Below are 57,671 nucleotides of genomic sequence, written 5' to 3' on the forward strand. Positions count from 1 at the left end.
AACATGGTGGCGGCCAGGATCAGCAGCTGCGGCAGCAGCGGCGCACCTTGCGTAATGAATTGCGGCAACACCGCCACCATGAAGATGATGCCCTTGGGATTGGTGGCGTTGGTCAGGAAGCCGGTCAGGAAGCGCTTGCGGGCCGCCGGCACCGTCATTTCGGCCTGGCTTTGCTGCGCGCCGATGGTGACCTTGGCGCGCCACTGGCTCAGGCCCAGGTAGATCAGGTACAGCGCGCCGACCGTCTTGACGATGCTGAACGCCACTTCCGAAGCCATCAGCAGCGAGCCGACGCCGGCGCCGGCGATGAAGAAGATCAGCAACAGGCCCGTCTGCAGGCCGAAGATGGTGGCGCTGGTGCGGCGCACGCCGTATGACAGTCCGTGCGACATCGCCAGCACGGCGCCCGATCCGGGCGAGACCGCGATAATGCAGGCGGCGACAAAAAAAGTGATCCAGGTGGCAAAGCTCATGAGGGTATCCCGTGCGGTCACGGCGCGGCACCATGCCACGCGGCAAAGTACATTGTAGCGGTGACGGCGTATCGCTGCGCGGCCAACGTAGGTTAATATTGCTTATCGACTAAGGAAACGCATATGACCAACCTGACTACCCCGCAAGGAAGCCGCTGAGATGGCCGGCACCAGCCTGCTGGCGCTGATCGACGACATCGCCACCATCCTCGACGACGTCGCCCTGATGAGCAAGGTGGCGGCCAAGAAAACCGCCGGCGTGCTGGGCGACGACCTGGCGCTGAACGCGCAGCAGGTGGCCGGCGTGCGCGCCGAGCGCGAACTGCCGGTGGTGTGGGCGGTGGCTGTCGGCTCGCTGAAGAACAAGGCCATCCTGGTGCCGGCCGCGCTGGCGATCAGCGCCTTCGCGCCGTGGGGCATCACGCCGCTGCTGATGCTGGGCGGCCTCTACCTGTGCTTCGAAGGCTTCGAGAAAATCGCCCACAGCCTGCTGCACCAGGACGATGACGACCACCTGGGCGAGCTGGCCGACGCCATCAGCGACCCGGACGTCGACCTGGTGGCGCTGGAAAAGGACAAGATCAAGGGCGCGATCCGCACCGACTTCATCCTCTCGGCCGAGATCATCGTCATCGCGCTGGGCACGGTGGCCACGGCGCCGTTCATGCAACAGGTGACGGTGGTGGTCGGCATCGCCATGGTGATGACGGTGGGCGTGTACGGCATCGTCGCCGGCATCGTCAAGATGGACGACGCCGGGCTCTACCTGAGCCAGCGCGGCGGCAGCGCGGTGCGCGCGCTCGGCCGCGTGCTGCTGGCGGCGGCGCCCAAACTGATGAAGCTGCTGTCGGTGGTGGGCACGGCCGCCATGTTCATGGTCGGCGGCGGCATCCTGATGCACGGCCTGCCGGGCACCCACGACATCGTCCACCACGCCGCCGAGGCGGCCGCCACGGTGCCGGTCGCCGGCCCGCTGCTGGCCTGGGCCACGCCGGGCGCGCTGGACGCCGTCGCCGGCCTGGTCGCCGGCGCGCTGGCGCTGGCGGCGGTCACGCTGGGCGGAAAAATCTGGCGCCTGTTCAAAAAAGCGGCCTGAGCGCTGAAAAAAAGCGGAACTTATTTTCCTCTGCCCGGTCGAAGCGAAAACAGGGCGGAGAAACGTAATGGAGCATATGCAGCGGCATTTACGCATGGCGCTGGACGCGGCGCGTATGACGATTTGGGATTCCGAACTGTCTAAAGGCAGCGTCATCAACAGCACCGTGCAATGGTTTGGCGCCGGCACCGCTCTGCTGGGCCTGCCCACGGGCGACATGAAGCAACCGTTTTCCACCTTCCTGCAATTTGTCTATCCCGACGACCGCGACGGCCTGCTCGGCACCATGCAGGCCGCGGTGGACGCCCACAGCGACTACGAAGTCGAATACCGCGTGGTCTGGCCGGACCGCAGCGTGCACTGGCTGGCCGCCAAGGCCCAGGTGTTCTGCGACGAGCAAAACCACCCGATCGGCACGCTGGGCATCGTCTGGGACATCACGGACCGCAAGGAGAACGAGCAAAGCGTGGCGCGCCAGCGCGAAATGGCGGCCGTCACGCTGCGCTCGATCGGCGAGGGCGTGATCACCACCAACGAGCACGGCAAGACCGAATACCTGAACCGCATCGCCGAACAACTGACCGGCTGGAACCTCGAGCAGGCGCGCGGCCTCGACATCGGCACCACGCTGAATCTGGTCGACGAGGCCGGCGCCCCCATCCCCGAGCACGTGGCGCTGCAATGCCTGAGCATGAAGCGGGCGATCAGCGTGTCGTCGCAAAACCAGCTGGTCACCCGCGACCACCGCCACATCGCGGTGGAGGAATCGGCCGCGCCGATCTGGTCCGATACCGGCGACCTGCTGGGCGCGGTGGTGGTGTTCCGCGACGTCAGCCACGAACGCAAGCTGACCAAGCAGCTGTCGTGGAACGCCAGCCACGACACGCTCACCGGCCTGATCAACCGGCGCGAATTCGAGGTGCAGATCGCCACCGCGCTGCACAGCGCCAAGGACGAGGGCCACGTGCACGCGCTGCTGTACATGGACCTGGACCAGTTCAAGATCGTCAACGATACCTGCGGCCACAGCGCCGGCGACCTGCTGCTGCAGCTGCTGTCGAAAATGCTGCAGACGCAGATGCGCGACAGCGACATCCTGGCCCGCCTCGGCGGCGACGAGCTGGGCGTGCTGTTGCCGCACTGCCCGCCCGACCAGGCGCTGCTGATCGCCGACGACCTGCGGCAGTCGATCAAGAATTTCCGCTTCGTGTGGGACGACCACACCTTCGAGCTGGGCGTCAGCATTGGCGTGGTGGAGATCAACCACAACAGCAAATCGATGACCGAGCTGCTGATCGCCGCCGACCAGGCCTGCTACCTGGCCAAGGAGCGCGGCCGCAACCGCGTGCACCTGTACCAGGACTCGGACCTGCGGCTGGCGCGGCGCCAGGGCGAGATGCTGTGGGTGTCGCGCCTGAACGAGGCGTTCGAGCACCAGTATTTCCGGCTCTACGCCCAACCCATCGTCGGCCTCGGCAAGCACAACGGCGCCCACGACGAAGTGCTGATCCGCATCCAGCCCGGCAAGGGCGACCTGATCCTGCCGGGCGCCTTCATTCCGGCCGCCGAACGCTACGACATGATGACGGCGATCGACCGCTGGGTGATACGCGCCGTCTGCCGCCACATGCAAAACATGCGCGACAGCCTCAGCGCCGAGCAGGCCTATATCGAAGACCGCCACCCGGCCCCGGCGCAGTACTCGGTCAACCTGTCCGGCACCTCGCTGGGCGACGAGGGGCTGCACGACTACATCATCGAGCAGTTCGTCGAGCACGACATCGCGCCCGAACAGATCTGCTTTGAAATCACCGAGACCGCCGTGATCGCCAACCTGCTGAAGGCGCAGGCCTTCATGGCCGGGCTGAAGGCGCTGGGCTGCCGCTTCTCGCTGGACGACTTCGGCAGCGGCCTGTCCTCGTTTGCCTACCTGAAGGCGCTGCCGGTGGATTTCCTCAAGATCGACGGCATCTTCATCCGCGACATCGCCACCAACGCCATCAACCGGGCGCTGGTGAAGGCCATCAACGAGGTCGGCCACGTGATGGGCATCAGCACCGTGGCCGAATACGTGGAAGACGAACCGACGCTGGAAGTGGTGCGCGAACTGGGCCTGGACTACGCCCAGGGCTATGCGGTCGGCCTGCTGCGGCCGCTCAGCGTCGGCGACTAGGCCGGTTTTCCTGCCCAAGCCAATCCGGGGAATTTTGATCTACATCAATAAATTTGCGCGTCCGACTACGTAAACTGGTTGTATTCATTGCGATACAGCAATAACCCGGAGCCCAAGTCATGCGCAACAACCAGCCAGTCACCAACCGCGAAGTGGAGGTCCAGGACGATCAGGCCATCGTCTCGAAGACTGATTTAAACGGCAACATTACCTATGTAAATCCCTATTTCACGCAGGTCAGCGGCTACGACGAGGCCGAGCTGCTGGGCGCGCCGCAGAACATCGTGCGCCATCCCGACATGCCGGTCGAGGCGTTCGCCGACCTGTGGGCCTCGATCAAGGCCGGCACGCCGTGGACCGGCATCGTCAAGAACCGCTGCAAGAACGGCGACTACTACTGGGTGCGCGCCAACGTCACGCCGATCCGCGAGCACGGCAAGACCACCGGCTACATGTCGGTGCGGGTCAAGGCCGACCGCCAGCAGATCGCCAAGGCCGAACAAGCCTACCGCGAGCTGCGCGGCGGCGGCCGGCACGACATCCGCATCAAGAACGGCCAGGTGATCCATACCGGCGCCGGCTCATTGCTGTCGCGCCTGACGCACACCTCGCTGGCGATGCGCATCTGGCTGGCCACCAGCGTGGTCAACGTGCTGCAGGTGATCGTCTGCGCCGCCGCGCTGATGAGCGGCGGCGGCAACAGCTACGCCATCTTCGGCGCCACCTTCATCGGCTTGCTGATCAACGTCTTCCTGTGGTACACGCTGCGCGTCTCGGTGCTGCAGCCGCTGGACCGGGCGTTGCAGGGCGCGCGCGCCATCGCCGCCGGCGACCTGTCCGGCTCCTTCGAGACCGAGGCCACCGATGAAGTGGGCCAGCTGCTGCGGGCCCTGCAGCAAATGAACAGCAACCTGATCGCCACCATCCGCGACGTGCGCGTCAACGTCGAGACGATGGCCGTCGCCACCCGCCAGATCGCCGCCGGCAACGCCGACCTGTCCGGCCGCACCGAGGCGCAGGCCGCCAGCCTGGAGGAGACCGCGTCCAGCGTCGAACAGTTCTCGTCCACGGTCAAGCAGAACGCCGACAACTCGGCGCAAGCCAACCAGCTGGCGCTGAACGCCTCCAGCGTGGCGGTGCAGGGCGGCGAGATCGTCGCCGACGTCATCGCCACCATGGATGAAATCAACAGCTCGTCGCGCCAGATCGTCGACATCATCGGCCTGATCGAGGGCATCGCCTTCCAGACCAACATCCTGGCGCTGAACGCCGCCGTCGAGGCGGCCCGCGCCGGCGAACAGGGACGCGGCTTCGCCGTCGTCGCCGGCGAGGTGCGCAACCTGGCGCAACGCAGCGCCACCGCCGCCAAGGACATCAAGAACCTGATCGACGTTTCGGTCGGCAAGGTCAGCGCGGGCATGGTGCAGGTCGACCGCGCCGGCGCCACGATGAAGGAAGTGGTGGCGTCGGTGCAGCAGGTGACGGCCATCATGCAGGAAATTTCAGTGGCCTCGCGCGAGCAGAGCATCGGCGTCGACCAGGTCAACGCCGCCATCGCCCACATGGACCAGGTCACGCAGCAGAACGCCGCGCTGGTGGAAGAAGCGGCGGCCGCCACCGCCAGCCTGGCGCTGGAGGCGGGCGGCCTGAAGCAGGCGGTCAGCCTGTTCAAATTCGGCCCGGCGCGCAAAGCCGCCGCCATCCCGGCAGCCCGTCCGCAACCCGCCCTGAAACGCCTTGCAGCATGAACGCGCACACCTTTCCCGCGGTTGAATTCGATGCCGCCATCATCGGCAAACTGAGCCAGTCCGGCCCGCGCTACACCTCGTATCCGACCGCCGACCGCTTCCAGCCGGACTTCGGCTACGGCCAGTTCCTCGAGGCGGTGGCCGGCCTGCGCATGCGCCGCAGCCGGCGGCCCCTGTCGCTGTACATCCACATTCCGTTTTGCGACACGATCTGCTACTACTGCGGCTGCAACAAGATCGTCACCAAGGACCACGGCAAGGCCGCCACCTATCTCGGCTACCTGAAGCAGGAGATCGACATGCAGGGGCGCCTGTTCGCCGGCACGGGCACGGTCGAGCAACTGCATTTCGGCGGCGGCACGCCGACCTATCTGAGCGACCGCCAGATGGGCGACCTGATGGAACACCTGCACGCCAATTTCGATTTCGCGCCGGACCAGCAGGGCGAGTACTCGATAGAAATCGATCCGCGCACCGTCAGCGCCGAGCGCGTGCACTCGCTGCGCGCGCAGGGCTTCAACCGCATCAGCCTGGGCGTGCAGGATTTCGATCCCGAGGTGCAGAAGGCCGTCAACCGCATCCAGCCGGAAGCGGAAACGCGGGCCGTGATGGACGCCGCGCGCGACGCCGGCTTCCGCTCGATCAGCATCGACCTGATCTACGGCCTGCCCAAGCAAAGCCTGGCCAGCATGGAGCAAACGCTGGACAAGGTGATCGCCGCCGACCCGGACCGCATCGCGTTGTACAACTACGCCCACCTGCCGCACCTGTTCAAGCCGCAGCGCCGCATCGCCGAGGCCGACCTGCCGACACCCGAGGTCAAGCTGGAGCTGCTGGCGCTGAGCATCCGCCGCCTGTGCGCGGCCGGCTACGTCTACATCGGCATGGACCATTTCGCCAAGCCGGACGACGAGCTGGCGGTGGCGCAGCGCCAGGGCCTGTTGCAGCGCAACTTCCAGGGCTATTCGACGCGCGCCGAGGCCGACCTGATCTCCTGCGGCGTGTCGGCCATCAGCGCGGTCGGCGCCACCTACAGCCAGAACGAGAAAACGCTGGACGCCTATTATGAAAAGCTCGACGAGGGCAGGCTGCCGGTCGCGCGCGGCATCAAGCTCGATACCGACGACCTGCTGCGCCGCATCGTCATTCAAAAGCTGATGTGCAATTTCGAACTGTCGATGTCGTCGATCGAGCAGGCCTATCCGATCCGCTTCCCGCTGTACTTCGCGGCCGAGCTGGAAAAGCTGAAGGCGTTCGAGGAAGACGGCTTGCTGGTCGTCGATCCGGAGTGGATCACCGTCACGCCCAGGGGCCGTCTGCTGATACGCAACATCTGCATGGTGTTCGACCGCTACCTGGGCCTGCCCCGCGCTGACGGCCCGCAACCGCTGCGCTACTCGAAAACGATTTGAGCCCATCATGAACGCCCTGCAGCTACTGCCCGTGTTTGTGGTCGGCCTGGCGGGCAGCGTCCACTGCATCGGCATGTGCGGCGGCATCGTCGGCGCCTTGACGGCCAGCGCGCAGCCGGCGCGCAGGGTGGTCGCCATCGTGCCGGTCGCCGACAACGCGTTGCCGCGCGTGCTGGCTTACAACGCCGGCCGCATCGCCAGCTACATGACGGCCGGCGCGCTGGCGGGCGGCCTCGCGGGCGGCGCGCAAGACATGCTCGCGCTGGCCGGCGCGCAACTGGCCTTTTACTGGCTGGCCAACCTGATGCTGGTCGCGCTGGGCCTGTATCTGATGGACGCCTGGCGCGGCCTGGCCGTGCTGGAGCAGGGCGGCCGCGTGCTGTGGCGGCGCGCGCAGCCGGTGCTGGCGCCGATGATGAAGGCGCTGATGCCGGCGCGCCGGCCGCAGCAGGCGTTCGCGCTCGGGCTGCTGTGGGGCTGGCTGCCGTGCGGCATGGTCTACAGCGTGCTGCTGACCGCCATGCTCAGCGGCTCGGCCGGCAACGGCGCGGCGGTGATGCTGGCGTTCGGCCTCGGCACGCTGCCGATGCTGACCGGCCTGGGCCTGCTGGGCGCGCGCCTGCAAAGCGCCTTGCGGAAGAAAACTGTACGCGTCGCCTGCGGCCTGCTGGTGCTGGCCTTTGGCATGCTGGGACTGGCGCGCGCGGCCGGCGGCCTCACGCCCGCATGGATGGATAGCTTATGCCTGACACCACATTCGTAGAGCGCGTCCACAACGCAAGCGTCTGCTACCACTGCGGACTGCCGCTGCCGGCCGGCGGCAGCGCCGCATGGCAGGTGTCCATCGACGGCGCCGAGCGCGCCATGTGCTGCCCCGGTTGCGCCGCGGTGGCGCAGACCATCGTCGACCTCGGCCAGCAATCGTATTACCGCGATCGCGCCGGCTATGCGGCAACCGCCGACGGCGCGCAACTGGTGCCGCCCGAGCTGCAGCTGTACGACAACGCCGATCCCCGCTTCGCCCTCGACGGCGACAGCCGCGAAGCCATGTTCGCGGTGGAGGGCATACGCTGCGCCGCCTGCGTCTGGCTGATCGAGCAGCGCCTGGCCAGGCTGCCGGGCGTGGAAAGCGCCCAGCTCAACGTCGCCACCGAGCGCCTGTACGTGCGCTGGCGCAGCGAGGTTTGCGAACCCGGCGCCATCCTGGCCGCGCTGCACGCCATCGGCTATGCCGCCTATCCCTACGACGCCGGCCGCCACGGCGAGCAGCAGCGCAAGAGCGCCAGGACATTGGGCCGCCAGCTGTTCGTCGCCGCGCTGTCGATGATGCAGGTGATGATGTACGTCGCCCCCGCCTATCTGGCCGACGACGGCACGCTGGACGACAGCATGGCGACGCTGATGCGCTGGGCCAGCCTGCTGCTGACCTTGCCGGCGATCTGCTATTCGGCGCAGCCGTTCTGGCGCGGCGCCTGGGCCAGCCTGCGGGCGCGCGCGCCGGGCATGGACTTGCCGGTGGCGCTGGGCATCGCCGCCGCCTTCGGCGCCAGCGTGGCGGCCACCGTGCGCGGACACGGCGACGTGTATTTCGATTCGGTGACGATGTTCATCTTCCTGCTGCTGTGCAGCCGCTACTTCGAACTGCGCGCGCGCCGCAAGGCCGCCGCCGCGCTGGAGCGCCTGCAGCACGCGCTGCCCGCCTCCGCCACGCTGCTGGAAAATTATCCGGACAGCCACGCCGCCACGCTGGTCAAGGCCGCCGCGCTGGCTGTGGATAACCTCATCATGATCAAATCGGGCGAGGCGGTGCCCGCCGACTGCATCATCGTCGATGGCCGCACCTTGCTGGATGTGTCGCTGCTGAGCGGCGAGAGCGCGCCGGTCGCCAAGGCGGTCGGCGACGCCTTGCCGGGCGGTGCCATCAACGCCGGCACCGTGGTGGTCGCCCGCGTGACACGCCGCGCGCAGGACAGCACCTTGTCCAGCCTGATCAAACTGATAGACCGCGCCGGACGCGACAAACCGCGCATCGCGCTGTGGGCCGACCGCGTGGCCGCCTGGTTCGTGGCCGCGCTGCTGCTGTTCGCGCTGGCCGCGTTCGGCTTCTGGTTCTGGCTCGACGGCTACAGCGCCGCGCGCGCGTGGCCGATCGCCATCGCGGTGCTGGTGGTGTCCTGCCCGTGCGCGCTGTCGCTGGCCACGCCGACCGCGCTGGCCGCCGCCACCGACCGGCTGCTGCGGGAAGGCGTGCTGGTCACCGGCCCGCAGACGCTGGAGACGCTGCACCGCGCCACGCACATTGTGTTCGACAAGACCGGCACGCTGACCCATGGCCGCCCCATGCTGCGGAAGATCCAGCCGCTGGGGAGGATGCAGCCGGACTTTTGCCTGCGGGTGGCCGCCGCGCTGGATGCCGGCAGCGCCCATCCATTGGCGCGCGCCATTGTCGGCGCCGCCCTCGACAACCACGGCCGCGAGGACTGGCAGGCCGGCGAGGTATGCGAAACCGCCGGCCGCGGCATCGAAGGCATGGTGCACGACCGGCGCTACCGCCTCGGCAGCGCCGGCTTCGTGGCCGGCTTGAGCGGCGCCGCGCCGCCGCACGATGCCGGCGCCGGCGTCACGCCCGTCTATCTCGGCGTGGAGGGGCAATGGCTGGCGTGCCTGCATCTGTGCGACGGCCTGCGCGACGACGCCCAGGCCACCGTCGACTATTTCCACCAGACCGGCAAGACCGTGGTGCTGCTGAGCGGCGACAACGACAGGCTGGTGCGCGAGGTCGGCGACCGGCTGGGCATCCACACCACCGTCGGCAACTGCCTGCCCGAGGAAAAGCTGGCCTTCGTCAAGCGCTTGCAGCAGCAGGGCGCAGTGGTGGCGATGATAGGCGACGGCATCAACGACGCGGCCGTGCTGAGCGCGGCCGACGTGTCGTTCGCGATGGGCGAGGGCGCCGCTCTGGCGCAGGCCCATGCCGACGCGGTGCTGCTGCACGGGCGCCTCGGCGCCGTGGCCGACAGCGCGCGCGTGGCGGCGCGCACGATGCGGGTGATCCACCAGAACCTGGCCTGGGCCAGCGTCTACAACCTGCTGGCGATACCGGCCGCGGCCATGGGCCTGCTCAATCCCTGGCTGTCCGGCGTCGGCATGGCGCTCAGTTCGGCCGTGGTGGTGGCCAACGCGCTGCGACTCAGAAGGAGTTCTTGATGGATGCGCTCTACCTGCTCGTTCCGATCAGCGTGCTGCTGGTGTTCGTGGCGCTGTGGATCTTTTTCAAGGCCTCGGACGACGGCCAGTTCGACGACCTGGTCGGCCCGGCGCTGCGCGTTCTGCAGGATGACGACAAGCCGCCGGAGGACTAGCTGGTTCCGGAATTTTTTGATCCACATCAAGGTTTTTTGGGTCCCACTTCCGTAACCTTTGATACACATCATCAAAGCGTTCTTGGGAGAACTTCAAGTGGACCTTGCACAGAACTACAACTACAAGATTGTGAAGCAATTCGCAGTCGCCACCGTGGTCTGGGGCATCGTCGGCATGCTGGTGGGCGTCATTATCGCCGCCCAGCTGGCATGGCCGTCGCTGAACCTGGACATTCCCTGGCTGACCTATGGCCGCCTGCGGCCGCTGCACACCAACGCGGTCATTTTCGCGTTCGGCATCTGCGGCCTGTTCGCCACCTCGTACTACGTGGTGCAGCGCACCTGCCAGGTGCGGCTGTTCTCGGACAAGCTGGCCGCCTTCACCTTCTGGGGCTGGCAGGCGGTCATCCTCAGCGCCGTCGTCACGCTGCCGATGGGCCTGACCCGCGGCAAGGAATACGCCGAGCTGGAATGGCCGATCACCCTGCTGATCGCCGTGGTCTGGGTCTCTTACGCGGTGGTGTTCTTCGGCACCCTGCTGACGCGCAAGGTCAAGCACATCTACGTGGCCAACTGGTTCTTCGCCGGCTACATCATCGCCGTGACGATCCTGCACGTGGTCAACGGCGCCAGCATGCCGGCCACGCTGTTCAAATCGTACTCCGCCTATTCCGGCGTGCAGGATGCGATGATCCAGTGGTGGTACGGCCACAACGCGGTGGGCTTCATCCTGACCGCCGGCTACCTCGGCATGGTCTACTACTTCATTCCCAAGCAGGCAGAACGTCCGGTGTATTCGTACCGGCTGTCGATCGTGCACTTCTGGGCGCTGATCTTCACCTACATGTGGGCCGGCCCGCACCACCTGCATTACACCGCGCTGCCGGACTGGACGCAATCGATCGGCATGGTGTTCTCGCTGATCCTGCTGGCGCCAAGCTGGGGCGGCATGATCAACGGCATCATGACCCTGTCGGGCGCCTGGCACAAGCTGCGCACCGACCCTATCCTGAAGTTCATGATCGTCTCGCTGTCGTTCTACGGCATGGCCACCTTCGAAGGCCCGATGATGTCGATCAAGACCGTCAACGCGCTGTCGCACTACACCGACTGGGGCATCGCCCACGTCCACGGCGGCGCGCTGGGCTGGGTCGGCTTCATCACCATGGGTTCGATCTACTACCTGCTGCCGCGCCTGGCCGGCCAGCAAAAGATGTGGAGCACCCGCCTGATCGACGTGCACTTCTGGGTCGCCACCATCGGCATCGTGCTGTACATCGCCGCGATGTGGATCGCCGGCGTGATGCAGGGCCTGATGTGGCGCGCCGTCAATCCGGACGGCACGCTGACCTACACCTTCGTCGAGGGCGTCAAGGCCACCTATCCGTACTACGTGGTGCGCTTCGGCGGCGGCCTGCTGTACCTGAGCGGCATGTGCCTGATGGGCTACAACACCTGGATGACCTTGCGTAACCGCGACACCGCCGTGGCACGCATTCCCGCGCTGGCCGCCGGCCACGCCTGATATCGGAGCACAGTATGAAATCGAAATTTTCACATGACTGGATCGAGAGAAACCCCTGGCTGCTGATCGCGCTGGTGACGCTGGTGGTCAGCGTCGGCGGCGCCGTCGAGATCGTGCCGCTGTTCTTCCAGAAGTCCACCACCGAGCCGGTGGCGGGTCTGAAGCCGTATTCGCCGCTGCGCCTGGCCGGCCGCGACATCTATGTGCGCGAAGGCTGCTACAACTGCCACTCGCAGATGATACGGCCGTTCCGCGCCGAGACCGAGCGCTACGGCCACTACTCGGTGGCCGGCGAGTTCGTCTACGACCGTCCGTTCCAGTGGGGCTCCAAGCGCACCGGTCCCGACCTGGCGCGCGTGGGCGGCCGCTACAGCGACGAATGGCACCGCACCCACTTGGCCAATCCGCGCGACGTGGTGCCGGAATCGAATATGCCGAACTACCCGTGGCTGGCGCAGACGTCGCTGGTGCCGGAATCCATCGTGCCGAAGATGAAGGCGCTCAAGCGCCTGGGCGATCCCTACACCGACGCCGAGATCGCCGCCGCTCCGGCCGAGCTCAAAGACAAGACCGAAGAAGACGCCCTGGTCGCCTACCTGCAAGGCCTGGGCACATTGATCAAGACGAGGAACTAGCATGGCTATCGACACTCTGTTTGACCGCGCCAGCAGCGTGATGACGGTGATTTCCTTCATCACCTTCGCCGGCATCCTGTGGTGGGCCTTCATCCACAACAAGGAAGCCGACTTCGCCACGGCGGCGCAACTGCCGTTCGACGACGAGGACGCTGAAAAGGAGGCCCATCATGGCTGACTTCACCAACGGCTTCTGGGACCTGTACATCGCCGTGCTGACCCTGCTCGGCATCGCCGGCTGCGGCATCCTGCTGTTCTCCCAATCGAAGGTCAAGGGCCAGCCCGGCCAGACCACCGGCCACATGTGGGACGAAGACTTGACCGAGCTGAACACGCCGATGCCGCGCTGGTGGATGTGGCTGTTCTACATCACCATCGTGTTCGGCCTGGCCTATTTGTTCCTGTACCCGGGCCTGGGCGCCTATGCCGGCAAGCTGGGCTGGAAATCGTCCGGCCAGTACCAGGCCGAGCTCAAGCAGGCCGAGACCGACTACGGCCCGCTGTTCGCGCAATACCAGAAGCAGGACCTGAAGGCGGTGGCGGCCGATCCGAAGGCGCACGCCATCGGCGAGCGGCTGTTCCTGACCTACTGCGCGCAATGCCACGGCTCGGACGCGCGCGGCAACAAGGGCTTCCCCAACCTGACCGACAAGGACTGGCTGTTCGGCGGCGCGCCGGAAACCATCAAGGAAACCATACTGCACGGCCGCACCGGCATGATGCCGCCGATGGGCGCGGCGCTCGGTTCGGACAAGGACGTGGAAAACGTCGCGCACTACGTGCTCAGCCTGTCCGGCTCGACCGCCGATCCGATCAAGGTGGTGTTCGGCAAGGACAAGTTCGGCGCCTGCATGGCTTGCCACAGCGCAGGCGGCACCGGCAACCAGGCCCTCGGCGCGCCCAACCTGACCGACAAGATCTGGCTGTTCGGCGGCAGCGCCGAGACCGTGATGGAAACCATCCGCAAGGGCCGTACCACCACCATGCCGGCGTTCGAGGACTTCCTCGGCGACGCCAAGGTGCACGTGCTGGCCGCCTACGTGTGGAGCCTGTCGAACGACGCCGGCGCGCCGGCGGCGATACCCGCCATGGCCGCCGCGCCCGCCGCCGCGCCTTGATGGACTGATGCGATGACCGATGCTGCCCCACAAGTGATCAAGATGTACGCGGCCCGCGAGGAAATCTATCCGCGCGAAGCCAGCGGCCGCTACGCCCGCCTGCGCTGGCTGTTTGTCTGGCTGACGCAGCTGGCGTTCTACTGCACGCCGTGGCTGCAGTGGAACGGCCGCCAGGCCCTGCTGTTCGACCTGACGGCGCGCAAGTTCTACATCTTCGGCCTGGTCCTGTGGCCGCAGGACTTCATCTACCTGGCCGCGCTGCTGATCATCTGCGCCTATCTGCTGTTCCTGGCGACGGCGGTGGCGGGGCGGGTGTGGTGCGGCTTCGCCTGTCCGCAAACGGTGTACACCGAGATCTTCCTGTGGATAGAACGCAAGATCGAAGGCAAGCGCAGCGCCCGCATGCTGCTGGACCGGCAACCGCCCTCGGCGCGCAAGTTCGCAAAGAAAAGCGCCAAGCACCTGGCCTGGGGCGCGGTGGCGCTGTGGACCGGCTTCACCTTCGTCGGCTATTTCACGCCGATCAAGCTGCTGGGTGGCGAGGTGCTGAGCTTGAACTTCGGCCCGTGGGAATGGTTCTGGGTGGTGTTCTACAGCTTCGCCACCTACGGCAACGCCGGCTGGATGCGCGAACAGGTGTGCAAGTACATGTGCCCGTATGCCCGCTTCCAGAGCTCGATGTTCGACCGCGACACGCTGATCATCACCTACGACAGCGCGCGCGGCGAACCGCGCGGCCCGCTGTCGAAAACCGAAAACGGCAACGGCGGCTCCTGCATCGATTGCTCGATGTGCGTGCAGGTATGCCCGACCGGCATCGACATCCGCAAGGGCCTGCAGTATGAATGCATAGGTTGCGCCGCCTGCGTCGACGCCTGCAACGGCGTGATGGACAAGATAGGCCAGCCGCGCGGCCTGATCCGCTACAGCACCGAGCGGGCGATGCTGATGCACTACACGCCGACCGAGATCCGCCAGCGCACGCTGCGCCCGCGCGTGAAGATCTACGCCGGCATCCTGGCGCTGATCGTCATCGGCGTCGGCACCGCGCTGGCGCTGCGCACGCCGCTCAAGCTGGACGTGATCCGCGACCGCGGCGCCATGGGCCGCGAGGTCGAGGACGGCATGATCGAAAACGTCTACCGGCTGCAGATCATGAACACTTCCGAGCAGGCCCACACCTACCGCATCGCCGTCAGCGGCCTGGCGACCTTGACCCAGGTGACGCCGGACCTGGTGCGGGTCGAGGGCACCGAAACCAAGGCCCATGCGATCCGGCTGCGCACGGCGCACGGCGCCGGCCATCCGGGCTCGAACAAGATCGAGATCGAACTGACCGCGGTCGACCAACCGTCGCTGCGGGTGGAAGAACACGCGGTGTTCTTCGTGCCGCGTTAAGGAGAGCTAGATGAGCGTAACAATGACGATGGCCACGGCGACGCCGTGGTGGAAACAGCGCTGGCCGTGGCTGCTGATGGCCGGCCCGGCGCTGGTGGTGGTGGCCGGCACCTATACCGGCTGGCTGGCGTTCTCGCAGCAGGACGCGCTGGTGGTCGGCGACTACTACAAGCAGGGCAAGGCGATCAACCAGGATTTGCGGCGCGACCGCCTGGCGTCGTCGCTGGGCCTGTCGGTGTCGCTGGGCTATGACGCCACGCAGGGCTTGCTGGCGGGGCAGTTGCGCCGCCGCACCGACGATCACGGCAGGACGGAGCGGCTGTTCGTGCACCTGTCGCATGCGACATTGCCGGAAAAAGACATCAAGCTGGTGGTGCAGCCGGACGAATTCGGCATGTTCCAGATCAACCTGCCGATGCTCGAGCGCAGCCGCTGGGTGGTGCTGGTGGAAGGCGAAAAACGCGACTGGCGGCTGGCCGGCACGTGGAGCTGGCCGGGGCAGCGCGAGGTGACGCTGAGCGCCGACTAAGCCTCGACCAGGCTACGCCGCACTCAGCCGATCAGGTATTCGCGCGCCATCAGCCTTGCACGATGCAAGCGGCTCTTGATGGCGGCCGTGGTGAAACCGAGCTGTTCGGCGATCTCGCCGATCGACAGTTCGGCAAAATCGCGCAGCAGCACCACTTGCAGGTAATCGGCCGGCAGCGATTCGAGCGCGTTGACCAGTTCCAGCCGCAGGCCGGCCGTGTCCTGGCTGGCCAGCCATTGCTCGGCGCGCTCGTCGTCCCACGGATCGTGGCCCAGCGCGGCGCGGCCCAGCCGGTGGCATTCGCGCTTGACGACCTGGAACAGCCAGCCGGAAAACGCCGCCAGCATGCGCACCGACGACAGCCGGCGCGACAGCACCAGCAGCGCTTCCTGCACGGCGTCGTCGACGTCGCCGATCAGGCAGTTGCGCTGGGCGTAGCGGCGGATATCGGGCTGGCACAGCCGCAGCAGCTGCGCCAGCGCCGCCGGATCGCCGCGATGGGCGGCGTCCAGCACCGGTAGATGTTGTTCGGCCAGACTCATGCGTTCCCTAGATTTTGCCTTGTTTGGCGGCGTTGTCGAGCCGGCGGCCGACCAGCGCGCACATCGGGCAGAAGCCGAACAGGCCGGAACCGACGATGCCGGCCGCCGATGCCGCCACCACCGTGCCCCACACGCCGCCCAGCACGCCCAGGCCCAGGTAGATGGCGGCCAGGCCGGCGATGACGCGCAGCATGCGCTCCCAGTTCGGTACGTTTTTCACATAAAACATTATGCTCTCCTTGTGTCGCAGAGGAAGTCCCTCGGCTACTAAGAGGCCGCTTCAAGCCATTTTGATTCGCGCCGTCGAAAATATTTCTTATCCTGTTGCCTTGGCCGCCCTTTGATAGGAGAATTCCCTAGCGTTTAAGACTGATCCCACCCACGCCCGATTGTGAAGGATGCGATGAAGTCACCCGGTATCAAGGCAAAAGTAGCGCTGGCCACCAGCATCACCTCCATCCTGATGATCGCGCTGGTGACGGTGGTGCAGACCCAGCGCATGCAGGAAGACTTCACCAAGGTGCTGTTCGCCCAGCAAACGGCGCTGATCAACCGCACCGCGGAAGAGCTCGACGACAAGCTGATGATGTTGCTTGACATCATCGCCGTGTCCGCCCGCAACCAGCCGCCGGGCATCGCCAGGTCCACCGACCAGCTGCGCGACTATTACCAGGACCGCGCCGTGCTGGCCTTGTTCGACGACCTGCTGGTGCTCAGCCCGCAGGGCCAGCTGATCGCCGACCTGCCGGTGGTGCCGGGCCGCGTCGGCATCGACGCCTCCGACCGCGAATACTTCAAGACGGTGATGCGCACCCGCAAGCCGATGATCACCGAACCGCTGATCGGCAAGGTCAACAAGCAGCCCATCGTGCAGATGATCGCCCCGGTGCTCAACGCCAAGGGCGAGGTGGTAGGCGTGCTGATCGGCGTGCTGCGCCTGTACAAGGACAATCTGCTCGGCCATTTGCGCAACGCCAAGGTCGGCCAGAGCGGCTATTACTTCGCGCTGACCAAGGGCCCGGCGCCGGTGTATGTGCTGCATCCCGAGCTGAACCGGCTGCTGCAGCCGCGCCAGCCCAACGCCAACGCGGCCACCACGCTGGCGCTGGAGCACGGCTTTGAAGGCACGCTCGACAGCATCAACGGTTCGGGCCAGCGCGCGCTCAACAGCTACAAGTCGCTGAAATCGGTGAACTGGGTGCTGTGCGCCTCGCTGCCGGCCAAGGAAGCGTTCGAGCCCTTCGACGGCGTGCTGTACCGCCTGTTGCTGTGGAGCGGGCTGGCCTCCGTGCTGGCGGCGCTGCTGATCGGCTGGGTGACCTTGCGTCTGATGGCGCCGCTGGTCAAGCTGCGCGACGCCATCGTCGCGCTGCGCGACAATCCCGGCCGCTTCACGCCGCTGCCGACCTACGCGCAGGACGAGGTGGGCCAGCTGACCACCGCGTTCAACGACCTGATGCACGAGCGGCTGGCGGCCGACGCCCGCCTGCAAAGCCTGGTGGAATTCGCGCCGAACGCCATCGTCGTGGTCGGCGTGGACGGCGCCATCGAGACCTTCAACCGCGAAGGCGAGCGCTGCTTCGGCTACAGCCGCGACGAGGTGCTGGGCCAGCCGCTGGAAGTGCTGGTGCCGGAGCGGCTGCGCGGCCAGCACGCCGCGCATCGCCTGAAGTTCTTCGCCGACCGCCTCAGCGCCGAACCGGTGCGCATGGGCAGCGGCGCCGCGCTGTACGGCCTGCGCCGCGACGGCAGCGAGTTCCCGCTCGAGATCAACCTGAGCGCGGTGCGCACCGACCAGGGCACCAAGGTGCTGGCGGTGATCTCCGACATCACCGAACGCTTGCGCCTGCAGCGGGAAGTGGAGGCGCGCGCCGCCGAGCTGGAGCGCGAACGCGACCGCGCCGAGGCGGCCAACCGCGCCAAGAGCGAGTTCGTGGCCAATATGAGCCATGAAATCCGCACGCCGATGAACGCCGTGCTGGGCATGGCCTACCTGCTCGGCAATACCGAGCTGACCACGCAGCAGCGCAAATACCTGAGCATGGTGCGGGTGTCCGGCCAGTCGCTGCTGGGCATCCTCAACGACGTGCTGGATTTCTCCAAGATCGAGGCGCGCCACATGGAATTGTCGCCGGTGGAGTTCGCGCTGGACGATACGATGAATTCGCTGGCCACGCTGATGACGATGAACGCCGGCGACAAGGAACTGGAGCTGGCCATCAGCGTCGATCCGGCCGTGCCGCGGCACTTGCGCGGCGACGCCATGCGGCTGCAGCAGATCCTGGTCAACCTGGCCGGCAACGCCATCAAGTTCACCGAGCACGGCGAGGTGGTGGTCGGTGTCGAGCTGGAGGCGCGCGAGGACCAGCACGCGCTGCTGCGCTTCGAGGTGCGCGACACCGGCATCGGCATGACCGACAGCCAGCTGGCGCAGCTGTTCAACGCCTTCTCGCAGGCCGACCAAAGCATCACGCGGCGCTTCGGCGGCACCGGCCTGGGCCTGGCCATCACCAAGCGCTTGATTGAGCTGATGGGCGGGCAGATCGCCGTCGACAGCGTGCCGGGCCAGGGCTCGACCTTCTGGTTCAGCCTGCCGTTCGAGATCCTGCCCGAGCAGCCGGACGAGCGCCGGCGGCCCGCGCTGGGCCAGTTGCGCCTGCTGGTGGCGGACGACAACCGCACCAGCCGGGAAGTGATCGCCAAGCTGATACGGGCCTGGGGCTGGCACGCCGACGAAGTCGATTCCGGCGCGGCGGCGCTGCTGCGCTACCGCCAGGGCCAGGCGCGGCAGCAGCACTACGACGTGGTGCTGGCCGACTGGCACATGCCCGGCATGGACGGGCTGGCCACGGCCAAGGGCATACGCGCGGCGGCGGCAGGCCAGAAGCAGCCCATCGTGGTGATGGTCAATGCCTTCGCCCGCGACCGCCTGGAGGAAATCTCCAACGCGCCGGAGGCGGACGTGGTGCTGGTCAAGCCGATCACCAGTTCCAACCTGTTCGACGCGCTGCACCAGGCGCTGGCGGACAAGAGCGACGGCGCGCAGCAGGCGGCTGCCGAGCAGGGCATCGCCGGCAGCCTGGCCGGCGTGCGCCTGCTGCTGGTGGAGGACAACGCGCTCAACCAGGCGGTGGCGCGCGGCATCCTGGAGCTGGCCGGCGCCGAGCTGGACGTGGTGGGCGACGGCAGCCAGGCGGTCGAGCTGCTGCGCGCCGGCGCCAACCACTACGACCTGGTGCTGATGGACATGCAGATGCCGGTGATGGACGGCTTTACCGCCACCAGCATCCTGCGCAAGGAGCTGCGGCTGACGCTGCCGATCATCGCCATGACGGCGGGCGTGCTCGGTTCCGAGCGCCACCGCTGCACCGAGGTCGGCATCACCGACTTCATCCCCAAGCCGATCGAGGTGGAGGAAATGATGGTCGTGCTGCTGCGCAACCTGCCCGCCAGGCTGGACGCGGCGGCGGCGCCTGAACCGCCGCCGGAACCGCCGCCAGCCCCCGTCGACGAAGCCAGCATCTTCAATATGGACAGCCTGATGCGGGTGATGGGCAAGGATCCCAAGGGCCGCCTGGTGATGTTCAAAATGGTGCGCGGCGCCCTCGACACCGGCATGGCGCCGGTCGACCTGGCCGGCGAGGCCCTGCAGGAAGGGCGGATGCGCGACGCGGCCCGCGCCTTCCACAGCCTGCGCGGCGCGGTCGGGGTGCTGGGCGCCAAGCGCCTGGTCGAGGCCACCATCGCCGCCGAGGACGCCATCAACGGCCAGCGCAACGACGAGCTCGACGAACGCTACCGGACGGTGCGCGCCGAGCTGGAACAGACGCTGGCGCGGGCCCGCGCCTGGCTCGAACGCGAGCAATCCTGAGCGCCGGCCGTGATGGCGGCGTTACAAACGAATAGTATTGATAATAATTCGCATTTACAAATGTAGGGAAACTTGCTATTCTTATCGGGTTGAAATACAGCCAACCCGGCAGCCAGACGCGGTCTTCAGAGAAGAATCAAGCGCAGCCAGCCGCTATATTCTTTGAGAAAGACGCCTGAAATGATCAAGAGCCGCAAACACGCGCAATCGCGCTTCAACCAACATATGGGTGCGGCGCTGGCCGTGATGCTGCTGCCGGTGGCCGCCCACGCCGCCGAGAAGGGCGACGCCGGCGCGCCGGTGATCGTGGCCGGCGCCAACCAGACGCTGCAGGAAATCAAGGTCCAGGGCAGCACCCTCAACGATTTCAAGGCCGACAAGGCCTCGTCCGCCAAGTACACGGAAAAACTGGTCGACACCGCCCAGTCGATCAGCGTCATCAAGAAAGAGCTGATCGAACAGCAAGGCGCCGTCACGCTGACCGAAGCGCTGCGCAACACGCCGGGCGTGGGCGCCTTCTTCCTCGGCGAAAACGGCAGCACCAACACCGGCGACGCCATCTACATGCGCGGCTTCGACGCCTCCGGCAGCATCTACGTCGACGGCGTGCGCGACGTCGGCTCGATCTCGCGCGACACCTTCAACATCGAACAGATCGACGTGCTCAAGGGCCCGGCCGGCACCGACAACGGCCGCAGCTCGCCGACCGGCTCGATCAACCTGGTCAGCAAGCAGCCGCTGCTGGAAAACGCCTACAGCGGCGCCGTCACCTTCGGCAGCGGCCGGCAAAAGCGCGCCAGCGCCGACCTCAACCAGGTGATCAACGCCGACACCGGCACCGCCTTCCGCCTCAACATCCTCGACCAGGACAGCGGCAACCCGGCGCGCGACGTGGTCAAGAACAAGCGCTGGGCCGTCGCGCCGACGCTGGCGTTCGGCCTGAACGGCACGACCCGCGTCTACCTGGACTTGCTGCACGTTAAACAAAACAACATCCCCGACGGCGGCGTGCTGACCATCGGCCTGCCGGGCTACACCACGCCGGACGCCACCCGTCCATTCCTGAGCAGCGCCAAGCCTGTCGATCCGAACAACTTCTACGGCTCGACGCTGGACCATGACGACGTCAAGGCCGACATGTTCACCGTGCGCGTCGAGCACGACTTCGCCGGCGGCGCCAGGCTGCAGAACACCACCCGCTGGGGCAAGACCACGCAAAGCTATCTACTGACCTCGTTCACCGCGACCACCGCCAACCTGCCGACCGCCACCGTGAACAAGGACAGCAATCCCGACAGCTGGACCCTGAAGCGCACCAACCTGAACTTCAAGGACCAGTCGAACGAGATCGTCACCAACCAGACCACCATCACCTTCGACGCCGTCACCGGCGCGGTCAGGCACACCATCGTCGGCGGCCTCGAGCTGACCAACGAGAAGCAGCTGAACTACACCTGGGCGGCCATCTCCGGCGCGCTGCCGGACACCAGCATCTACCACCCGAACCCGAACGCGCCGGTCACGCTGACCTACGGCCGCAACGGCGCCAACGGCAACGGCCAGACCAGCACCGAGAGCGTGTACGCCTTCGACACCGCCAAGTTCGGCGACCAGTGGATCATCAACGGCGGCGTGCGCGTCGACCACTACAACACCACCTTCAACGGCATCGCGCTGCAGGCGGCGGCCACCCCGCAAGTGCTGCCGATCGGCACCAGGATCCCGACCTCGCTGGAATCGGGCGACAACCTGATCAACGGCAAGCTGTCGGTGCTGTTCAAGCCGACCGCCGAGAGCAGCGTCTACGGCCTGGTCGCGACGTCGAAAGCTCCACCGGGCGGCAACACCTTCACGCTGAGCACGGCGGCCAACAGCGCCGCCAACCCGAACTACGATCCGCAGGTGACCACCAACTACGAGTTCGGCACCAAGTGGGATCTGCTGAAGCAGAAACTGTCGCTGTCGGCCGCCGCCTACCGCACCGAAGTGAAGAACGAGATCGAAGTCGATCCGACCGACTCGACCAAGTTCTACCAGAACGGCAAGAAGCGCGTGCAGGGCATCGAGCTGGGCGTGACCGGCGAACTGATGCGCAACTGGCTGATCAGCGCCGGCTACACCCGCATGTCCACCAGCATCGAATCGGGCAAGCTGACCACCGCCAGCGGCGAGAACGCGCTGACCTACACGCCCAAGCAGGCGTTCACCGCATGGACCTCGTACACGCTGCCGATGGGCCTGCAGATCGGCGGCGGTGCCCGCTTCAGCGACAAGCTGCTGCGCGGCACCGACGGCGCCGTCGGCACCCCGGCCTACGCCGATTCGTACTGGGTCTACGACGCCATGGCTTCGTACCCGCTCAACAAGCACGTCGACCTGCGCCTGAACGTCTACAACCTGGCCGACAAGCAGTATGTGCAGGCGATCAACAAGTCGGGCTACCGCTACACGCCGGGCGCGCCGCGCTCGGCCAGCGTGACGGCCAACTTCAAGTTCTAAGCGCCGCACCCGCTGTCGTGTAGCTGGGCTCCGTCCTCACCGGCGGGGCTTTTTCATTTTAAGGAGTTGATCATGATGCTGCATATTCCCGCCGTGCTGAGCCGCGAACAGGTGGCCGCGATGCGGCGCCGCCTCGACCAGTCGGACTGGGTGGACGGCCGCGCCACCGTCGGCGCCCAGGGCGCGCAGGTCAAGCAGAACCGCCAGCTGGCCGAGGGCTCGGCGCTGGCGCAGGAACTGGGCGCGCTCGTGCTGGCGGGGCTGGCGCACAGTCCGCTGTTCTTCTCCGCCGCGCTGCCGCTGCGCACCTGTCCGCCGCTGTTCAACAGCTACGCCGGCGGCGAGCACTACGGCGCCCATGTCGACGGCTCGATGCGGCGCATGACGCCGGGCGGCCAGTGGCTGCGCACCGACGTCTCGTCGACCTTGTTCCTCAGCGATCCGGACGAATACGACGGCGGCGAGTTGATCGTCACCGACGCGTATGGCGAACATGAGGTCAAGCTGCCGGCCGGCGATCTGATTTTATATCCGTCCACCAGCGTGCACCGGGTCGAGCCGGTCACGCGCGGGGCGCGGGTGTGTTCCTTCTTCTGGACCCAGAGCATGGTGCGCGACGACATGCGCCGCGGCATGCTGCTGGAGCTGGACCAGAACATCCAGAGCCTGCGCGCGCGGCTGGGCGACTGTGCGGAACTGGTCGGCCTGACCGGCCATTATCACAACCTGCTGCGGCAGTGGAGCGAGGTCTGACTCAGGCCGCAGCCGGCGCGTAACGGCGCTCGACGCGGTTGCCGATCGGACGCAGCGTGGACATCAGCACGAACACGGCGTTGGACAGGCGCGGCTCGTAATAACTGATGACGGCGGCCAGCGCCGCAATCGCCATCACGCCGCAACTGCGCACCACCGTCGCGCGGTAGGCGCCTTCCGCCATCGGATGCACGCACAGGCCGGGATGGTGATAAATGCGGCGCGCCAGCAACAGCGCGGATACACCCATCCAGATCATCACGCCGGAATAGATCAGCTGGCCGGTAAAGGAAGGGAACTGGCTGTTGACCGCCGAGGCGAACGGCAGCAGCGCGGCGCCGGCCAGGTTGAGGATGGTCAGCCACAGCAGGCCCGGATCGGCGTGGCGCACGTAGCTGTACAGGCGATGGTTGGCGATCCAGAAGATCGCCAACACGAAAAAGCTGATCAGCCACGAGATCAGGTTGGGGATCAGGCCCACGAGGACGCCGCGCAACTCCGCCTCGCCGGCAAGATGGGCATGCTCGGGCAGGCGCAGATCGATCACCAGCAAGGTCATGGCGACGGCGAAAATGCCGTCGACCAGCGCTTCGATGCGGTGCTTGCTCAGCTGAGGGTGGCTGTCATGGCTCAGGTCGGTCATCGGTGATCCTGTTGTTAATTGAACAGACGCCATTTTTGCCGCGAAATGTGAAAATTGCAACAACGACCGGTTCCGGTGTATCGTGCTGGCCTGTCCAACATCTTCGATAACGCCATGACCAAACTCTCCGCCGTAACGGCCCTGCTGACATCGCTCCTATGCGCGGGCTGCATGACTATCATCCCGCAGTCGCCCAATGCGTCCGCGCGCAGCGGCGGCGCGGCGGTGTGCGAAACGTCGGGGGACGGCCGACAGGTGAGCTGCGGTGGCGCCGCGGAACTCTGCGGCAAGTCGGCGGACGGCCAGCAGGTCGCCTGCGGCGGCCGCGCCGAATACTGTGAGAAATCCGCCGACGGCCGCGCGGTGGCCTGCGGCGGCCGGGCTCAAGTCTGCGAACGCTCAGCCGACGGGCGTGCCGTCGCCTGCGGCGGCCAAGCCCAGACGTGCCTGAAATCGGCCGACGGCATGGCCGTGGCCTGCGGTGGCGCCAGGTAAGCGCCCGTCAAGCCCCGGTTGCCTTGGTCTGCGCGGCCAGGCGGGTCGCGTGATAGCGATCGATGCGCCAGGCGTCGCCTTCGCGTTTGAAGACCGCCGTTTCCAGAAAACCGTATGCGGTTTCCTTGCCATCGTTGGCGATCCAGACGGCATCGTTGCGCACCGTGGTCCAGGCGACGTCGCCCCGCACCTGGGTGCGAAACCCGTGCAGAAACGCCCGTTGCCGCCCCAGCGCGGCGCTGGGTGTCAGCAACGCCAGCAAGGCGGCCTTATCGAAGATACGGTCATGCTCGATCTTGACGAATTCCGCTGTCAAGCCGGCGTCGACCGCGTCCCAGTCATGGGCCTCCAGCGCGCGGTGCCAGTCCATCAGGGCCGCCTCGGCGGCGTGGGCGTCGGACTCCAGGGCAGGCATGGTCTTTCTCCTCAGGTTGTCGGGTCAGCTTTGGCGCGAGGTTAGCACGGATTGTTTGCGCCGGAATTGGGAATGGGGTTCGAAGCAGGTTTTTCCTCCGGTGCGGCCAGGTAATTCAAGTAAAATTCCGCCTGCGCTCCATCGCCGGTACCTTCCGGTCTGTCGGGGCCGACCAATTTTTTCCGCCATCCCTGATCTCCAATGACATTGTTGCAAACGCCGCTGATCGTCAATCTTGCGCCCACCGGCATGATGCCTACGCGCGCGCAATCGCCCTTCGTCCCGTTGACGCCCGCGGAGATTGCCGACGATGTGGTGCGCTGCGTCGAACAGGGTGTGTCGATGGCGCATCTGCACGCGCGCGCGGCCGACGGTACGCCCACGGATGACCTGGCGGTGTATGCCGAGATCATCGGCGCCATTCGCGCGCGGGCCCCTGAGACTGTCATCGTCACCACCACCAGCGGCCGCCTGGTTGCCGACGTCGAGAAGCGTGCCGCCACGTTGTATCTGCAAGATGGGCTGAAGCCCGACATGGCCAGCCTGACGCTGGGATCGATGAATTTTGCGCGCGATGCCAGCGTCAATGCGCCCCAGACCATCGTGCGGCTGGCGGAGATCATGCGGGAGCGCGGCATCAAGCCGGAGCTGGAGGTGTTCGACCTGGGCATGGTCAATATCGCCCACATGCTGATCGGCAAAGGGCTGATCCAGGCGCCGTATTATTTCAACATTCTGCTCGGCAATCCGGGCACGGCCCAGGCCACGTTGCTGCATTTGTCCGCCATCGTCGGCTCCTTGCCGCCGGACTCGGTGTGGTCGCTGGGCGGCATCGGCCGTTTCCAGACCCAGGCCAACGCGCTGGGCGTGGTGATGGGCCATGGCGTGCGGATCGGACTGGAAGACAATTTGTGGCTCGACGATGCTCGCACGCAACTGGCCGACAACCTCCAGCTGGTGCGGCGGGTCGCGGCCCAGGCGGCGGCGCTGGGGCGTCCGTTGGCGACCGCAAGCCAGACGCGCGGCATGCTGGGACTGGGGCCTGCGCGATGACGGCCGCTGCAACAACCGCGCCACGCGCGTCGCTGGTCATTTTCGGCATCAGCAATATCCTGTCGGACCTGTTCGACTGCGCCCTGGCCAACGGCCTGCAGCTGGCCAAGGTGGTGGTGCATCATGCCGAGGTGCTTGACGAGCGCAGCGTGAGCCTGGAACAACGCCTGCAGGCGCTGAGCCGGCATTGCACGCCGCCGCAGGTGCAGACGCTGGCGCAGTTCACGCCAGGCGCGGACGAAGTCTATCTGCTCGGCCCGACCACGCCGGCGCGCGAGCAACTGGCGCTGGAACTGGCGCAGCGCTTCGGGCTGCGGTTCACAACGCTGATCCATCCCACCGCCTATGTGTCGCCGCTGGCGACGCTGGGCCAGGGCGTATTTGTCGGCGCCAACAGCGTGGTCGGCCCGGGCGCGGTGCTGGAGGACCATGTGTTCGTCAACCGCGGCGTGACCATCGGGCATGACACGCGGATCGGCGCTTATTCCCGCGTGCAGCCGGGCGCCAATGTCGGCGGGCTGTCGAACATCGGCTGCCGCGTGACGGTGGCGATCGGCGCCACCACGCTGGAGCGCCTGGTCATCGGCGACGATGCCTTCGTCGGCGCCGGCGCCGTGGCGGTCGGCGACGTGGCGGCCGGCGCGCTGGTGGTCGGGGTGCCGGCCAAGTTCAAGCGTCAGCTGGTTTGATCCGCTGCCGGTAGCGCTGCATGGCTTGCCGGCACGCGGCCAGCAGGCTGGGGCCGGACGCCGCCAGGTCCAGCGCGCCGTCGAAACGGGCACGCATCCGCTCGCCGCTGGCGTGGCGCAATGCCGGATCGGCGGCCAGCGCGTCGAGGCAGGTAAAGTAGTCGTCAAGGTTGGCGGCCGCCTCGTCGCCGGCCTTGTCGCCGCCATCCGCGTCAGCCAGCGCCAGCACGGGTTTGCCCTGCGCCATCGCTTCCGCCACTGAAAAACCGCCCCCCATGATGGGAGGATGCAGATAGATGTCGCTGGCGGCCAGCCATTGCGCGGCCTGCGGCGTGTAGGCTTGCAGGCGCAGCCGCGCCGGCGGAAGCTCGGCCAGCGCGGGCGGCAAATCGCCGTCGCCGCCGACCAGCAGCCATACCAACTTGGGGTGACGCTGCATGGCCGCTACCATGCGTTGCGCCCATTCGCCACCGATTTTGATCCTCAGATGCGTTCCCATGGTGATGCACAGCACGGCGTCGTCGTCGACGCCGAGGCTGCTGCGCGTCAACGCGGGAATGGCCGTTTTGCGCCGCACGCGGAACGGGTGGTAGCACGCCAGGCTAGCCGGAAATTCTTCATGCCAGGGGCGCGACACGGTATCGGCCAGCACCTTCTGAGCGGTCAGCCACGCATCGGCGGGCACCATGGGCGCGATCGAATTGATCGACATGCCCAGCACAGGGTAGCGCCGATACAGCGCTGATACCAGGCCGGAGTGCAGTCCGACAAACAGCACCAGATCGGGGGCATACGCATCGATCTGGCCCAGCATGTCCAGCCAGCGGCGGCGCAGCGACACGCGATGATCGGCCACATACAAACTCACGGGGCCGCCGGCGCTGTCCATCCAGGCCTGCAGGTCGGCGTGCAACTGCGGCGTGTCGGTGCCGGAGCCGAGCAGATGGCGCAGGTCCGGCGCCATGGCTTCCTGGCAGCTGAACAGGCGGACCTCGATGCCCTGCTGAATCAGCGTACGCGCCTGATCCAGCGCCATCTGAGTCGGCGGATGCAGAGGCGTAGCCAGTTGCGGCGCCACCAGCGCCACGCGCCGAAGTCGTGGTTCCGCGCAAGCCTGCGCCGGCGCGGCCGGCAGGTAGCGCGCCAGTTGCTTGCCGATCAATAGCGATAGCTGAGGCAGGCCGACCTCCTTCAGCCGCCGGATGTATTCCGTCCGATTATTTGCATACAACAGCACACGCTGCCAGGCCACGTCGTAGAACGCAGCATAGCGGTCCAGGTCGGGCGGCGCGATGGTTTGCAGGCAGGCGCAGGCCTGCGGCAGGAATACCGGGTCGCCGGTGGAGAGATCGAGAACGGTGGCGCGGTAAAAGCCCACCAGGCCGTCGTCGGGCACCATGGTCGTGAGCGCGTGCACCACTTCCGTCAGCAAGCCGGCGTCGGTGATGCCCCGTATCAGCTGCATCAGATGCAGCCACAGATGGTTGGCGCTCGGGTTGGCGACGATGCGCTCCAGCGCGTCGCCCAGCAGCAGGCGTTGTTGATCGTTAGAGTGCATGACGTGGAATCAAGAACGCGAATGCCGACATTGTACGTTTCTTCGCACGAAGAAGGCTTGCGGATTCGGCTGGTGTGTGGCCTGCCTTATTTCAGCAGGCCAAGCTGGATCAGGCTGCCGGCGGTGGAGACGATGGCCTCCTCCCGCGATCGCGGCGTCCAGCCGAGCAGACGGCAGGCCTTTTCGCCGGTGGCGTTCAGGTTCAGTCCCAGCAGCGGCGTGACTCCTTTCAATGACGGATTGCCCAGGGCGCCAAGACGCACCAGCCAGTTCGGCAATACCCGCGTCGATACCTTGCCGGCGGCGGGGCCCATACGATGCCGCAACACCCTGGCAATGTCGGCCAGCCACATGCTTTCGCCGGCGATGGCGAGGAAGCGCTGACCGCTCGCCGCCGGATGCGTCATGGCGCGCAGGTGCAGGTCGGCCACGTCGCGCACATCGACCAGGCCGGTATTGATGCGCGCGCAGGCCTGTCCCTCCATCATGCCCTTGATCAGGCGGATGGAATGCGAGTAATCGGCGCCGAGCGCCGGGCCGAGCACGGTGACCGGGTTGACGGCGGAGAGCTCGAGCCCGCCGCCTTCCCGGGCGATGAAATCCCAGGCCGCGCGCTCGGCCAGCGTCTTCGATTTCTGATAAGGCCACACCTTGCCGCTCAGATCGCTCCAGTCGGTCTCGTCGAACGGGCGCTCCATCTGCTTGTGTCCGGCGCAGACCGCGCCGAAGGCGGAGGTCAGCACGACGCGCTCGACCCCGGCATCGCGCGCCGCGCGCAGCACGCGAAGATTGCCTTCGACGGCGGGCTGGATCCAATCCTCCTCGCGGGTCTGGTCGCCCGACGGCGTCGGCGAGGCGCCGTGCAGCACATAGGCGCAACCGGCGGCGGCCTCGGCCCAGCCGCCGTCCGCGGTGAGATCGGCCACAACGAAGGATAGGTGGTCATCCGGTCGCATTCCGCCGGTCTTGAGGTTATCCCGTACTTCCGCTTCCCGCGCCAGCGAGCGGACGGTGGTGCGTACCCGATATCCGTCGCGCAGCAGCGCCAGGATGCAGTGCTGGGCGATGAACCCGGTGCCACCGGTGACGAGTACTGGTTTTTCTTTGTTCATATAAATCTCCTTGGTCCGAAAAAACGGCAAGGGAATGATATGGCGGGAATTTGGTACTGTGAATGCTTCAAAATGCGCGTTACTTGTGCGATAGTACAAAAATGAGCACCGATCCTTTTTCCGACATTCTCAAATTCACCAACGCCGAATCGCTGGTCACCGGCGGTTTCAAGGCGGGAGGGAGGTGGGCCGTCCGTTTTCCTGCGCCGGAAAAAATCAAGTTCTTTGCGGTGGTAAAGGGCGCTTGCTGGGTAAGCATAGACGGCGAAGCGGAACCGGTGCGTTTTGAAACGGGGGACGTCGGCCTGTTGACCGCCAAGCGCTCTTTCGTGCTGGGCAGCGATCCCGATGCGGTGCCGGTCGACGCGATGAGCGTGTTTGCCGGCGGCAGCGCGACGCTGGGCGACGGCAACGATTTCGAGCATATCGGCGGCCACGTGCTGCTCGACCCGGCCAGCGGCCGCTTGCTGGCGGACGTACTGCCGCCCTGGATACACGTGCCGGCTGCGTCACCGCAGGCGACCACCTTCCGCTGGCTGCTCGACCAGCTGGTGGAAGAGGGCGTTGCCCAGCTGCCAGGTGCGCAGCTGGTATCGGCGCAACTCGCGCAGCTTCTCTTCATCCAGATAGTGCGCGCGCACCTGAAGACCACCAGCGCCATGCCCAGCGGCTGGCTGCGGGCGCTGGGCGATCCACGCATCGCGCCGGCGCTGCGCTTGATGCACGGCGATCCCGCCCGCGCCTGGCATCTGGAGGAACTGGCCAAGGCCTGCGCGATGTCCCGCACCTCGTTCGCGGTGCATTTCCGGACCGTCGCCGGCGTGGCGCCGCTGACCTATCTGACCGAATGGCGCATGCGCCTAGCCGAACGCGCCTTGCGGGACGAAACCACGCAGGTCGCCGTGGTCGCCCGTTCGCTCGGCTATACATCCGAGAGCGCCTTCAGCAACGCCTTCAAACGCCTCAACGGCAGCTCGCCCAAGGCGTACAGGAACGCCATGCGCTGACCACTGATAACAGCAACTTAGTCCTCGTTTGACTGCCAAGTTTTAACCAACCGGTCGCAGTTTATGCACGGGTCGGCGCATTCGGCTAGACCACGGTCCGGCTATCGCCTAAGGTGAAAACTTTCATACCTCGGGACTTTCCATGCGCGTTTTACTTTCCCTCACCCTTCTTGCATTGTGCCTGGCCAGCCCGGTACATGCCGCTGATAAACCTGCCGGCGCCCATGCGGCCGACATCGCGCCAATAGAAAAGGTGGTCGAGCAATTCAAGGCTGCGATCATCGCTCGTGACGGCAATACCCTTGCCAACCTCTTCCTGCAGAACCACGACAGTTGGTTGTCGGTTGCCGACGAGGCGAAATGGGAGAAGGTGAAGGCGCTCAATCCGCAGGCGCCCAAGGTGTTCCCATCGAGCTGGAAGAAGTTCTCCAAATTTATCCAGGACGCAAAGCTGCCAGTCGAAGAGCGCTTCTACAACGTGCGCATCGATACCAATGGCGCTGTCGCCTCGGTCTGGTTCGATTTCGACTTCCTTGTCGACGACAAGGTGACCAATCGCGGCAGCGAGAGCTGGCAGATGGTGCGCTCGGAAGATGGCTGGAAAATCAGCTCAATGCTTTTTTCGATAGGTGACTGACACGATACAATGACCAGATTGCACTCTGGAAACCCAACGTGAAAGTCGAAACCCCCTTGCTCGTTCCTGTGCTGGCCGCACTGCCGGTTTGCGCCTGCATGGCCATCCTCGGCCTGCCCGCCTTCGGTCATGGCAATGTGGTTGCCTTCCGTACGCTTTTCTTTGTCGCCTGCCTGGCGTGGCTGATTCCGCTGACGCTGCTGCAGCGGGCCATGTGGCGCCGCGAGTGGCCCTGGCTGAGGATGGCGTTGGTGTTGCTGGTAACCAGCTACGCGATGTCGATCTTGAATGCCGTGATGGGGCAGCGCCTTGCGATCTCGCTCGGGCTGATAACCGGCTACCACTGGGACGAGCTCACCCGGGGTCTGGATGGCTGCTGGCTGGCGCTGACTTCGTTCTGCGCGGCCCATGCGGTGGCGGCCTATTACCTGTCGCTGCAACAGGTCCGCTTGCATCTCGCCCAGGCGCAAAGCGCGGCCCGCGACGCCGAGCTGCGCGCGCTGCGACTGCAGGTCAATCCGCATTTCCTGTTCAACTCCCTGAACGCGATTTCCGCGTTGGTGTCTGCCCAGTCCAACCGTGAAGCCAACCGCATGCTCGCGTGCGTGGCCGACTTCCTGCGCGCCACCCTTGCCCACGACGGCCGCCACGAGCATGCGCTGGCCGATGAACTGGCCCTCCTCGACGCCTACCTCGCCATCGAAAAGGCGCGCCTCGGCGAGCGCCTGCGCCTGACGATGAAGGCCGGCCCGGACCTGCTGGACAGCGTCGTGCCCTACCTCATGCTGCAGCCGCTGGTCGAGAATGCGATCCGCCACGGCATCGCAGCGCTGGCCGCTCCCGGGCGGCTCGACATTCTGGTCGAACGCGCCGGGGCGCGCCTGCTCATCGGCGTGCAGAACGACGGCCAACAGCCGGCGCGCGAGGGAAGCGGCATCGGCCTGGCCAACGTAAGGGAACGCCTGCGCCACCTGTACGGCGCGGATCAAGAGGTGGACGCAGGTTGGCGTGCGGATGGTCGCTTCCACGTGCGCATCTCCATGCCTCTGCGCGGTATGGAGGCGGCAGCATGAACATCCGGGTCGTTATCGTCGACGACGAGCCGCTGGCCAGACTGGCGGTCAAAGCCAGGCTGGCACGGCGCGGCGCCTTCGAGCTGGTTGGCGAATTCGGTGACCGAGCCAGCGCTTATGAAGGGATTGTGGCGCTGAAGCCCGACCTGGTGTTTGTCGACGTCGAGATGCCGGGCAAGAGCGGCCTCGACGTGCTGGCCGCGTTGCCGCCGGCGCAGCGGCCGATGGCGATCCTGCTCACCGCCTACGAAGGCTTCGCCCTGCAAGCTTTCGAACTGGCCGCCCTCGATTACCTGCTCAAGCCGGTCGATGACGAACGCTTCGACGAAGCCCTTGACCGCGCTCAGCAGGCTTTTCCCTACCGCGGCCATGGCCGCGCCGCGCCAGCGGCAGCAACGGCGATGCGCAGCTTCAGTGTGCGGATAGGATCGCGTACGGTGCTGGTACCGGTTGCTGAAGTCGAGCGTATCGAGGCCGACGGCGACTACGCCTCTCTGCATGCGAATGGCAAGACCTGGCTGGTGCGTGAACGCCTGCACAACCTGGCCATGCAGCTCGATCCTCGCCAGTTCCACCGTGTGCACCGCTCGTCCATCGTGCGGCTGGACATGATCGCCGAGATGCGTTCGCTCACAAACCGGGACGCCATGCTGCGCCTGCGCGACGGGAGTGTGCTGCGCGCCAGCCGCACCTATGTGCCCGCCCTGGCGGATGCGCTGCAACAGCTCAACATGAGACCTGATTCGTAGTTCAACTTGGAGGAATGTATGTTGGGTAGAAATAAGTTTGTCGCAGGCGTTGTGTTGAGCATGCTGTTGTCGTTTCCCGCCTTCGCGACGGCGGACACCCCGTTGAACGCGTCCGATCGCGACGCGATCGTGCAGACGCTAATAGCGAAAATGAACGCGAATTACATCGATCCCGCCGTGGCCGAACGGGTCAGCCATGCGATTGCAGGCAAACATGCCAAGGGAGGCTATGCGTCCGCCGCCAGTGCGCAAGCGCTCAGTGAGGCATTGGCGAAGGACTTGCGCGAATTCAGCGGCGACAAACATTTCGGCGCCGGGATTTACGAAGGTTTTCGTGAGTCCAACAATACCGCCGACGTGCCCAACCGCGCCAAGATTGACGAATGGCGCGAGCAGACCGCGCGGCGCGGCTATGACATCGAGAAGATCGAACGCCTTCCCGGCAACGTCGGTTACATCGAGCTGCGCGGCTTCGGAGGCCCGGAATTCGTCGGCCCGGCGTACACGGCGGCGATGTCGCTCATGGCGGGGACGGATGCGCTGATCCTCGACCTGCGCCGCAACGGCGGCGGGAGCCCGGCCAGCGTGGCTTACCTGATGAGCCATTTCTTCCCGTTCGGCGACGAGCGTCACCTGATCGATATGTACAATCGCCCGAACGATACGACGCGGCAGTTCTGGACCGTGAAGACTGTCGCACTGCGCTACGACAAGCCCGTGTACGTACTGACCTCGGGCCGCACGTTTTCCGCCGGAGAGGATTGCGCCTATGACTTCCAGACGCAGAAGCGCGGGACGCTGGTCGGAGAAACCACCGGCGGCGGCTCCAATCCCGTGAGCTGGTTCAGCGTGGGGAACGGAATCGTTGTCTCGATCCCGACCTCGCGCACGACCAATTTCGTCACCAAAACCAACTGGGAGCGCGTCGGCGTGAAGCCGGACATCGCCGTGCCTGCGGCGCAGGCGCTGCAAACGGCGCACGCCGCCATCCTGCGCAACCTGGCAGCGTCCGCAAAGGACGATAAGGAGCGCACGGAACTGCAGCGCCTGCTCGCGATGGTGGAGAAAGGGGAGTCCGAAAAGCCGGTCTACACGCTCAGGGGAGAGCGTTAAACCTTGATGCCACAAATGATGATTCGCCATGAGTCGGTGAGGATTTCGCCTGGCCAGAATAAGACATCAATCCGACAAAACTCCGTCGAATACGACTTTTTTGGACGTACTGGAGGTTCTCGCCGCGCGTACTCGCATAAATTCCGACAGCCCTTGATTGGTCGATTAGCACACTTTTTCGACAAAATCAGTCACAATATGTCATTTTTCAGACAATCATCGGGGGCTCGCTGTGGCAATCGCGCAAAAATCCGACGTATCACTGTCAGAAATCATTTTCACGGGCGGAGGCGATGCTGCAGCGGATCGCCGAATTCTACGTCTCGCCGGCGACGGCCGCTTGTTGAAGTTGTATCAGGGGATTTATACCAGCAACCTGAGCAGTCCACCTGAATCAATAGTCCAGCGGCACTGGGCAAGTATTGTAAGCCACCTCCTGCCGCAGGGTGTACTTAGCTATAGAAGCGGCTTAGATGCAAAGCCTTTTGAGGGACGCATCTATATCACCCGCGGAGATCGCGCGCGCACGATTGAGCTCCCAGGCCTGGTTATCAAGGTTATTCCTGGGCATGGCGCCGTCGACGGTGATGTCCGCTACAAGGAGCTCTTTCTGGCTGGCCAGGCCCGATGGCTGTTGGAGAACTTGGCTGTGGGCCGGGGTGTCGGTGAGCGAGTTCTGTCTCAAACCGCACTCGAAGCGGAGCTGGACAAGATGCTCTCGATTCGAGGGGAGTATCACTTCAACCAGCTCAGGGATACTTGTCGCGAGCTAGCCGATAAGCTTGGCCGTGAGAAGGAGTTCAAGCGGCTGGACGGCATTATGGGCGCACTGCTGGGCACGCATGCGACCAATAAGCTCTCGAGCAAGCAGGCTCTCGCGCGTGCGGCCGGGCGGCCGTACGATCCAACAAGACTTGACCTCTTCACCACCCTGTTCAGCAGCTTGCGGGCCGCGGTTTTCCCGGAGGTGCCCTCCAACGCTGAAAAAGGTGTCGCGCGCGAAAACTTTGCGTTCTTTGAGGCCTACTTTTCGAACTACATCGAAGGCACCACGTTCCTGGTGAGCGAGGCCGAGGAAATTGTCTTCGAGGGCAAGATCATCCAGAACCGAGCGGAAGATTCGCATGACATCCTCGGAACATTCCATGCTGCTATGGGGGCGCCGTGGCGTGACCAGCCTGCCGCCACGGCCGATGAATTCCTGGACTGGCTCAAGAGCGTCAATGCGCTGGTGATGCACTCCAGGCACGACAAAAATCCAGGCCAATGGAAGACCCTGAATAACCAGGCGGGGACAACCATGTTTGTGGTTCACGAGCTGGTGCAAGGAACACTGAGAGAGGGCTTCGATCTGATTAGGGCACTGGAGGCCCCCATGGCTCGCGCCTTAATGACAATGTTTGTTATCTCGGAAGTTCACCCCTTCATGGACGGCAATGGTCGCACGGCACGCCTGGCTATGAACTGCGTGCTGAGCGCCGCTGGTAGGTCGCGCATAATCGTCCCGACGGTTTACCGTGAGGATTATCTTTTGCCTTTGAAGAGTCTTTCGAACAATGCTGATGCGACGCCGTACATTCGGGCAATGACCCGCATTCAGGAGTGGACAGCCGCGTTTAACTATTCGCAGCCGCGCCAAGACCTCTATGAGCAGCTCAAGCGGTGCAATGCTTTCGAGGAGGACCTGCGGCATTACCGGCTGATTTTTCCAGAGACGTCCGCAGCGGCCTGAACGGGGTCGCGCCAAGCAGTTGGAGGATAAATGTCTTGTTCAAAATTTGCATGACAGAGACACGTGCTGAAAATAAACTTGACCTATGGTACGGCGTGCATTCGCAGGCCGCAACAAAGTTCATTTTCGAAGAAAGGCATCAACGTTGAGCCCACAGATTTTTATCCGATTGTTTCTCATTCTCGCCGCCGCATTTCTGATTCTCAAGTCTTTCGATTATTACCCGACGCAGTCGGGGGGCAGTCTTGTTTTTCATCTTCTTCTGCTGCGTTGTTAGGCACGCCGTAGGTCAAGTGCGCAAGGTGACGTGGTACAACAAGTGGTCGATGGTACGCAGGCTTCGCCAAATGCGTAAAGTCTACCTCGCATCACCTGTGGCCTTGGCGTTGTACTCAGTCTGCGCAGCCTTCTGCTGCGCGGTACCACTGGTCCATTTGTTTCGTTGGATGACAGTAGGCCTCATTTGCATGAGCGTGGCGGGCATTGTGCTGTGCGCAGCAACCATTGCCGACTGGTACACACGATTGAAGTACCTGCTTGAGTCGAAGTTGGCCACGCGCGCAATCATTGCCATAGTTGGATTCTTGGGTACGGCCACAATCTTCACGTCCAACGTAATTGCCAATCACCTCGCATTCACCGTCTCCCAGGCCGACCCTGCGAAGATGCCGGAGTTCGTGCGCCTCGTATCGGCGGTGGTCTATCCGTTCTCGTTGGCATTGGTCGTGTCAGGATTCCTTGTGGTGGTGATGGGGATGCAATCAGTAGCGATGATTCTGGGCGCTTGGACGACGACGTTGGTCCGTAATCTGACTGGCGCAGCGCCCCCATTGCTGCAGAAGAAGGTGGAGAATATGGCCTATCGTCTGATTACCGGCCGCCGGCCGCCGACGTACCGCCCATGGTGGGACAAGATGGCAGGCACATTCCAGTTCGTTCTGCGGCCGATTGGCACTGGCGCTCTGGCCATTTTCGTGGTGATGGCCGGTGTTGCCATTGCGCGCGTGGGGTCGTTTGTGCCGATGCCGTATATCCAGGAGGCGCTCGTGACGACCCAGTACCACTCGAAGCATAAGTGCGAAAACGTTGACCCGGCGGCATTCATCTCGTTCCAGGACGACGGCTACGTCTCAGTGGCTATGAAGAGTGAAGGAAAGTACACATTCGAAAACAAGAAGTGCCATAGCTGAAATTCCATGCCTGCAGCCGCATTCACTGAAAAATTGAGAGCGCTCAGGGGCTTCACGAACGCATAATACGAGGGTCAACCAACAGGGAAATAAAACCGTTTGCGACCGCGCTTCATGCAGCTTTCCGAGAGAATCTTCCCCCGGAAAATAGCGCTTTCATTTCCTGTTCAAGGCACGCTTTTATTTATCGCTCACACAGCTGAATAGATCAAATTATGTTTGTCAGATCCGTGTCTGTAAAATCAACAGCTTAGGCATGTTACCGGTCCGTCAATGTTTGTCAAATCTCGCTCTGCGGTAGTTGGGATGCCCTGTTGACATGCCGCCAATGTTTGTCAAATTGCGCCACGCAAACGCTCAAAACAGTAGTTGGCGACCATCAGTGGCAGATACCAGTTCCACCAGCCGAACGCGCCCTTGTGCCCAACCGCTGCGCGGCCTAAAGTAAGAACCAGCAAGGCGACCTTAAGGCTCGTCCGATAGGGCAGCGGTGCCATCATGGCAACAAGAATATCATCAGATCCTCTGGTGCAGCCAGATCACGAACAGCGAGTGCTGCTGGGTGATACGCCAATATCCCTCGCAGCACTTGGCCCCGGACATTCCCTCGTTGCGCCGTCCTTGCCAGATGAAGTCATCATTTCCGTTGTCGGAAGGTTTCATATACTGAGCTGTAACCGGACGCCGACCGCCACCTTCCAGGAGCTATTCCACTGCGCCCCATTCAATTTGTCTGCCTGGATCCCCCCGCACCTCGAAATGCTCGCTCCGCGGATAGGTGAAGATGTGGAAGCGTGCACACTGGAGATCTTGCGCGCGCACACGCTGTACCCGTTACTTGCAATTTTCAACGGGCTGTCGTTCCCTGCCAGCTCGAGAAGGACGGCTTCGAACAAAGCCACAAAGGCGCCAAAACGGTTTTCAGCTGAGCCGACCCGACTTTGCTTGGAATGCCTGCGCGAAGATCTGGCTACCTGTGGTGTTCGCTACATTCACCGGTCCCATCAAATACCCGGGGTAGAAGTGTGCAGCAAGCACGCTTCCCCCTTGCTTTACAAATGCCCTCACTGCGAGTGTTCATTCCGTCGGGGCTACAATCTGGCTCTCGTCCCCTGGAAGCGATGTACTTGCAAGAAATATATCTTCGATAGTATATCGTCAGAGCAGGACGTAGATCCCGTCGCGCTATCCTACGCCCGGTTCTCTGCGGCCCTTCTGCAGTCAGCCCCACACTCAGCGGTACCAACACGTGTACTGGTCGAGAGTTATCGTGACCGTGCGCGCGCTATCGGCTGTAGTTGGGGCAATGAAAAAGTAAGCCGTGTCCGCATAAAGACCGAAATGGAAAAATTCTACGGGAAAGATTTTCTTAGAAGGACGGATGCGGCCTATCGTGACGATCGGCTGAGCGAATGGTTGAAGATGCTGAACGACTACAGCGTCACGGAACCGCCACTCGGCCGCCATCTGCTGTTTGCGCATTTCCTGTTTCGCGATGCCGCCCAGTTCCTGGCTGCCATCGGTGCGACTGGCGGAAATGAGCGAACGGGTAGCATTGAACGACCCGTTGTGAAACGACGGACCGTCGGCGTCGGCACCGGAAAAGCCAGCAAGCCCAGCATAGAGCAACGAATCGCAGGTCTTTTGCGCGAGCTTGCTGTGCGTGCTCGCGATATTCCTGATTGCACCATAGAAAACTTGTGGAAATCGCATTATGGTTTGATGAAACGGCTTGTCTCTCTCGATCTGGAAGCGATTACGCTTTTGAGACGAAAACTTCAGCAACTGAAACCCAAGCCAGCAGGCCCGGCCAAAGTTCCGCGCAGGAGCGAGAAAGATGGCGAGCGGGCACGCTCGGTTATGGCGACAGCCGCCGCCTTGTATGCATCCGTCGCCAAACCAGAAAAAATTACGATCAACCGTCTTGCCAAAGAGGCAGGCTGGAATTCTACAGCGCTCAATCAACACGCCTTTCCGGCAACGCTACGAGCGCTGGAAGAGTACGCAGAGTCCAACTGGCACTTTTATGCTCGGCGGATTTTATGGGCCAAGCTGACGCACAAGCGTGCTGCGATCAGCGTGGTCAGAGCTCGCTCAGGAGTGGAATACCATCGCTCCCTCGTGCTGATGCACTTTTTTCGAGATGTCGACTTATCGCTTCCTTACGACGCTGAAACCGTAACGCGGCTGCTTGCGGAACGCGGCATCCAACGCGACTGGGCAGGTCCTTGCCCGGAACGGGAATTTCCTCCTGCTGGCCGACGGTACTACACGAAAGATCAGACTCAAATTGCCGAGTCTGACGAGGCCCAAAAAGATAAAGATGCAGACCAGTTCCCCTTAACCATTCGGTGTAGCCGCTAACCTAGCACGTCTGCGGAATGTTTCTCACGCCAGGAAAGTCGCCGCGCCCGAAACGCGGCAGCTGGTTCAAGGACTTGGGACAGCAGCTCTGCCGTTCGGGGTAACCGCGCAAGGTGCTTGTCGAGCCACGATGCGTTGCCAGTGCATCGTCCGATCTCGTTGAGGGTTACACGCCTCGGGCATCTCGACGGATCCAGTATCTCTCCAGCCGCCAACCTCACGCGCTCCGCCATCACCCTGTCGCGGGCGCACCAATCAACTGACGAGGTCCGCTCGACAATCCGAAGTGTGGTGGGAAGCTGAGCCTGGAGCCAGGCGCGGTCGTGCCGGTACAGCCAAATGAAGTCGGCCCCCAGCGCCGTCTGGAGCGCCTTGAATCCGGCTAATGGTGACGCGACCAAGGCGACTCTCAGCTTGTCACGCGCCTGTGTCTGCCGCTGCTCCCGCATGGTGGCGATACGCTGAGTTTGCAGGCCGCGATCCGCTCCCAGAATGCGATTTACGGTCGATGCTGACAGTCCGGTCGTGTTCACAATGTGCGCGATGTCATCGCCCGCCGCCAAGGCATACCGCACTCGCGAACGGACCGCGACATCGAGCTTCTTGGACCTGCGCGTAAAGCCGATGCCGATTTTTTCCGCTTTGACCAGGACCGCGTTGACAGACAGGCTGAGCTCTTTCGCCACCTGACGCATCGACCGGCCCTCGGCCGCCAGCGCGGCGATCTTGCATGCCGTAGCTGTGGATGCCTGTTCGTCAGGCACGGAAGTGACCGCCGGGGAAGGGATGTCAGTCCAGAGAAAGGATTCGACGCTCTCGGCCAGAAACCCGATCAGCAGAACATGCAGCAGCGGGTGGTGCGCGGCACGAGGCCGGCGGTAAAGACTTGTCAACCACGAATCGTCCCCAGCGCAGCGCGCGAATATGCCATCAAACGGGGGCAGGTTCCTCACGCTCCCCCAAAAATCGAGGAGTGCGCTTTGCAATGCTCGTTGACGAACCCTCATGCTGGCCTTAGCCAGGTCCCGGTCCACCAAATGGGCGAGGTAATGGTTCCGCCAGGTCAGCGGATCGACTGGCACATCCCGCAGCAAAAATAACTGAGCAATGAGCCGCGAGACGATCACTAATTTTTCAAGTGCCCGATCGTCGACGTTCGAAACGCTCTTCTGACTGTTCCACTTCGCGGCCGTAGCTGGAAGAAATAACTGCGTGCGTTTCAGGCGCTGCGCGAGGCAATCGGATGCGACGAGAGGAACCCCGTGATAAGGGCATACGAGAACACCTGGGAACTGGTGCGCGCGATACCACGTCGCTATGCCGATCGTCTCGCAGTCGGCCCCAGCACAGACGGGACAGAATCGCAGCACATCTTCCGCTCCCACGCGGCTCGCCAACAGTCCTAAGGTGATTTTCGTACAGCTCGCCGTGCCCGTCGCCACTGAATCGGCAATCCGTGTGTAATGGGCGTGGTGCATAAATGGCCTGAAGCACGGAAGGATCGTGTGTCCTTCGATCAGTTCCTCGATCGTGTTCACCGGCAACCGGAGATCCTTCGAGATCTGGTTCAGGCCACTGGGAAACGCCGTGCCCAAGGTAACGCATCGCCGGTTCAGCAATTCGATCAGCGTGTCCCCGGAGGTCGGATGCCCCGTCAATGCGTGGTAGCGGGACACAATGCCAAATATCGTCTCTTCGGGCACGATGACATCGCCAGCTTTTCCTGCCGGCTTCGCTTCCAGGACTGCGGATGGTTTCGCCGCCCATTCATCGACGACCGCCCAAGTTGACGCCTTCATGACTGATCATCCCCTTCTCGACCAGGTACTGGTGCGGATCATCCGCATCCGCCGCGGCCCGCATGTCCACGTACCCAGGCGGTAATGCTGGATCGACCGCACCGGAATCGACGGGTTCGGTGCTACTGTCACACGACTGTGGTGATACGCTCTGCCCAGTCGCCGCTGCCGGCGCGGCAAAACCCGTCACCGGAAACAGCTGGTCGAGATAATCCTGCGCGACCGTGACCTGTTTCGGAAACTCGAGCAATTTCGCCAACGCTTCGTCGACCGGCAGCAAATCCTCGTATTGCAACAGCGACCTCGTCGTATTCGTGCGCAGCGCATTGATCGCAGGATGAAGCAATGCCAAGCCGTCGTCATACGTCTGCCGCAGGAGCTTCGGCGTCAGCGTTTCGGTACCATCGAGCATGGCCCGCTGCTGTGCAAGCTTAAAGAGCAACACGACGAAATCGGGGATGCTCTGACTGAGATCGAAAACCGTATCCAGCATCTCGTCATCCGGATCTCGTGGTTGCCGGACCCACTGATATGTCCAGATGCGTCGAACGAAATCGTCCCATTCCTTTACGCGCTTTGGCGGCCGTTCGAACTGGATCAGGCCGCTTTCCGAAGCCCGGCGGCCGTCCTTCATCTCATTGGTGAACAGGTTGGCTGCCTTGCTGGTACCAATTTCCACAACAGGCACCCGAAGGACCGTACGCAAATCCTGGAAGAAATGTAGCAACGGCGCTGTGCCATGCGTCTTCTGCAAACTGAGCCGCTGAATCTCGTCGATGATCAGGATGCCGAGGAAGTGGGTCGCAGCGATCTGGCGCATAGCGCCTTCCAGCATGTCCTCACGCATTCCGGTCCGTGAAAACAATTTTTCGTATTTGCCGCCGGTGCCGAGAGCTGCGTCGACCTGTCGCGCGAACTCACGGCAGAAACTCGAGATCGAGCCGTTTTTAGGGCAGGTCACTTTCAGCCATACGAGTTGCGTGATCGGGAGATGGCGCCCTCGCCAGGAAGCGTGATGGACAACCTGTTGGGGGTAGGTTCGCAAAATCGCATCGGCGCAGGTTGTCTTTCCAGACCCGCTCAGTCCGACGATGAGCAGTTGCGATTCGCACGGGATCAGTTGCCAGTCGAGGTTTCGCCACTGCTCGCGATCCTGGGCGGTATAGATACTGCGCCAGGTCGCCGCCTCGATCGGATTGCGGACGACGTAGCCCGCCCGGAGCAGGCGCGAGATGGTGCGTTCCACGTCATAGAAAATCAAACGAGGGATCACGACATACTTGAGTCGTGCAAGCAGGTGCCAGCGCTCCTCGGTCGACATCGCACGCTCTTCCGGTTGGATCTGCGGACGAAGGATCATCGCCCTCGCGGCTTCCTTCTCCGTGAGGATCGGGGGGAGCGCCTCGATCAGCGGGTTGTCGCGATACTCCGCGATATTCTGCTCGACATACGTGGGCGAAGAATGATCGGTACTCATCGGCTGCTCCATCATGACCACCGCTCCCGGAGCCGGTCCGTTACAGACCCCAGATGTCGTCGAGCGGATTTTGTTTTCGCATATCGGGCCGCAACTTCACCACATTGTCCTGCGCCGGCGGATCGCAATATGACTGCGCCGCATCACGCGCGTGTTCGACTCGCTCGGCAGTTTTCTCGAAGGCCCGGTTCGCCTGCACATTCGCCTTCTTCTCGGTCTTGCTCAGTCCCCGCTTGGCTTGCGCTGCGGCCTTCTTTGCGGCCGCCGTGATGGCTTCGCACTCGGTATCCAGCGTGGCACACACCTGCCGCAGCTCCGAGGCCTTGCGGTCCGCTTCCAAACCAAGCAGCTTGGCGCGATCAAGCATCTCTTCCAGACGGGCCAACCTATATTTTTCGTTGTTGTCCAACAGTTCGCAGGGCTCCCACTCGCGTGACGTGGCGTTGAGAATCCAGATGCACGCGGGCGCATACGGCAAGTGACGGATCTCGATCGGTTCGACCTTGCCGTTTGTTCTTGCCCGTGCAAACCATTCTTCGCGGACAGCTCGCTCGCACGCGTAACGACGCCCATGAAAATAGATACCGTCACGCCGGACCGATGCGGTTGCGGCAGGTAACAGCTTCGTCCATACCCTCTGTTTTTCGAGCACCTTCGCTCCTCCCGTCAGGTGCTCCATACCCCAATTCCAAACCGTTAGCGGGGTCGCATCCATGAGATTCTCGCCCAGCATTTCATTGGGTAGTGCGTCAGCGCGGTAAGCAGACAGGTTGTACTTGATCAACTTGTTTGCCAGGATCCGGCTCAACTCAGGGAGTGTCAGCGAAGCGTCGAGCGAACAGTGGCGTCGTTTCATCTCGTCCAGCCTGCGGTTCAATGCCCCCGGCTCGAAATGGATGGTGTCATTATTGATGAGGTTGAACTGCTGCTCCACATTAGGCTTCCAGTCAGGCCTGCGAACCGCGGCGTTCTGGATGGTGATACCGAACTCTTTCGGCAACGCATCCGACGCCCTGGATTTCAGCTCTCCGTTATCACACAGTAGCTTGTGAGGCAAATGGCGGCATGGCCAAAGATCCGGGCTGATGTCGATGCCCAGCTGCCGGCAGAAATCGGTCTTGTCCGAGAACGCATTGAACAATGCCAACCGGGCGCCCTCCCAACTCGGGCCCTCGAGCCCGAGATAAAAGCCCACCACCATCCGGGAGAAGACATCGACCACGACATACAGGACGGGCCGCCCGATCAGCCAGGCGCGGTTGAACACCGATACCAGGTAGACGTCGACGATGGTCGCGTCGATCTCGAACCGTGCCCCGGGCCCGAATACCCGGTTCCTGGAAGATCCCAGTACTCCGCGATGTTTAAGGTTCCAGGTAGTCGTGCTGATGTTGCGCTTGGTAAGCGAAAAATCGTGGTTCATCTCCTTCACGACCTGTTTGAACTGGTGCAGCGACGGCGCTTCGTGCGCTTCAGGTGGCACCGGGATCAGCAGATTTCCATGTTCAATCTCGGCAGTTTTAAAGTATGTCCGCTTGGTGTCTTCCCAGGCCTTCTTGATCGTCACACCGGGCTTCAGGAAGGCATGAATTCCCTGGACGATTTTCGTCCGGACTTCGGCTCTCGACGGCCCGAGCACAGATTGATCGTTCTGTAGTTTGACCCGGTCCGGCCGCCGGCCGCGCTTATTCGATCCGGCCTCCTGCCGCTGACCAGACGGGCCACACAAGTCATAGCACGCGATAAGCGCGTCGACACAGCTCCCGTAAGCCCAATACCGGTACAAGGGCCGATACACCTGCTTGGGGTCGAGCCCCAATTCCGCAGCGCGCGCCAGGATCAGACGGCCACGGGTGCGCGGGAGATAAATTTCAGGAATGCAGTCTTCACGTACTAGAGGTTCAATGATCGCCCAGGCTCGATCCCTGACGTCCAGGCTTCGTCGCAAGATCGCTTCCTCGGGCTGGAACAGGTAAGGCCTCAGCTTCACTTCGACCCGCTGCAGCATGCCATCGTTCAGGAGCCCCATCACCGTCCGCAGGCTATGCACATCCGGCTTCTTCAACGGGTTTTGCATGCCGATGGTGACGAGCACGTCTTCATCGGGCACGACCCACAGAACACGCTGCGCGCATGCAAAGCCTGTATCCACAACGCCTGGCACCGGCTCGAATACCTCAGCAGGACACAATAGATCCATTGTGGCCACCTTCTTGAGCACAGGTGAATCGCGGGTCGGATGCGATGGGCAGAACCACCGGAATACAGCGCAATCCGATCGGCACACGCAGGTCGAGGTTGATCAATTTATGCCAGGCGCAATAGCGGAACATGTCAGCCGCCAGTTCTGGCGAAACAGCGGCGCCGAACACTGCCGCGCACTCCCGCAGGCGGTCTGCAAGCATGAGCCCTTGTAAGGATGGCGTGTTGAACGCTGCAAGAAACCGGGGCAGCTGCGCTTCGAAAGCATCACGGTCGACATCATGCTCCACCATGAAGTAGCTGAGCCACTCCAGGTTGTCGATGACGGTCTTGTCGAATTCAGCATTTGTGAATAGGTACCATGGAACACCGCGCACAAGCCAATATCGTCGCTCGATCTCCAGTTTGGTCAGCACAGATTTCCGGCTTCGGCCGCGCAGGTCGTCCGCGCTTTTGATGCTAAAGGCTACCAAGTATCGCTTGCCGGACTTATCAATCCTCGTAAGCAGAAAATCCGTCGTCATGACGATCGGCGTTCGGCTTCGGGGATAGCTTGGATGACGGACTCCCAACGATGATGCAACGTGCTGGGTTGCCGACTCAGGAAACAATGGAAACTGCTCACGAATATCCACGACGTCGGCTGCGTAATCCGCCATCAGGAAGAAGCAACTTTCGTTATCGGAAAAGAGGTGATGCACCCTGCCTGTCGTCACACCAAGGCGACGACTCATCCGCCCTCTCGACGAAAAACATCGAACATCGATCCAGGGTTTGTAGTGTGCGCCTTCACCAAGGCCGAGTCCTTGCGCCTTCCATCTAGCGACGTCGTCATCAGTAATTGGCACGCGTCTCATCAGTTCGTCCAAAGCAATCACAGCATTGGCACGGCGCGCAGTCCGCGCTCTTCGATCACTCTATACCGAGATACGGTGCAATCAAGGCGACTGAGGAAAGAAGCGTAAACTAGGCTGACGAGTTGGAAGAGCCAATCGCATCAGGGCAACCACAGAAAGTGATTAAAAACCAGATCGACTGGATTCCAGTAGGTAACCGGTTCCTGAGCGGCGTTGTATCTTTCGGTTCGTCAGGCCGGCACAATGTACTCCGGGATCAACAACACGGAGCCAGACATGGACAAGTTTGAATCTCATACCACGAAGGAAGCGGTCTGCTACGCGTGTTCCTGTACGGCCGTTGGCGGCAACGTTTGGTCAGCGCGCCACCTTTCGCCCCGTGACCAAGGATCGTCAGGCTGAGCACGCCCGACCGACGCGACGCCGAAGATTACAAATGCCTCCGCGAACCTCAGCAGGTATGCCTGGTGAGCGATTGACAGAGGCCGGCATTGAGCCGTCTGTGGGTTAGCGGCGACGAGTGTTGCAATGTAGATAAGGGGGTATTGCAAAGTCAAAGGTTCAGCTTATTGTTCGGATGAACGCGACTTCACTACTGTTTGTTTTAACCGCTTGATGGCCTTATCTTTGTAGCACGCGCGCGGCGATGGAGGCGTACCTACCTCCCAGCCGATACGGTTCGGACCAGCAAGATAGAAGGCAGAGACGCGATGCACTTGCAACTATCAATTGTGTTGGTCAGTTCACTAAGCTTGCTAGGTTTGTCGTCGTCGATTTTGACGCTGTGAAATTGAAACGTGGTCGTGGCGATACGCACCAAAGATGAGCCGAGCGCTGGATTTAGGAACGATAACTCGCTCCTAATTCGCACTGCGGCCAAGTGGATTTCGGCGATCTGGAGTGGTCGCTGGCCGACACCTTGCGCGTCAGCTTATTGTCGATGGCCCAGCACAGGCAGGCGCCCATGATCGCCAGCGCGCCCCATGGCACGCCCAGCACTGGAATCTGCTCACACGATAGCGGGGCGCCGGCAACGACGATGAGCAGCATGCCGATGAAAATGCGGCGGTCGAAATTTTCCTTGAAGACGAACCAGGCCAGCATGGCGGTCAGCCCCCCTTCCATATTGAGCAGCAACGAGGCCGCCGAGGCGGGCGTCAGGGTCAGCCCGATCATCAGCAGCACCGGCCCGGCCACACCGCCGGTGGCAATTGCGCCGCCCAGCCAGGCCAAGTCGGGCGCGGTCAGCGCCACCGGCCGGTCCTGTTGCCGCGCTGCACCAGGGTGCGCACCAGATGCCAGGCTAACGCAGCAAACGTAGCCCGTACAATCCGCCCGCGATCGACCCCGGCTTGGCGACGAACTTCACCGTCAGCGACCCGTTGAGCAATTCAGCCGGAATCGCCACATCCTTCGTGTAGAACTCCTGCGTATTCTTCTCCAGCGTGACCGTGGCGATCTCCCGGCCATTGACCAGCACATCGAAAGTCGGGCCAGAATCGCCGCCGCTGAAGGTCAACCTCAGGGTCTTCGCTTCCAGCTTGCGGTCGTTCAACACATAGCTGAACCATCCGCTTGCATGGCGCCAGTGCTTGCCCTTGGCGACGCCAGCGTCTGCGCCCTCGCCCGCAAACGCGTGATCGGACTCCGGTTGCTGCTCGCCCGGCGCCACCTGATCGATGGTCTGCGCGTCGAGGGCGATGCGCTCGGCTTCGGCCTTGGCCGTCGCTTCGCGTGTGTCCTGCGCGCTGGCCGGGGTCGAATACGGCCAGTAGATCATATAGCGCGAATCGTGCAGCCGGAAGAACGGGATGAGTTTCATGACCGCCGCGCCGCCGCCCTGGATCAGCCCCGGCGCGGTGAACGTCATCGGCTCGCCCTTGACCGCCTTGAACTTCTTCACAAAGTCGCGCGTGTCGCTCACGAACATCGGCGCCGCCTCCAGCGGACACACAGGCCCGCTGGGGACTTGGCTCCCCGAATCGCCCGCGAACACGTTGAGCTTCTCGTTGGGGAAGGGCTGCGTCTTGGCCGCCAACACGATCGGCCCGCGCAGCACCGCATAATAGTTCGACTGGTCCGGCAGGCGCTCCAGGGTCGTCCGCATCGGTACGGTCACGTCGACGCGGTCACCCTTGCGCCAGTGACGCGTGACGCTCACATAGCTGCCCGGCTTGCCATTGACCTTGACCGGCTTGCCATTGACCTTCACCTGCATGGCAGCGCGCGCAACCCAGCCCGGATAGCGCAGCTTAACGGTAAATACGCCATCGCCATCGATCTTCAGGCTGCTGGTGTCAGCATCCGGAAAGCGCGTCGTCTGGGTAATGCGCACGCCCTTCTCATGCCACTCTAACGTTGAGGACGTGTACAGGTTGACGAACAGCACATCTTTCTCATGGGCGTAGATAAATTCGCCATACTTGGACTGGCTCTCGATGCCGGAGCCGACGCAGCACCACATGGAGTTGTCGACCTCCGAATACACGCGGTAGTGGTTCGGCCGCATCGGCGTGAAGTAGACGAGGCCGCCGGTGTCAGGGTTCTGCGACGACAGGATGTGATTGAACAGCGCACGCTCCATGTAATCGGCGTAGCGCACGTTCGGGTCGCGGCGGAACAGCATCTCCGTCAGGCGCAGCATGTTGTAAGTGTTGCAGGTCTCGGGGCCTTCGACCGCGTTGATCATCGACGAGAAGTCTTCGTCGTCGTGGAAGTGCTCCCGGACGCTGTTGCCGCCGATGGCCACGGTGCGGTGATCGTGTACCGTGCGCCAGAAAAATTCCGCGGCCTTGTGCATCTGTTGGTCGCCGCCCAGCGCGGCGATGCGCTCGAAGCCGATCACTTTCGGGATCTGCGTGTTGGCGTGCATGCCGGTCAGCTTGTCCTTGCCCTGTTCCAGCGGCTGCAGCAAAGCCTGGTGCGAGAAGCGCTGCGCCAGCGCCATGTATTTTTTGTCGCCGGTCAGTTCGTACACATCGGCCAGCACTTCGTTCATGCCGCCATGTTCGCTGCGCAGCATGGACTGCATCTGCTCGTCGCTCAGCGCTGCCGTCAGCTTGAGCGCCCAGTCGGCCATTCCGACCAGCATGGCGCGCGCGTCCTGGTTGCCGCCGTAGTGATAGGCGTCGCGCAGGCCGGCGAAGGTCTTGTGCAGGTTGTACCAGGGGACCCACTTGCCGTTGACCGTGAAGTTGTCGGCCTTGATCGCGCCTTTGGCGACGTCCTGCCACGCCTTGCTGCCTTCCGGGATGCCGCCGATGTAACCGTTGCCGTTGGCCTGCTGGCACTTCTTGAGTTCATTGACGAAGTAGTCGAGGCGCTCCTTGACCATGGCGTCGCCGGTCGACGCATACAGCAGCGCCAGCGCCGACAGATAGTGGCCGCCGATGTGGCCGTCCAGGCCGTGCGATTCCCAGTTGCCATAGCTCGGCGCTTTCAGCGGCAAACCGGCTTCTCGCTGGAAGGGCGCGAGCAGTTTGTCCGGATCGAGCGACATCAGGTAATGCAGATTGCGGTTCTGGGCATCGAGGAAGGGACCGGCGCCAAGACGAACGTCGGCCAGCGGAAAGCGATCCGCGGCCGACGCCGTCAATGCTGCTGCTGCCAGCAGAAGGCCGGCGAGGAGTTTGCTCATGGTAGTTCTTTACCTTACTTTGATAGCGATTCAGTTCTTGGGCGACCAGCGGCCATCCGCCCCGTTTTTCATGCAGCGCCCGTACCAGTCGCCAAGCTCAGGCTCGCACTGCGTAAATTGCCAATTTAGTTAGATAAATTGAAGGTACGCCGCTTCACCATGCCCGGATACCCTCGAATTCGAGGGAGTGGGCAGGAGATATATCCTATTCGGCAATTCTTGAACCGGCAAGTTTCTCATTGAATGCACGGTACGTGCAATACCTAAAATCACCAATTATGTGAACAATTTTCACGCACCTGCCACCCACTCTTTTGTCGAATCTATATGGGCAAGAGTTCGTCGGTGTATAAGCCCGCGACGGTATATTCAATAATTTCGATCTCCAAAGTCAGGCCGTATCGCCAGCAGCATGAAACAGGGCAGCGCCGAGCTGGTGTGCGCTAAGTGCAAATGGCGTAGCTGATATAGCGCGGACCGCCATCTCTCCGCGCTTTTTGAAAGCCGTTCATAACCCTTCGCCGCCCAAAAAGAGGAGATGTCCTTCGACAGAGCGAAATTCATATTACGCGCGATTCGCACACGAAAGACACTGTTCCTTGAAAACGTTCCAAGTCCCGAACAGCCAGCTCAAAAGCAATACGTTTTGGATACTCTGTCGCCAAATATTGGGTTTGTCCAGGCTTCGGCAAAGGATCTCGATACTGGCCGCCGAAACGCTTTTGGAAAAATCCGCGCGAGGTCGAAGAAATCCAAAGCGTCGCGCGAACTCGGGCGCAAATGATTTTCGGCAGATTTTTCCGCCGGCCGTAATCATATTTAGATTTCCAAGGGCACGGGCAATTACAGCATTGGCGGTTGGGCCAGAAATTACTTCCCCGTCATCGCGCAGGGCATCGGCAGAGAACTCGCTAAGCAAAGTAAGCATTTCAATGTTCGTTTCAGAAGCGACGCATTCGAACGTATCTATAAGAGCCATTTCGCCGGGGAGGTAAAACCGTATATGCAGTTGTTTCGGCGGCACCCAGCATGCGCATCCGGGGTCATGTCGTCAAGCGCCGAATGTGGGCAGCGCGTGTTGTAGAACTCCAGATAACGCTTGATGCCGGCGCGCGCCTCGCTCACGCCCTCGTAAGCACGCAGGTAGACCTCTTCGTACTTGACCGATTTCCACAGGCGTTCGACGAACACGTTGTCGCGCCAGCAGCCCTTGCCATCCATGCTGATGGCGATGCCGTTCTTGAGCAGCAGTTGGGTGAACTCGATGCTGGTGAACTGGCTGCCCCTGGTCGGTATTGAAGAACTCGGGCTTGCCGTAGCACGCGATCGCCTCCTCGACCTCTTCGATGCAAAAATCGGTGTCCATGGTGTTCGACAGGCGCCAGGCCAGCACGCGCCGGCTGAACCAGTCCATCACCGCGAACAAGTAGACGAAGCCGCGTTAGCGATCAAGCGACGGCGTAAGCACGTCGTCCGCCAAGGTCATGCAGCTCCGAGCGTAATGGATTTGCCGCGAAGAGCTCTTTCCAGATCCGCGGGGTGAGCTGGTGCACCAGCGATGCCGGATGGCCGACACGCTGCAGCACGTCCACGAAGTAATCATACGGATTGATGTCATGGAGCCGGCACGTGGCCAGCAGGCCTTGCACAATGCCGATATGTTTGGCGCCTAGCTCGGTCCAGCTGAACAGCCAGTTCTTTTTACCCATCGGGATGACGCGCAGGGCGCGCTCGAGATGGTTCGTATCGATCGATACCTCCGGGTCATCCAAGTAGACCGACAGGCCAACCCGGCGCTCACGGATATATGCCAGCGCACCAAGGAAGGGACTGCTCGGCAGGAAGCCGCCATAGGTCACCGCCTGCTGGTCGGTCCGGCGGGTGATCACCTGCCGGACCTCCTGCTGCGCGACGGAGCTGCGCCGCTCGTAAAGGTCTTGGTTCCTCTGGAACTGTGCGAGCACTACCCTCTTGAACACGAAGTTGATCACCTCCAGGACGGTGGATTTTCCCGCGCCGTTCTGCCCGATCAGTATGTTCAACCCCTCTTCGAACTTGACTATCGGAGCGTCCAAGATATTGTCGTGATGGGCAAAGCTGAGGACGTTAGATATCTGAAGGGAATGGAGCTTCATTTTGGCTGGTAAGTTTCCTGTGTCGGTTTGCCAATTATGCTTGCTTTCCGGAAGGGGCAAAGTTTTTTTCGATTTCGTCGCGCCGTTTCTTAACGCCGTTTTTAAACTTGTAGCAGAAAAGCAATATCCATCGCTCCAAAATCATGTTGGAGCCAACAGTCTTCGAAAGGTGGAAACAAAGATGAGGGCGTCACTCAGCGAATGCCGGTGAGCCAGAGCAGCTGTGATCGTGCGTATAGATCAGCAGCAAGGCTTTGTAGAGGGAGCTCAAACGTACAGAAAGCCAGGACTGAAGCAGTCCTAACCCAACGTCGTATCCTCAAATAATGCATGAGAACACGGCGCGGGTTATTAGGATCTTACGCTTTTAGGACGAGAACTTCTCGAGCATCAACATTGATCTGTCGAAATTTGACAAACTTGCCGCGCATTTGACAAACATAATTTGACTTTGACAGACATAATTTGATCTTGTCATCAAGGCCAGTCGATCCATTCGGTTATTCCACTGTCACAGACTTGGCCAAATTGCGCGGCTTGTCCACGTCAGTGCCGCGCGCCAGCGCGGAGTGGTAGGCCAGCAGCTGCAGCGACACCACATGCAGAATCGGCGACAACAGACCATAGTGCTCCGGCAAACGGATCACATGAACGCCTTCGCCCGAGGTGATGCGCGAATCGACGTCGGCGAACACGTACAGCTGGCCGCCGCGCGCGCGTACTTCCTGCATGTTCGATTTCAGCTTCTCGATCAGCGCGTCGTTCGGGGCGATGGTGACGACCGGCATTTCCTCGGTCACCAGCGCCAGCGGGCCGTGCTTCAGTTCGCCCGCAGGATAAGCCTCTGCGTGGATGTAGGAGATTTCCTTCAGCTTCAGCGCGCCTTCCAGCGCGATCGGGTAATGCATGCCGCGGCCGAGAAACAGCGCGTTTTCCTTGCGCGCGAAATCTTCGGCCCAGGCGATGATCAAGGGCTCCAGCGCCAGCACCGCCGAGATCGCGACCGGCAGGTGGCGCATCGCTTTCAGGTGCTGGGCTTCTTCGGCGTCGCTCAGGCGGCCGTTGACTTGCGCCAGCGACAGGGTCAGCAGGAACAGCGCGGCCAGCTGCGTGGTGAAGGCCTTGGTCGACGCCACGCCGACTTCGACGCCTGCGCGGGTGATGTAGGCCAGCTTGCATTCGCGCACCATGGCGCTGGTGGCGACGTTGCAGATCGTCAGCGTGTGTTCCATGCCCAGGCTGCGCGCGTGCTTCAGCGCGGCCAGCGTGTCGGCTGTTTCGCCGCTTTGCGAGATCGTCACCACCAGCGTGTTGGGATGCGGCACGCTGTCGCGGTAGCGGTATTCGCTGGCGATCTCGACGTTGACGGGGATCTTGGCCACCGATTCGATCCAGTACTTGGCGGTCAGGCCCGAGTAGTAGCTGGTGCCGCAGGCGAGGATCAGCACGCGGTCGATCTGCTTGAAGACGTTGTAGGCGCCGTCGCCGAACAGCTCAGGCATGATGCCGGTGACGCCTTCGAGCGTGTCGCCGATGACGCGCGGCTGCTCGAAGATTTCCTTCTGCATGTAGTGGCGGTAAGGCCCCAGCTCGGCCGCGCCGGTGTGCGCCTGCACGGTCTTTACTTCGCGCTGCACCGGCTTGCCGTTGACGTCGACAATCCAGGTGCGGCCCAGTTGCAGGTCGACCACATCGCCTTCTTCCAGGTAGATGATCTGGTCGGTGGTGCCGGCCAGCGCCATCGCGTCGGAGGCGACGAAGTTCTCGCCCTGGCCGATGCCGACGATCAGCGGCGAGCCCTGGCGCGCGGCCACCACGCGGTGCGGTTCCTCGCGGCTGAACACGGCGATCGCGTAGGCGCCGTGCAGGCGCTTGACGGCGTGCTGGACGGTATCGAACAGGTCGCCGTTGTACATGTGGTCGACCAGGTGGGCGATCACTTCGGTGTCGGTCTGGCTCTGGAACACGTAGCCAAGCGCGGTCAGTTCGGCGCGCAGCTCGTCGTGGTTTTCAATGATGCCGTTGTGGACCAGCGCGATGCGCGCCTGTTCGGTCGACGGCGAGAAGTGCGGGTGGGCGTTGTGCGAGGCCGGCGCGCCGTGCGTGGCCCAGCGCGTGTGGGCGATGCCGGTGAAGCCTTGCATGTGCGCCTCGCCGATCTGCTTTTCCAGGTCGGCCACGCGCGAGGTGCTGCGTGAGCGCTGCAACTGGCCATTCACGTGCAGGGCGACACCGCAGGAGTCGTAACCGCGGTATTCCAGACGCTTCAGGCCTTCGATCAGGATGGGAGTGATATTGCGTTGCGCTACCGCGCCGACGATGCCGCACATAAAAACCTCTTCTTTTTGATTAAGCGCCCATGCTAGAGCAGGGTCAATGAAATATGCTTTCTAATTCCTGTATAGTTTGAAATATTCTTTCATTGCGGACTAAGCGTGAAATATTATTTCATTTAACAGGATATTTTTTATGGATGAAGTAGATCGTCGCATTCTGAATGCGCTGCAACTTGATGCGTCACAAACAAACAGCGAGCTGGCGCTGGCGGTCCACGTGTCGCCGCCGACGTGCTTGCGGCGGGTCAAGCAATTGACCGAGAGCGGCGTGATCCAGCGCCAGGTCGCCATCGTGGCGCCGGAAAAGGTCGGCCCCAGCCTGACGGCGATCGTGGAAATCTCGCTGGATATCCAGGCCGCCGAGCGCATGGCGGAATTCGAAGCCCATGTCGCCACCGACGACGCCGTGCTGCAATGCTACCGTGTCGCGCCGGGGCCGGACTTCGTGCTGGTGGTGCAGGTGGCGGACATGCCGGCCTACCACGCGCTGGCGCACCGCTTGTTCGCCACGCAGACCAATGTGCGCAACGTCAAAGCCTATTTCTCCACCTTCCGCAGCAAATTCGAGACCCGGATTGCAGTGTAGGCGAGTTATCCCTGCTTTGTTCAGGCGCTTTTGCACAGCTTTATCCACATGCCGTTCAGGCGGGGAAAAGTTTTCCCTGCTTTTCCCGGGCTTTTACACCAGCTATGCACGGGCTTACACCCAGGCTTATCCACAGTAAATAGTTATCCTGATTTACTCACAGCATTTTCCACAGGCTTATCCACAATCGGGCCGCAACCCAGGGAAATGGCCGCTTACAGCTCAGTGAGCGCTGGTTGTCCCGTGGTTTTCCCCGGCTTATACCTCGCTTTTGCAGGGTTTATGCGCAGGCTTCTCCACATCGTTATCCACAAATAAAAAAGCCGGGAATAATCCCGGCTCTCTGAAGCAGCGCGCGGCTTACTTGGGCTTTTTAACCGGACGGATCCAGTTTTCGATGGTGACCTGGCGCGGACGCGAAACCGTCAGCTTGCCGGCCGGCGCATCCTTGGTCAGCGTGGTGCCGGCGCCCAGTGTCGCGCCTTTGCCGACGGTGACCGGCGCCACCAGCTGGCTGTCGCTGCCGATGAAGGCGTCGTCCTCGATCACGGTGCGCGACTTGTTGACGCCGTCGTAGTTGCAGGTGATCGTGCCGGCGCCGATATTGACGCGCGAACCGATGGTCGCGTCGCCGATGTAGGCCAGGTGGTTGGCCTTGCTGTGCGCGCCGACCTGGCCGTTCTTGATCTCGACGAAGTTACCCACATGTACATCCTCCGCCAGCACCGTGCCGGGACGCAGGCGCGCGTAAGGGCCGATGATGGACACCTCGCCAACCACCGCCTCTTCGATATGGCAGAACGGCTTGATCTGCGCGCCGGCCAGGATGCGGGCGTTGACGATGACGTTGTGCGCGGCCACGCGTACACCGTCGCCCAGCTCGACCTTGCCTTCAAACACGCAGCCGACGTCGATGGTGACGTCGCGGCCGCAGATCAGTTCGCCACGCACGTCGATGCGCGCGGGATCCATCAGCGTCACTCCCTGTTCCAGCAGCTTGAGCGCGATGTTGCGCTGGTGGATGCGCTCGAGCTCGGCCAGCTGCACCTTGCTGTTGACGCCGGCCACTTCCCATTGCGCCGACGGCTGGGCCGACACCACCGGCACGCCGTCCGCCGCGGCCATGGCGACGATGTCGGTCAGGTAGTACTCGCCCTGCGCGTTGTTGTTCTTCAGCGCGCCCAGCCATTGCTTCAGGCGCGCGGTCGGCACCACCATGATGCCGCTGTTGATTTCCTTGATGGCGCGCTCGGCTTCGCTGGCATCTTTCTGCTCGACGATGCGGACGATCGCGCCGCTCGTTGTTCCGCCTTCGCGGACGATGCGGCCGAGGCCGGTCGGATCATCCTGCACCACGGTCAGGATGCCCAGCTTGTCGCCGCCGGCCGCGTCGATCAGCGCCTGCAGCGAGGCGGCCGTCGTCAGCGGCACGTCGCCGTAGAGGATCAGGGTAGGGGTGTTGTCGTCGAGTTCCGGCAACGCCTGCATGACCGCGTGGCCGGTGCCCAGCTGCGGTTCCTGCAGCGCGGTGGCGACCTGTTCGGGCTGTTTGGCGAGCAGCTCCTGCACCGCTGCGCCTCCATGTCCGTAAATCACGCATAATCGACTGGCAGCAAGACTGCGTGCCGTATCCAGCACATGCGACAACAATGGCTTGCCGGCCAGTGGATGTAAAACTTTCGGCAGCGCCGATTGCATGCGCTTGCCCATACCAGCGGCGAGGATAACTACATTCATAGGTGCCAAATCGAGAGAGTGAATAAATGCAAAAGTCTAACATGCCACATAGCAGCGGCCGGACGCTACGCCGCCTTTTCCTGATCGCGCTCATGGCGCTGCTGGCCGGCTGCAGTTCGCTGCGGCTGGCCTACAACCATGGCGACACGCTGCTCTACTGGTGGATAGACGCTTACGTGGACCTCAACTCGGATCAAAAGAGCTGGGTCAAGAAAGACATCGACGATCTGTTCCGCTGGCATCGCAAGACGCAGCTGCGCGATTACGTGCAGATCCTGCAGACGGGGCAGCGCCAGCTGGCCGGCAATCCGACCCAGGCCGATCTGATGGGCGATTACGACGAGATCAAGAGCCGCACCCAGCTGCTGCTTTTCAAGGCACTGCCGGAGCTGGCCGACCTGGCGCGCTCGCTGCAGCCGGAGCAGATCGCCACGCTGGAGAAGAAGTTTACCGCCAACAACGCCGAGTTCCGCAAAAAGAACATGAAGGGCGACAAGGAGGCGCAGCAGAAATTCCGCTATAAAAAGTCGATGGAGCAGTTCGAGCTGTGGTTCGGCAGTTTCACGTCCGAACAGGAAGCGCAGATCCGCAAGGCTTCCGACGCCCGTCCGCTGGACAACGAGATCTGGCTCGACGAGCGCATGCGCCGCCAGAAAAACATCCTGGCCCTGGTGCAAAAGGTGCAGCGCGAAAAACTCAGCAAGGACGCGACCATGGCACTTATCCACACCCTGATCAAGGACAGTTTCAACCGCCTGGAAAATTCCGAGCGCAAGCCTTTCTTCGACGCCTACGACGAATCCACCGTGCAGCTGATCTTAACGGTGATCAAGATCGCCACGCCGGTCCAGAAAGCCCACGCGCAGAAGCGCATGCAGGGCTGGATCGACGACTTCAACAATCTGGCGGCGGAGCCCAAATAGGCCCATATGGTATGATGGCTCCCTGTTGAATCAATGACTTAGAACACAGCCACATGCCGAAGAAGCCCGCAAGCAAGCCCGCGAAACCCGCCAAAGTCCCGGTCCACGGTCCCCAGCACAGCAACCAGGTGCGCATCATCGGCGGGACCTGGAAGCGCACGCCGCTGCCGGTGCTGAGCGCCTCCGGCCTGCGTCCGACGCCGGATCGCGTGCGCGAAACGGTGTTCAACTGGATCAATCACCAGCGCGACGCCTATTGGGCCGATGCGCAGGTGCTGGACTTGTTCGCCGGCAGCGGCGCGCTCGGTTTCGAGGCGGCCAGCCGTGGCGCCGCCGCGGTGACCATGGTCGACAGCAACGTGCCGGTGGTGCGCCAGCTGGACGAAATCAAGACCAAGCTGAAGGCTGACAACGTCAGCATCATGCGCGGCGACGCGCTGGCCGTGGCGCAATCGGCCGCCGCCCGTGGCCAGAAATACGACCTGATTTTCCTCGATCCGCCGTACCAGCAAGAGTTCCTGGAACGCTGCCTGCCGCTGTGCACGCGGATTTTGAAGGATGGCGGCCTGATCTACGCCGAATCCGGCGCCGCGCTGGAGTTCGACGAGGGCGACATGCCGGAATGGATGGCGCCATGGGAAGTGATCCGGGCCGACAAGGCCGGAATGGTGTTTTATCATTTGTTAAAACACAAGGGAACAAGCGCCTAATCACCAGCATTTGTGCCTAAAACTGCCCCATATTTAGGCAAAGAGTGTTTTTCAGGCATAATGCGCGTTCTATATTGGTGCACTGCAGGGAGCCGCAATGGTAGTAGCCGTTTATCCAGGAACTTTCGATCCGCTGACCCGTGGTCACGAAGATCTGGTGCGTCGCGCATCGGGTCTGTTCGACACGCTGGTCGTGGGCGTTGCCGACAGCAAGAACAAAAAGCCTTTCTTCTCGCTGGAAGAGCGGCTGACCATCGCCAACGAAGTCCTGGGCCACTATCCGAACGTGAAGGTCCAGAGTTTTTCCG

49 protein-coding genes and 1 pseudogene (2 of these 50 running past the window's edge) are annotated in these 57,671 nt (G+C 62.8%); 31 read left to right on the forward strand and 19 right to left on the reverse strand.

What is annotated here, in order from left to right:
• Positions 1–473, reverse strand: the 5' portion of a protein-coding gene (locus ABWW33_RS11900) for a LysE family transporter (RefSeq protein ID WP_176653274.1). It extends 169 nt beyond the left edge of the window; 473 of the gene's 642 nt are visible here — the first part of the coding sequence; it begins with the start codon at positions 471–473; the stop codon falls past the left edge of the window.
• A 160-nt stretch (positions 474–633) separates the two neighbouring features.
• On the opposite strand from ABWW33_RS11900, the gene ABWW33_RS11905 reads away from it, so the two are divergent.
• From ABWW33_RS11905 to ABWW33_RS11965, 13 genes are all read left to right on the forward strand, one after another.
• A complete protein-coding gene (locus ABWW33_RS11905) occupies positions 634–1,569 on the forward strand; it encodes a DUF808 domain-containing protein (RefSeq protein WP_176653273.1) in 936 nt (311 codons plus the stop codon).
• A 76-nt stretch (positions 1,570–1,645) separates the two neighbouring features.
• Positions 1,646–3,742, forward strand: a complete 2,097-nt coding sequence (locus ABWW33_RS11910; RefSeq protein WP_353401744.1) for an EAL domain-containing protein — start codon at positions 1,646–1,648, stop codon at positions 3,740–3,742.
• 119 nt (positions 3,743–3,861) lie between these two features.
• Positions 3,862–5,490, forward strand: a complete 1,629-nt coding sequence (locus ABWW33_RS11915; protein ID WP_353401745.1) for a methyl-accepting chemotaxis protein — start codon at positions 3,862–3,864, stop codon at positions 5,488–5,490.
• Positions 5,487–6,902, forward strand: coding sequence for an oxygen-independent coproporphyrinogen III oxidase (gene hemN, locus ABWW33_RS11920; RefSeq protein ID WP_353401747.1), 1,416 nt, complete (start codon positions 5,487–5,489; stop codon positions 6,900–6,902). The genes ABWW33_RS11915 and hemN overlap by 4 nt, the downstream gene beginning before the upstream one ends.
• A 7-nt stretch (positions 6,903–6,909) precedes the next feature.
• The gene (locus ABWW33_RS11925; RefSeq protein WP_353401749.1) at positions 6,910–7,665 is read left to right on the forward strand and encodes a sulfite exporter TauE/SafE family protein; all 756 of its coding nucleotides are present in this window, start codon (positions 6,910–6,912) and stop codon (positions 7,663–7,665) included.
• On the forward strand, positions 7,644–10,109 hold the full coding sequence (locus ABWW33_RS11930) for a heavy metal translocating P-type ATPase (protein WP_353401751.1): 2,466 nt from the start codon (positions 7,644–7,646) through the stop codon (positions 10,107–10,109). The genes ABWW33_RS11925 and ABWW33_RS11930 overlap by 22 nt, the downstream gene beginning before the upstream one ends.
• A complete protein-coding gene (gene ccoS / locus ABWW33_RS11935; RefSeq protein ID WP_176653267.1) occupies positions 10,109–10,264 on the forward strand; it encodes a cbb3-type cytochrome oxidase assembly protein CcoS in 156 nt (51 codons plus the stop codon). Before ABWW33_RS11930 ends, ccoS begins: the two co-directional genes overlap by 1 nt.
• Before the next feature lie 97 nt (positions 10,265–10,361).
• The gene (gene ccoN / locus ABWW33_RS11940; RefSeq protein WP_353401753.1) at positions 10,362–11,789 is read left to right on the forward strand and encodes a cytochrome-c oxidase, cbb3-type subunit I; all 1,428 of its coding nucleotides are present in this window, start codon (positions 10,362–10,364) and stop codon (positions 11,787–11,789) included.
• 14 nt (positions 11,790–11,803) lie between these two features.
• Entirely contained in the window at positions 11,804–12,424 is a 621-nt protein-coding gene (ccoO, locus tag ABWW33_RS11945) for a cytochrome-c oxidase, cbb3-type subunit II (RefSeq protein ID WP_176653265.1), read from the forward strand.
• A 1-nt stretch (position 12,425) separates the two neighbouring features.
• The gene (locus ABWW33_RS11950; protein ID WP_176653264.1) at positions 12,426–12,602 is read left to right on the forward strand and encodes a cbb3-type cytochrome oxidase subunit 3; all 177 of its coding nucleotides are present in this window, start codon (positions 12,426–12,428) and stop codon (positions 12,600–12,602) included.
• Positions 12,595–13,542 carry a cytochrome-c oxidase, cbb3-type subunit III gene (gene ccoP, locus ABWW33_RS11955; protein ID WP_176653263.1) on the forward strand — a complete coding sequence of 316 codons (948 nt, stop codon included), beginning with the start codon at positions 12,595–12,597 and terminating at the stop codon, positions 13,540–13,542. Before ABWW33_RS11950 ends, ccoP begins: the two co-directional genes overlap by 8 nt.
• 12 nt (positions 13,543–13,554) lie before the next feature.
• Entirely contained in the window at positions 13,555–14,940 is a 1,386-nt protein-coding gene (gene ccoG / locus ABWW33_RS11960; RefSeq protein WP_353401756.1) for a cytochrome c oxidase accessory protein CcoG, read from the forward strand.
• A gap of 10 nt (positions 14,941–14,950) precedes the next feature.
• Positions 14,951–15,469, forward strand: a complete 519-nt coding sequence (locus tag ABWW33_RS11965) for a FixH family protein (protein WP_353401758.1) — start codon at positions 14,951–14,953, stop codon at positions 15,467–15,469.
• Between the two features lie 23 nt (positions 15,470–15,492).
• Here the strand turns inward: ABWW33_RS11965 and ABWW33_RS11970 are convergent, their stop codons facing one another.
• A complete protein-coding gene (locus tag ABWW33_RS11970) occupies positions 15,493–16,011 on the reverse strand; it encodes an RNA polymerase sigma factor (RefSeq protein WP_176653260.1) in 519 nt (172 codons plus the stop codon).
• 7 nt (positions 16,012–16,018) lie between these two features.
• Complete coding sequence (locus ABWW33_RS11975) at positions 16,019–16,240, reverse strand: YgaP family membrane protein (RefSeq protein WP_353401760.1); 222 nt, start codon at positions 16,238–16,240, stop codon at positions 16,019–16,021.
• Positions 16,241–16,414: 174 nt separating this feature from the next.
• Here ABWW33_RS11975 and ABWW33_RS11980 point away from each other — a divergent pair, with 174 nt between their 5' ends.
• From ABWW33_RS11980 to ABWW33_RS11990, 3 genes are all read left to right on the forward strand, one after another.
• On the forward strand, positions 16,415–19,882 hold the full coding sequence (locus ABWW33_RS11980; RefSeq protein ID WP_353401762.1) for a response regulator: 3,468 nt from the start codon (positions 16,415–16,417) through the stop codon (positions 19,880–19,882).
• Between the two features lie 180 nt (positions 19,883–20,062).
• Complete coding sequence (locus tag ABWW33_RS11985) at positions 20,063–22,381, forward strand: catecholate siderophore receptor Fiu (RefSeq protein WP_353401764.1); 2,319 nt, start codon at positions 20,063–20,065, stop codon at positions 22,379–22,381.
• A 72-nt stretch (positions 22,382–22,453) separates the two neighbouring features.
• Positions 22,454–23,134, forward strand: a complete 681-nt coding sequence (locus tag ABWW33_RS11990; protein WP_353401766.1) for a Fe2+-dependent dioxygenase — start codon at positions 22,454–22,456, stop codon at positions 23,132–23,134.
• Position 23,135: 1 nt separating this feature from the next.
• Here ABWW33_RS11990 and ABWW33_RS11995 read toward each other — a convergent pair whose 3' ends face one another.
• Complete coding sequence (locus ABWW33_RS11995; RefSeq protein WP_176653255.1) at positions 23,136–23,777, reverse strand: TMEM175 family protein; 642 nt, start codon at positions 23,775–23,777, stop codon at positions 23,136–23,138.
• 114 nt (positions 23,778–23,891) lie between these two features.
• Between ABWW33_RS11995 and ABWW33_RS12000 the strand changes: the two genes are divergently transcribed.
• Complete coding sequence (locus tag ABWW33_RS12000) at positions 23,892–24,272, forward strand: hypothetical protein (RefSeq protein WP_353401768.1); 381 nt, start codon at positions 23,892–23,894, stop codon at positions 24,270–24,272.
• A gap of 7 nt (positions 24,273–24,279) precedes the next feature.
• Here the strand turns inward: ABWW33_RS12000 and ABWW33_RS12005 are convergent, their stop codons facing one another.
• On the reverse strand, positions 24,280–24,687 hold the full coding sequence (locus ABWW33_RS12005) for a YybH family protein (protein ID WP_176653253.1): 408 nt from the start codon (positions 24,685–24,687) through the stop codon (positions 24,280–24,282).
• A gap of 201 nt (positions 24,688–24,888) precedes the next feature.
• Here ABWW33_RS12005 and ABWW33_RS12010 point away from each other — a divergent pair, with 201 nt between their 5' ends.
• Together ABWW33_RS12010 and ABWW33_RS12015 are read left to right on the forward strand one after the other, a co-directional pair.
• The gene (locus tag ABWW33_RS12010) at positions 24,889–25,740 is read left to right on the forward strand and encodes a beta-keto acid cleavage family enzyme (RefSeq protein WP_353401770.1); all 852 of its coding nucleotides are present in this window, start codon (positions 24,889–24,891) and stop codon (positions 25,738–25,740) included.
• Positions 25,737–26,429 carry an acetyltransferase gene (locus ABWW33_RS12015; RefSeq protein WP_353401772.1) on the forward strand — a complete coding sequence of 231 codons (693 nt, stop codon included), beginning with the start codon at positions 25,737–25,739 and terminating at the stop codon, positions 26,427–26,429. The genes ABWW33_RS12010 and ABWW33_RS12015 overlap by 4 nt, the downstream gene beginning before the upstream one ends.
• On the opposite strand, the gene ABWW33_RS12020 is transcribed toward ABWW33_RS12015, so the two are convergent.
• Positions 26,410–27,987: a glycosyltransferase gene (locus tag ABWW33_RS12020; protein ID WP_353401774.1), complete on the reverse strand. Its 1,578-nt coding sequence runs from the start codon at positions 27,985–27,987 to the stop codon at positions 26,410–26,412. The two genes, ABWW33_RS12015 and ABWW33_RS12020, sit on opposite strands and share 20 nt — an antisense overlap.
• An 86-nt stretch (positions 27,988–28,073) precedes the next feature.
• Positions 28,074–29,099, reverse strand: a complete 1,026-nt coding sequence (locus ABWW33_RS12025) for an SDR family oxidoreductase (RefSeq protein WP_353401776.1) — start codon at positions 29,097–29,099, stop codon at positions 28,074–28,076.
• A 62-nt stretch (positions 29,100–29,161) separates the two neighbouring features.
• On the opposite strand from ABWW33_RS12025, the gene ABWW33_RS12030 reads away from it, so the two are divergent.
• The 7 genes from ABWW33_RS12030 to ABWW33_RS12060 all read left to right on the forward strand — a co-directional run bounded on the left by ABWW33_RS12030 (position 29,162) and on the right by ABWW33_RS12060 (position 36,600).
• Positions 29,162–30,106 (forward strand): AraC family transcriptional regulator, encoded by a 945-nt coding sequence (locus ABWW33_RS12030; protein ID WP_353401778.1) that lies wholly within the window; start codon positions 29,162–29,164, stop codon positions 30,104–30,106.
• Between the two features lie 142 nt (positions 30,107–30,248).
• Positions 30,249–30,743: a hypothetical protein gene (locus ABWW33_RS12035; protein ID WP_353401780.1), complete on the forward strand. Its 495-nt coding sequence runs from the start codon at positions 30,249–30,251 to the stop codon at positions 30,741–30,743.
• Between the two features lie 38 nt (positions 30,744–30,781).
• Entirely contained in the window at positions 30,782–31,816 is a 1,035-nt protein-coding gene (locus ABWW33_RS12040) for a sensor histidine kinase (protein WP_353401782.1), read from the forward strand.
• Positions 31,813–32,565, forward strand: coding sequence for a LytR/AlgR family response regulator transcription factor (locus tag ABWW33_RS12045; protein WP_353401784.1), 753 nt, complete (start codon positions 31,813–31,815; stop codon positions 32,563–32,565). The genes ABWW33_RS12040 and ABWW33_RS12045 overlap by 4 nt, the downstream gene beginning before the upstream one ends.
• Before the next feature lie 60 nt (positions 32,566–32,625).
• A complete protein-coding gene (locus tag ABWW33_RS12050) occupies positions 32,626–33,678 on the forward strand; it encodes a S41 family peptidase (protein ID WP_353402015.1) in 1,053 nt (350 codons plus the stop codon).
• A gap of 232 nt (positions 33,679–33,910) precedes the next feature.
• A complete protein-coding gene (locus ABWW33_RS12055; RefSeq protein ID WP_176653245.1) occupies positions 33,911–35,410 on the forward strand; it encodes a Fic family protein in 1,500 nt (499 codons plus the stop codon).
• Between the two features lie 347 nt (positions 35,411–35,757).
• Positions 35,758–36,600, forward strand: coding sequence for a hypothetical protein (locus ABWW33_RS12060; protein ID WP_353401786.1), 843 nt, complete (start codon positions 35,758–35,760; stop codon positions 36,598–36,600).
• Positions 36,601–36,935: 335 nt separating this feature from the next.
• On the opposite strand, the gene ABWW33_RS12065 is transcribed toward ABWW33_RS12060, so the two are convergent.
• A complete protein-coding gene (locus tag ABWW33_RS12065; protein WP_353401788.1) occupies positions 36,936–37,100 on the reverse strand; it encodes a hypothetical protein in 165 nt (54 codons plus the stop codon).
• Here ABWW33_RS12065 and ABWW33_RS12070 point away from each other — a divergent pair.
• Positions 37,099–38,964, forward strand: coding sequence for a TnsD family Tn7-like transposition protein (locus ABWW33_RS12070; RefSeq protein WP_176653243.1), 1,866 nt, complete (start codon positions 37,099–37,101; stop codon positions 38,962–38,964). The genes ABWW33_RS12065 and ABWW33_RS12070 overlap by 2 nt on opposite strands.
• Here ABWW33_RS12070 and ABWW33_RS12075 read toward each other — a convergent pair.
• The 10 genes and pseudogenes from ABWW33_RS12075 to glmS all read right to left on the reverse strand — a co-directional run bounded on the left by ABWW33_RS12075 (position 38,961) and on the right by glmS (position 53,401).
• On the reverse strand, positions 38,961–40,763 hold the full coding sequence (locus ABWW33_RS12075) for a TnsD family Tn7-like transposition protein (protein ID WP_176653242.1): 1,803 nt from the start codon (positions 40,761–40,763) through the stop codon (positions 38,961–38,963). The two genes, ABWW33_RS12070 and ABWW33_RS12075, sit on opposite strands and share 4 nt — an antisense overlap.
• Complete coding sequence (locus tag ABWW33_RS12080; RefSeq protein WP_353401790.1) at positions 40,732–42,255, reverse strand: ATP-binding protein; 1,524 nt, start codon at positions 42,253–42,255, stop codon at positions 40,732–40,734. The genes ABWW33_RS12075 and ABWW33_RS12080 overlap by 32 nt, the downstream gene beginning before the upstream one ends.
• A 25-nt stretch (positions 42,256–42,280) precedes the next feature.
• Entirely contained in the window at positions 42,281–44,461 is a 2,181-nt protein-coding gene (locus ABWW33_RS12085) for a TnsB C-terminal domain-containing protein (protein WP_176653241.1), read from the reverse strand.
• Positions 44,418–45,299: a TnsA endonuclease N-terminal domain-containing protein gene (locus ABWW33_RS12090; RefSeq protein WP_176653240.1), complete on the reverse strand. Its 882-nt coding sequence runs from the start codon at positions 45,297–45,299 to the stop codon at positions 44,418–44,420. The genes ABWW33_RS12085 and ABWW33_RS12090 overlap by 44 nt, the downstream gene beginning before the upstream one ends.
• 840 nt (positions 45,300–46,139) lie before the next feature.
• Positions 46,140–46,553 carry an EamA family transporter gene (locus ABWW33_RS12095; RefSeq protein WP_413447436.1) on the reverse strand — a complete coding sequence of 138 codons (414 nt, stop codon included), beginning with the start codon at positions 46,551–46,553 and terminating at the stop codon, positions 46,140–46,142.
• 49 nt (positions 46,554–46,602) lie between these two features.
• Entirely contained in the window at positions 46,603–48,936 is a 2,334-nt protein-coding gene (locus ABWW33_RS12100; protein WP_176653239.1) for a beta-L-arabinofuranosidase domain-containing protein, read from the reverse strand.
• 565 nt (positions 48,937–49,501) lie between these two features.
• Complete coding sequence (locus ABWW33_RS12105; RefSeq protein ID WP_176653238.1) at positions 49,502–49,864, reverse strand: hypothetical protein; 363 nt, start codon at positions 49,862–49,864, stop codon at positions 49,502–49,504.
• 38 nt (positions 49,865–49,902) lie between these two features.
• Positions 49,903–50,377 (reverse strand): annotated as a pseudogene (locus ABWW33_RS33125) (transposase); the annotation flags it as partial.
• A 7-nt stretch (positions 50,378–50,384) separates the two neighbouring features.
• Positions 50,385–51,071, reverse strand: a complete 687-nt coding sequence (locus ABWW33_RS12120) for an IS66 family transposase (RefSeq protein WP_176653237.1) — start codon at positions 51,069–51,071, stop codon at positions 50,385–50,387.
• Between the two features lie 500 nt (positions 51,072–51,571).
• Positions 51,572–53,401 carry a glutamine--fructose-6-phosphate transaminase (isomerizing) gene (glmS, locus tag ABWW33_RS12125; RefSeq protein ID WP_176653236.1) on the reverse strand — a complete coding sequence of 610 codons (1,830 nt, stop codon included), beginning with the start codon at positions 53,399–53,401 and terminating at the stop codon, positions 51,572–51,574.
• A 139-nt stretch (positions 53,402–53,540) separates the two neighbouring features.
• Here glmS and ABWW33_RS12130 point away from each other — a divergent pair, with 139 nt between their 5' ends.
• Complete coding sequence (locus ABWW33_RS12130) at positions 53,541–53,993, forward strand: Lrp/AsnC family transcriptional regulator (RefSeq protein WP_176653235.1); 453 nt, start codon at positions 53,541–53,543, stop codon at positions 53,991–53,993.
• Between the two features lie 360 nt (positions 53,994–54,353).
• Here the strand turns inward: ABWW33_RS12130 and glmU are convergent, their stop codons facing one another.
• Positions 54,354–55,730 carry a bifunctional UDP-N-acetylglucosamine diphosphorylase/glucosamine-1-phosphate N-acetyltransferase GlmU gene (gene glmU / locus ABWW33_RS12135; protein ID WP_353401795.1) on the reverse strand — a complete coding sequence of 459 codons (1,377 nt, stop codon included), beginning with the start codon at positions 55,728–55,730 and terminating at the stop codon, positions 54,354–54,356.
• Between the two features lie 41 nt (positions 55,731–55,771).
• On the opposite strand from glmU, the gene ABWW33_RS12140 reads away from it, so the two are divergent.
• The 3 genes from ABWW33_RS12140 to coaD form a co-directional block, all read left to right on the forward strand.
• A complete protein-coding gene (locus ABWW33_RS12140) occupies positions 55,772–56,653 on the forward strand; it encodes a DUF6279 family lipoprotein (RefSeq protein WP_353401796.1) in 882 nt (293 codons plus the stop codon).
• Between the two features lie 53 nt (positions 56,654–56,706).
• Positions 56,707–57,363, forward strand: a complete 657-nt coding sequence (rsmD, locus tag ABWW33_RS12145) for a 16S rRNA (guanine(966)-N(2))-methyltransferase RsmD (RefSeq protein ID WP_353401798.1) — start codon at positions 56,707–56,709, stop codon at positions 57,361–57,363.
• Between the two features lie 97 nt (positions 57,364–57,460).
• Positions 57,461–57,671, forward strand: the 5' end (the start) of a protein-coding gene (gene coaD, locus ABWW33_RS12150; protein ID WP_176653231.1) for a pantetheine-phosphate adenylyltransferase. It continues 281 nt past the right edge of the window; 211 of the gene's 492 nt are visible here — the first part of the coding sequence; its start codon is at positions 57,461–57,463; its stop codon lies beyond the right edge, outside the window.

Origin of the sequence: Duganella hordei (genome assembly GCF_040369125.1) — a bacterium.
GTDB classification, from domain to species: domain Bacteria; phylum Pseudomonadota; class Gammaproteobacteria; order Burkholderiales; family Burkholderiaceae_D; genus Rugamonas; species Rugamonas hordei.

Coding starts and splice junctions, on each gene's coding strand:
- ABWW33_RS12120 (WP_176653237.1), bottom strand. CDS start 51,071: ATGAAGCTCCATTCCCTTCAGATATCTAACGTCCTCAGCTTTGCCCAT.
- ABWW33_RS12035 (WP_353401780.1), top strand. CDS start 30,249: ATGCGCGTTTTACTTTCCCTCACCCTTCTTGCATTGTGCCTGGCCAGC.
- ccoS (WP_176653267.1), top strand. CDS start 10,109: ATGGATGCGCTCTACCTGCTCGTTCCGATCAGCGTGCTGCTGGTGTTC.
- ccoG (WP_353401756.1), top strand. CDS start 13,555: ATGACCGATGCTGCCCCACAAGTGATCAAGATGTACGCGGCCCGCGAG.
- ABWW33_RS11915 (WP_353401745.1), top strand. CDS start 3,862: ATGCGCAACAACCAGCCAGTCACCAACCGCGAAGTGGAGGTCCAGGAC.
- ABWW33_RS11905 (WP_176653273.1), top strand. CDS start 634: ATGGCCGGCACCAGCCTGCTGGCGCTGATCGACGACATCGCCACCATC.
- ABWW33_RS11980 (WP_353401762.1), top strand. CDS start 16,415: ATGAAGTCACCCGGTATCAAGGCAAAAGTAGCGCTGGCCACCAGCATC.
- ccoP (WP_176653263.1), top strand. CDS start 12,595: ATGGCTGACTTCACCAACGGCTTCTGGGACCTGTACATCGCCGTGCTG.
- ABWW33_RS12025 (WP_353401776.1), bottom strand. CDS start 29,099: ATGAACAAAGAAAAACCAGTACTCGTCACCGGTGGCACCGGGTTCATC.
- ABWW33_RS12070 (WP_176653243.1), top strand. CDS start 37,099: ATGGCAACAAGAATATCATCAGATCCTCTGGTGCAGCCAGATCACGAA.
- ABWW33_RS12065 (WP_353401788.1), bottom strand. CDS start 37,100: ATGATGGCACCGCTGCCCTATCGGACGAGCCTTAAGGTCGCCTTGCTG.
- hemN (WP_353401747.1), top strand. CDS start 5,487: ATGAACGCGCACACCTTTCCCGCGGTTGAATTCGATGCCGCCATCATC.
- ABWW33_RS12045 (WP_353401784.1), top strand. CDS start 31,813: ATGAACATCCGGGTCGTTATCGTCGACGACGAGCCGCTGGCCAGACTG.
- ABWW33_RS12020 (WP_353401774.1), bottom strand. CDS start 27,987: ATGCACTCTAACGATCAACAACGCCTGCTGCTGGGCGACGCGCTGGAG.
- ABWW33_RS11970 (WP_176653260.1), bottom strand. CDS start 16,011: ATGAGTCTGGCCGAACAACATCTACCGGTGCTGGACGCCGCCCATCGC.
- ABWW33_RS12100 (WP_176653239.1), bottom strand. CDS start 48,936: ATGAGCAAACTCCTCGCCGGCCTTCTGCTGGCAGCAGCAGCATTGACG.
- ABWW33_RS12090 (WP_176653240.1), bottom strand. CDS start 45,299: ATGAGACGCGTGCCAATTACTGATGACGACGTCGCTAGATGGAAGGCG.
- ABWW33_RS12000 (WP_353401768.1), top strand. CDS start 23,892: ATGACCAAACTCTCCGCCGTAACGGCCCTGCTGACATCGCTCCTATGC.
- ABWW33_RS12030 (WP_353401778.1), top strand. CDS start 29,162: ATGCTTCAAAATGCGCGTTACTTGTGCGATAGTACAAAAATGAGCACC.
- ABWW33_RS12105 (WP_176653238.1), bottom strand. CDS start 49,864: ATGCTTACTTTGCTTAGCGAGTTCTCTGCCGATGCCCTGCGCGATGAC.
- ABWW33_RS12130 (WP_176653235.1), top strand. CDS start 53,541: ATGGATGAAGTAGATCGTCGCATTCTGAATGCGCTGCAACTTGATGCG.
- rsmD (WP_353401798.1), top strand. CDS start 56,707: ATGCCGAAGAAGCCCGCAAGCAAGCCCGCGAAACCCGCCAAAGTCCCG.
- ABWW33_RS11975 (WP_353401760.1), bottom strand. CDS start 16,240: ATGTTTTATGTGAAAAACGTACCGAACTGGGAGCGCATGCTGCGCGTC.
- glmU (WP_353401795.1), bottom strand. CDS start 55,730: ATGAATGTAGTTATCCTCGCCGCTGGTATGGGCAAGCGCATGCAATCG.
- ABWW33_RS12140 (WP_353401796.1), top strand. CDS start 55,772: ATGCCACATAGCAGCGGCCGGACGCTACGCCGCCTTTTCCTGATCGCG.
- ABWW33_RS11925 (WP_353401749.1), top strand. CDS start 6,910: ATGAACGCCCTGCAGCTACTGCCCGTGTTTGTGGTCGGCCTGGCGGGC.
- ABWW33_RS12075 (WP_176653242.1), bottom strand. CDS start 40,763: ATGAAGGCGTCAACTTGGGCGGTCGTCGATGAATGGGCGGCGAAACCA.
- ccoO (WP_176653265.1), top strand. CDS start 11,804: ATGAAATCGAAATTTTCACATGACTGGATCGAGAGAAACCCCTGGCTG.
- ABWW33_RS11990 (WP_353401766.1), top strand. CDS start 22,454: ATGATGCTGCATATTCCCGCCGTGCTGAGCCGCGAACAGGTGGCCGCG.
- ABWW33_RS11930 (WP_353401751.1), top strand. CDS start 7,644: ATGCCTGACACCACATTCGTAGAGCGCGTCCACAACGCAAGCGTCTGC.
- ABWW33_RS11910 (WP_353401744.1), top strand. CDS start 1,646: ATGCAGCGGCATTTACGCATGGCGCTGGACGCGGCGCGTATGACGATT.
- ABWW33_RS12010 (WP_353401770.1), top strand. CDS start 24,889: ATGACATTGTTGCAAACGCCGCTGATCGTCAATCTTGCGCCCACCGGC.
- ABWW33_RS11950 (WP_176653264.1), top strand. CDS start 12,426: ATGGCTATCGACACTCTGTTTGACCGCGCCAGCAGCGTGATGACGGTG.
- ABWW33_RS12080 (WP_353401790.1), bottom strand. CDS start 42,255: ATGATGGAGCAGCCGATGAGTACCGATCATTCTTCGCCCACGTATGTC.
- ABWW33_RS12005 (WP_176653253.1), bottom strand. CDS start 24,687: ATGCCTGCCCTGGAGTCCGACGCCCACGCCGCCGAGGCGGCCCTGATG.
- ABWW33_RS11985 (WP_353401764.1), top strand. CDS start 20,063: ATGATCAAGAGCCGCAAACACGCGCAATCGCGCTTCAACCAACATATG.
- ABWW33_RS12015 (WP_353401772.1), top strand. CDS start 25,737: ATGACGGCCGCTGCAACAACCGCGCCACGCGCGTCGCTGGTCATTTTC.
- glmS (WP_176653236.1), bottom strand. CDS start 53,401: ATGTGCGGCATCGTCGGCGCGGTAGCGCAACGCAATATCACTCCCATC.
- ABWW33_RS12050 (WP_353402015.1), top strand. CDS start 32,626: ATGCTGTTGTCGTTTCCCGCCTTCGCGACGGCGGACACCCCGTTGAAC.
- ABWW33_RS11965 (WP_353401758.1), top strand. CDS start 14,951: ATGAGCGTAACAATGACGATGGCCACGGCGACGCCGTGGTGGAAACAG.
- ABWW33_RS12060 (WP_353401786.1), top strand. CDS start 35,758: ATGCGTAAAGTCTACCTCGCATCACCTGTGGCCTTGGCGTTGTACTCA.
- ABWW33_RS11995 (WP_176653255.1), bottom strand. CDS start 23,777: ATGACCGACCTGAGCCATGACAGCCACCCTCAGCTGAGCAAGCACCGC.